Raw genomic sequence first — 57,671 nt, forward strand, 5'->3', positions numbered from 1 at the left:
AGCCATGCTCCCGCAGGCCTGATCGTCTAACTCTTCCTTTCGAATAGGCTCCATTGGATCATCATCTCCTTCGCTAAGACTCAGTGCTTCAATTCTCACAACCTCACGGCAAAAATAACTGAAATAAACACTCGGAAGAACGAAACGTTGGACCCCAATCCTTATACATTTCGCCGTTGTTAAAAAATCATTCATGATACAAATTATAACATATAATCTCTGAAAATAGGCCGAGGGAGCAGATTTATCCAAGATAAATCTGCTCCCTGTTTTACCTATAATTAGCGAACCAAATCAACGAGCCCGGATGGGTTATTGTCCAGTTGCTCAAGGACAATATTGACGATCAAGGTCAGCAGATTCAGTGCTCCTTGGTAGCCGATAATCGGATTACGATGCATATGATGACGGTCAAAGATCGGGAAGCCTACGCGGACCAGCGGTACTCCCGCATCCTTGGCAGCAAATTTAACGTGCGAGCTGCCGATAGCCAGATCAACCGGATCGTTAATCAGCAGGGAACGCAGGTGCCACAAGTCTTTGCCAACATAAACCGTTGCTTCGGAACCGTATGGGCTTGTTGCAAGCAGCGCTTCAACCTCTTCTTTCCACTTCTTGCCGTCGAATTCCACATCGCCGTTCGAGCACAGGATGTGTACCGGCTCGATGCCAACTTCGAGGCAGAATCCGATGAGGCCAAGCAGCAGGTCAGGGTCGCCTGCCAGGGCAACGCGTTTGCCATGCAGGTAAGGATGGCTATCGGTGTAAGCGTCAACTACGCGTCCGCGTTCTTCCTTCAGCGATTCCGGAACCGGAAGGCCAGTCAATTGGCTGATCGCTTCGAGCAGCTTATCCGTAGCTTTTACGCCGAGCGGAGTGGACAAGGAGGAAATTGGTTGTTTCCAAGTTCCGCTGATATATTCTTGAGTCTTCTTAAGCGTGTATTTTTGCAGTACAAGCGAACCCAGTGCGTTAGCGGCTTTCGGAACATCGGCAAGCTTCGTTCCGCCGTAGTAGTATTCATATTCTCCGTTAGCCGGGGAATCATAGTTGCCGCTGTGATCGCCGAGGATCGTGTACTTCGTATCGAAAGCGTTCAGGATTTTGCGAATTTCAGCAAAGTTGCCTGTGTAAGGCTCGAAACCAAGTAGTACGTTCAGCTTCTCGCCTTCTTCGCCAGTACCCGGAGCGGCAGTTTGGCCGGAACGGTCGAACAATTGGCTCAGAATGTTCTTGATCATGGCATCATAACCAGTGATATGCGAGCCGATGAAGCTTGGCGTATTCGCAAAGGTTACAGGGAAATCTTCGGCGATAGCGCCTTTTTGACGGGCATTGCCGATAAAGGCCGACAGGTCGTCACCGATAACTTCCGCCATACAAGTGGTACATACAGCGACCATTTCTGGTTTGTACAGAGCAACAGCGTTCTGCAGACCGTCGATCATGTTGCTCATGCCGCCGAATACGGCAGCATCTTCAGTCATCGAGGAAGAAACGGCTGGCGTAGGCTCTTTAAAGTGGCGGCTCAGATGGCTGCGGAAGTAAGAGTTACAACCTTGGGAACCATGTACGAACGGCAGCGTTTTTTCGAATCCGAGTGCAGCCATAACCGATCCGAGCGGTTGGCAAGCTTTGTGAGGATTGATAACAACCGCTTTACGTTCGAAGTTCTTTTCCAAATACTCAGCAGACTTGGAGTAAGCAAGAGCTTCAGCTTTTGCTTCATCGCTGCAAGGTGCTTCAAATTGTTTCTTGTTTTCACGTTGTTGTACATAGCGTTCTTCCGTAAACAAGGTGCTGTAATCCGGAATATCTATTCTTTCCTTGCTCATACACTCGCCCCCTCTGGCTGTACTTTTTCTTTCTTATCAAACAGATTCCAAACCGGGTTGTTCACAGTCATATCCATGTCCTTGGCGAAAATCTTGAAGCCGTCGAAGCCATGGTACGGACCGCTGTAATCCCAGGAGTGCATCTGACGGAACGGAATGCCCATTTTGTGGTAAACATATTTTTCCTTAACACCTGATCCCATGAGGTCGATGTTCAGTTTTTGAGCCAGTTCTTCCAGTTCATATGCAGTCGGATCGTCCATGATGATCGATCCTGTCTGCATATCAGGGAAGGTTCTTTCATAGTCGTCTTTATGAGCAAATTCGTAGCCTGTAGCAACGATTTCCATGCCCAGATCTTCGTAAGCGCCGATAGTGTGGCGGGAACGCAGACCGCCGATCAGCAGCATAACTTTCTTGCCTTCCAGACGAGGTCTGTATTTGCCGATGATGGCATCCATTTGCGGTTTGTACTTGGCGATAACCTTTTCGCAGTTTTCTTGGATCGTTGCATCGAACTTCGCAGCGATTGCGCGTAGACTTTCGTAAGTTTTGGACGGTCCGAAGAAGTTGTACTCCAGGTACGGAATTCCATAAGCTTGCTCCATGTGAGTAACCATGTAGTTCATGGAACGATGGCAGTGGATCAGGTTCAATTTCGCTTTGTGAGCCACTTGCAGCTCGTTCAGCGTGCCGTCGCCGGACCATTGAGCAACTACGCGAAGGCCCATTTCTTCCAGCAGGATACGGGAAGCCCAAGCATCGCCGCCGATGTTATAGTCACCGATGATGTTTACATCGTAAGGACCGGTTTCGGCCAGTTCTGCTTTACCCATTACATAATCGCGGATAGCGTCGTTCGCGATATGGTGACCGAGCGATTGGCTGACGCCGCGGAAACCTTCGCAGCGAACCGGAACAACCGGCATTTCCAGCTCTTTGGCCATTTTCTTGGATACCGCTTCAATATCGTCACCGATCAGACCGATCGGACATTCGGATTGTACAGAGATACCTTTAGCCAGCGGGAACATTTCCTTGATCTCGCGGCAGATTACTTCCAGCTTCTTGTCGCCGCCGAAGACGATATCCGTCTCTTGGAAATCACTTGTGATTTGCATAGCGGTGAAGTTGTCGATACCAAGCGTACCGTTCGCATAGTTACGGCGAGTACCCCAGCTGTATTGTCCGCAGCCTACAGGGCCGTGGGAAATGTGTACCATATCCTTGATTGGTCCCCATACCACGCCTTTGGAACCAGCGTAGGAGCAACCGCGAGGGGTCATTACACCCGGACGGGATTTAACGTTCGATTTCAGGGAGCAACTGCAGGATTCTTTGGTTTCTTCCGTGTTAATCTGAAAGTGCTTTTTACGGTCTTTTTTCGTTTTATCGGGATAGGCTTCCAGTATATCCTCAACTAACTTTTTGTTCGCCTCAATATCCAGTCCCATTCGTTGAGCCTCCTTTTTCATATGCAGGACATGTACCTCCTGCGTGGCATACTTCGTTTAATTTCTTCCGGTGAATGACCGTCTCTCCACTCCATTCACCGGATAACTTTTATTGTTACGCGAATTTTGTTCGCTTTTTTTAATTAGTGACCAGCAGCTTCGAGCTTTTTGATAGCTGTTTCTTCGTCTTCAACCACACCGAACTCGATCAACAGTTGTTCCAGTTCGTCCATTTCGATCGGAGTCGGGATGGTCAGCATTTCGTTGTGCAGGATTTTGTCAGCCAGTTGTTTGTATTCGTTGGCTTGGTTGTGCTCAGGGTTGTATTGAGTAACTGTCATTCTTCTCAGCTCGGCATGTTGTACGACGTTGTCGCGAGGTACGAAGTGGATCATTTGAGTGTTCAGACGACGCGCAAGTTCCATGATCAGCTCGTCTTCACGGTCAGTGTTACGGGAGTTACAGATCAGGCCGCCCAGACGAACGCCGCCGCTTTGAGCATATTTCAGGATACCGCGTGCGATGTTGTTGGCAGCGTACATCGCCATCATTTCGCCGGAACACACGATGTAAATCTCTTGTGCTTTGTTCTCGCGGATAGGCATTGCGAAACCGCCGCATACAACGTCACCGAGTACGTCATAGGAGATGAAGTCCATACCGTCGTAAGCGCCTTGCTCTTCCAGGAAGTTGATGGAAGTGATGATACCGCGGCCTGCGCAGCCTACGCCTGGTTCCGGACCGCCGGACTCAACGCAGAGGATGTCGCCAAAGCCGGTTGATACTACGTCTTCGAGTTCGAGGTCTTCAACCGAACCCATTTCAGCAGCCAGGTGAAGTACAGTTTGTTGAGCTTTCGTGTTCAGGATTAGACGAGTGGAGTCAGCCTTAGGGTCACAGCCTACGATCATGATTTTTTGACCGAAAGTCGTTGCCAGCTGAGCCAGCGTGTTCTGGGAAGTTGTGGATTTACCGATACCGCCTTTACCGTAGAATGCGATTTGTCTTGGTTTCTTACTCATGATTAATCATCCCTTCGATATATTAATATTTTCAAAATAAGAACCGTATTTCACACTTTCGAGAATGGCTTCCTGTATTCCGCCCTTGCGGACCAGGGGCAGCACGCCAGCTTTGTTGAGCGCCGCGCGGGGCGCGTCGCCGATACCGGAGCTGAGAAGAATTCGGCAATCGCTGAGGATTGAGGTGATCTCTTGAAGCGTTTCGCCTTTATCACCGTTGCAATCGGCTGTGCCGTGGCAGTATGCCTGAATCTTCCGGATACCGACAAATTCCACTTCGGCGCCGTCCGTATCGAAAATCATGAATTCCGTCGCGTGTCCAAAATGCTGGTTGACTTTGTCTCCGCCTCGGGAGGCAACCGCGACTCTGGTCTTCTTGTTCTCGTCAAGAATGTTCTGCCGATTCTGCTTGGCGATAACACGCTGACGGATTTTGGCGTCGAGCTCCTCCTGGAATTGCGACCTTGCATCGAGGTCCACTACAGGATCAGCTTCCATTGTTTCCAATTGGAAATCCTGATTCCGGTCCTGACCGAGCAGCCCTACCGCGTCTGCACGGCATTGGCGGCAGTGGCGCATAAGCTTGGTTCCGCCCTCGCTAAGCTGCTGCTGCAGCGCGTTCAATTCCCTTGGACGGGGAGCCTTGCGGCCGTCTTTTTCATACTGGCTACCCGGGGCGATAATCAGCGGCGTCACATTGTGAAGCGTCGCACCGAGTTCTTTGACTTTCTTGGATACTTCAACCAGATGCTGATCATTAACCCCCGGGATCATTATCGAGTTGACTTTGACGAGAATGCCTTGCTTGGCCAATGCCTCCACGCCTTGAAGCTGGCGGCTGATCAGCAGAGCGGCGGCTTCTCTTCCTTCGTAACGTACTCCTTCATCGAACACCCAAGGATAAATCTCTTTGCCTACATCGGGGTCGATCGCATTAATCGTAATGGTCACATGATTGATGCCAAGTTCCACGATTCGATCGATGTGCCGGTAAAGCGTAAGGCCATTGGTGCTAAGGCAAAGCATCACGTCCGGCACATGCTTTCTGACTCTGGCAAACGTATCGAACGTCTTATCCGCGTTGGCCAGCGGATCTCCGGGTCCGGCTATGCCGACTACCGAAAGCTGCATCAATTGTGCCGCCACACCTTTTACTTTCCGCTCCGCTTGCTCCGGAGTCAGCACCTCACTGACAACCCCTGGTCTGCTTTCATTCACGCAGTCGAATTTGCGGTTGCAGTAGTTGCATTGGATGTTGCAGGCGGGAGCGACCGGGATATGCATCCGGGCGAAAAACCGATGGGCTTCCTCGCTGTAGCAAGGGTGGCGACTGATGTCGTCCTCTGCTGCATTTGATAAACACGACGTCGGCTGCGGCTTCATTTTTTCCCACCTCCTTAATGTAATGAGGAGTAGTACTCCCTCGCGCACGCTTCACTTCCTTCTCGTGTCGGAAGCATGCGTCTAAGTTTTGCGGAGCGTCAGTTCCAAAGGTGTTTAGGAACCGACTTCCTTGGGTAAGATACAAGCAGGTTATTTGTTATATAACCTACATCCGACGTGTCAGTTAACCTGACTCCAACCTTTCTTGAAAAGCTTTGCTGTACACTCATCATATTTTCAATCCCCTATATCGTCAATTAGCGCAAATACGAAAAATCCCGCTATATTCCGGTGTTTACAGTTTCGTCAAAACAAATGTCAGATTATATAACACATATATATCATGTTTCCGTTTTCATAACCTGTTTTCATTGAAAATCAATTTCAATTTGATCTTCTTTTACAGCCGCTTTACACAAGGATTCCCCTCGTTTCTCCATTTCCTGACAATCAAAGCACCCGACTCTTGCAGCCCGTAGGAATTTATATAGTAGGCTATAACCTTGAGCCTCCGGCGTTGACAACGCTTTTCAACTACTATATGATCTTTTTAGGTAATAACGAGAACATGAATATCCCGTAAAGGGGAGTAGCTGTTCAATAAAGTCGTCAATACGAGAGCTTCATTATGGTTCTCCGGCTTTATTGGCAATATTTAATTGTTAGCGAGACCTTTACCATTCTGATCGAGCCTCTTTTTTGAGTCCGATCTGTTTGGTAAAGGTCTTTTTTATATATTTTTGGTCATTATAAACATGAGGGAGGTAACAACAATGGATTTTGGATTAATATTGGAATACGGCTGGGTGCTCCTTGTGCTCGTCGCGCTGGAAGGGCTGCTCGCCGCAGATAACGCTTTGGTGCTGGCAATCATGGTGAAACACCTTCCTGAGGAAACGAGGAAAAAGGCGCTCTTTTACGGGCTGTTCGGGGCGTTCCTCTTCAGGTTCGGCTCGCTGTTCGTCATTTCGTACCTGGTGGACATCTGGCAGGTGCAGGCAATCGGCGCCGCTTATCTGCTATTCATTGCAGCAAATCACATCATCCGCAAAATCGCCGCTTCCAAAAAGTCGGTAACGGAAGAAGCCGCGGAGAGCGGCACGAAGGAAGCTGCAGATAATAAGAAAGCAGGTTTCTGGATGACCGTCTTTAAGGTAGAACTTGCGGACATCGCCTTTGCTGTCGACTCGATCCTTGCTGCGGTCGCTTTGGCTGTCGCGCTTCCGCCAAGCGGTCTTCCTCAAATCGGCGGACTGGACGGAGGCGTGTTCCTCGTCATTTTTGCCGGCGGGTTCATCGGGCTCGTGATTATGCGCTTCGCCGCTTCGTTCTTCGTCAAGCTTCTTCACGCCCGGCCGGGACTTGAGGTCGCTGCCTTTATCATTGTTGGCTGGGTCGGCGTCAAGCTGGCCGTCATCACGCTTGCGCACCCTTCGCTCGGCGTAATTTCCGAGCATTTTGCCCACAGCACCGCGTGGAAAGCAACATTCTATATCGTGCTCTTGCTTATCGCCGCCATCGGCTGGTTTATGAGCAAGCAAACGATTGAGGAAAACAAAGGAGAAAATCCGGTCCGCGAACTCGATAAGCAGCTCGGAAAATAAGAAATTGAACCAATGAAGAAAAGAAACAGCCCGCCAAAGCGCGATCAGGCGCAAGCGGGCTGTTTTCTTTTTAATAGAATTTATTTTACGGGTCGTTATTGTTACGGAAGTTTTATGTTAGACACATGTGATGTATATGTCGGAATATTCAGATTGGAGAGACCGGTAACCTACGTTAACCGAGCGCGGAAGCTTTGATCTGCTTACTTCGCAGCTGGCCGCAGGCCGCATCGATATCCACTCCCTGCTCCAAGCGGGTGCTGACGCTGATTCCCTGTTTTTTCAACGTATCGAAAAAGGCTCTTACCGTCTCCCGGTCGCTCCGCTGATACTGGCTGTGCTCGTCCACCGGATTATACGGAATCAAGTTTACATTGACGAGCGGGCCATAACCGGCAATCAGACTGGCCAGTTCCAAAGCGTGCTCCTGCTGGTCGTTCACATCCCGGAGCAAAATATACTCCAGCGTCGTTCTCCGCTTTGTCTTCTCCAAGTAATACTCAAGCGCCTGCATCAGCTTCTCGATCGGAATCGCACGGTTGATCTTCATAATGCGGGAGCGAAGCTCATTATTCGGCGCATGGAGGGAAATCGCCAGATTGATCCGAAGATCCATATCCGCAAACTCGATGATTTTGTCCGCAAGACCGCTGGTCGAAACCGTGATATGCCGCCCGGCGATGTTCAAGCCCTTCTGATTCTTGATTATATGAAGAAAATCCACCATATTCTCAAAGTTGTCGAACGGCTCCCCGATCCCCATTACGACGATATGGCTTACCGCTTCACCTTTTCCGGCCCGGTCCAGATCCAACTGGACTTGCATAATCTGCTCGACGATCTCTCCGGATGACAAATCCCGGCTCTTGGACAAAAGCCCGCTCGCGCAGAAGCTGCATCCGATGTTGCACCCGACCTGGGTCGTTACGCATACGGCCAGCCCGTATTTTTGCCGCATCAATACCGTCTCAATCAAATTCCCGTCGGGCAGGCGGAACAAAAATTTGACCGTGCCGTCCACCGATTCCTGCTTGATGTGTTCGGACAACGTACGGATGGCAAAATGCTCGTCCAGCAGGCTCAAAGCCTCGGGGTGAACGTCGCTCATCTCAAAAAAATCGGTGACACGCTTCACGTACAGCCAATCCCAAACCTGCAGCGCCCGGAATTTGCGATGTCCTCGTTCCAGAAGCCAGGCTTCCAGCTGTTCAAAGGTTAACCCGTAAATGGAAGTCTTGTTCATTTATTTATCCTCTTTTCAAGGCTGTTTCAAGCCTGTCATTCAACTTTAGGCTGCCTAAATGGCAATCGATATTATTGTCCCAAATTTTTTTATTTAAAACAAGAGGATATATCAAGAAGAAACGCCTGACGGCGTCTTTTTTAGACGCAAGTTCGTTTCTCGCCGAAATATAAGATCAAACAATTGGTGCGAAGCGTATAAGTCTTATATTTAGAAAAAGCCGTTCAGCGAAGGAATATTCTCTCCGCCGAACGGCTTGCAGCTTTTTGCCTGTTTTATTAATGTTACATTTTAATAGTACAAGGATTGGCCGATGGGCTGATCCGTTTTGCCCTGAAGCTCCACCAGCTTCAACAACACCGCAGCCGCTTCAGCCTTGGTTACGGTGTCGGCCGGGTTGAACTTGCCGTTCTCAGCCTGTAACAGACCCAGCTTCACAGCAACGGCCACTTCGCCCTTGCGGCTGATCGAGGCGGCATCTCCAAATTGGTTGATGACCGGATCGGCCTGGAAATATGTGGAAATCTTGTTGTATTTGACGATGGAGGTCAGCAGAACGGCGAGCCCCTCGCGGGTCAGCTTGGCGTCTGGCTGAAACGCGCTGTCGGCATCGATCCAGCGGTTCTGCACGGCATAGGAAACCGCATCATAATAAGGGTTTTCCGGGTTTACGCCGGCGACCGGTTTGCGTTCGGCTCCGTTATTCATATTCGCATAATAAGGCGTAACCGCTTTGGCTATCCAGGTCAGCCAGTCTCCGGCCGTGATCTCGGAGTCCGGATACACCTTCCCGTTCTCATCCGGGGTCAGGATGCTGTATTTCACCAATGTCGACAGCGCCTGCTCGACCGGGTTCCCCTGGATATCCGAAGCGTCGGACGCTTTCTTCAATTGGCCGGGAGCGTCATATTGTGCGGTCCATTTGCCGTTCAGGGCATTCAAGACTTCCGGCACATTCTGGGAATCCTGCAGCGCCGGCGAATACACAAGCTTGATCTTCTGCGCGGTAAAGCCGGCTGGGGTATAGCCTCCAAAGTTTCCATACTGCAGCTTCACTTTGTATTTGCCGAAGCTTTGAGCCCGCGCCTCCTCCTTCGTAACTTTTACTGCCGAAGGGTCAATCGCGGCTTTCTCAAGATCAGATGACCGGGGAATATAATAAGACTGCAGGGCTCCGTTATTATCCAGGCCAATCGTCAGGCCGCCGTCACCCACAGGAATGCCTTTATAGAAACGGAGGAATTGAAAGCTGAACCCCGCGCCCCCGTTCAGCGCGTTGTCTCCCCGCTCGACCAGCTTCAGATTGACGGAAGCATCCGGATAGAGGAGATTAATCAGTGCGATCGCTTTTTTCCGGGCCTGCTCCTTCGTCAGTTTGCTTCCTTTCGTAGCTGCCGCCTCCGACGCGCCGGCCGGAACGCCATACTTATTTTCATTGAAGCTCAGAATCTGCCCTGTAACGGCGTCCACCTCGGCGAAGGATTGGGAAGGGAACCCGGTTCTGAGGGATTCGTTATCCAGCCAGTTGAGCCTCCAGATTTTACGGTCCTTATCGGAATAATCGTCGCCCAGCGTACTGGATGCCAGCTTTCTCGATGCTGGAATGGAGACCACCTGTTTTACCCGTTTGGCCGCTTCGTCACTGGACAATTCTATTGTGCTGCTTCTGGGAACAAAACGATTGGCCGACTGCGGAACATCGCTGTATACGGCGGATGCAACCGTAGTTTCCGCGCCGGAAGTATCCAGACGTTTGCCTGTCAGGGCATCGGTCGCATAGAGCGCCCGCTCCGTTGGCCGCCAGGCCAGAATCCAGCTGTTGGCGCCCCCATTCTTGAAGACGGGCACGTAAACCAGCTCTACGTCAAACTGGTCGCTGAATACCTGCTCCGCCTTGGCCTGCGAAACCGAGGCTGCAGCTGCCGGATAACTCCAATGCTCCGGAGATTTGTTGAACTGCCGCACACTGCCGTCTGCAGCAACGGCGACGGAGACATTTTCAAGAGGAGAGGGAATGCCATTTCTCAAAACCGTAAAATTAAATCCATATTGTACTGGACCGAAAAGTGCCGGATTACCAAAATAATTAACGTTGTCCTGAGGTTCCAGATCGTTCACCGACAGCGAGGGGGCAGCCTTGGCGATAAACGCTTTCGCCTTCTCCAGCGCTTGTTCCCTTGTGATCTCGGGCGGGTAATAGCTTTCGTTCTGCTGCCGGTCCGGAAAATAAAGATATGTACTGATGAGGTCTCCGTTAACGGCATCTACTTGGCTGTCAAATCCGTATCCGTGGCTGCCTTGTTGGTAATTCCACTGGATATGCCATATCATCTGATTGGACGGAGCGGGATACGAGTTGTTAATCCCTAGCTGCACACTCGACACTTGAGCTTCCTCCAAAACGGGAAATAGCGACTTCAGTTTGGCAAGCGCCTGCTCTTTGGTAAACTTAACCTTGGAAGGGTCCGCTTCGTTCGACTGGGCAGTGGCAGCGGCGCTCTTGGATGTATCGGCAACCACCTTGACAGCAGCAGGCACGGCAGCGGCGGTACCGGAAGAAGAAGCCGCTCCGGCAAGTCCCGCCGGCATTACAAGAGTCAACGTTACCATTCCGGTTAATGCGGTTTTGGCTGTAAGTCCCGGGTTATGCTTTTTCTTCAAAATCTCATCCTCCTTTTTTCAATTCTTTCTAATTATAAAGATATTTTCATTTATTTTCCATATAAAATGTCCTAGCCAACAAGCACAATAAAAAACCTTCCCCGGCCACCGGCCAAAAGAAGGCTTAACGCATAGTCGCAGGCCCCGTCTATATCTTCCAGCTCCCCAAGCTTGATCAGCCAAGGCAGCCGCTTACGAACGGCCTTTTACATTCAATTTTTGCATAACGTTCGTAGTGTGTTCTGAAATACAGTCCTCGATGATTTTCTCAAGTGACTTTTCCTTATCGACTGGCTTAAAAATGACCTTGAGTTCTACTGGACATCACCTCTTGGTAATGCCTATTACGAGATAAGTTTGTCCAATCGCATTGTTGAAGCTTCGAAATGACTAAGTATAAACAAAGTATAGAAGTATTAACGTTACAAGTAGTGGGCACAGTCGCTGAATTTGAACGTGGGCGTATTCGTAAATGTATTATGGACAACATGTTCCATGCTGCTAATCAACGTGAAATAACTCTTACAAAGCCCATACAGTTATCGACTTAGAAGACAAAGAACTTAGATGTACGAACCTAAGGCTAATATCGTAAGACTGACCTATGATATTTATCTAAATCAAGGAGTAGGCTTTTTCGCTATTACAAAAACTAAGCGAAGAAGGAATTTCATCCAGGCATAACATAGAATGGTCAATCTCCTCGATTAAACTCCTCCTCCCCAATCCTACTTAAAGGCACCGTCGTGTGGAACCGAGTTGATTCAAAAGAAAACTGAAAGAAGACAAGAATTAGGAAGGCTTATCTAGCCATTCCGATATACTTAACCTGAACTGGTTCCGCAGCTTGTGGAAACAGCACGAGTAACTGAAGTACCATGGGGAACAGCAAATTACTGCGGGTAAAAACCGCTATTAACGAAAAGTTGAAGCATATCTGCTGGGATTGATCGATGGAAAGGAAATAGACGTTAAGACTTATCTGTGAAGAAAGTATGTAACAATGATGAATATACAGTTATTTGAATTCTAAAATAGTAACGATAAAAGATCCAAGACATATAGAGATGTCTCGGATCTTTTTTCTCGTAGATTAATTCAATTTTTTTAAAAATTTAATAAAATTAACTGGCTATCCCAACTAAGTCATTAATACGCACTGTGATTGTAAGAGGAATCGGTTCGAACTTCCCATCGACTACCGTAAAAGCATACGAAAGTTGAATGGATTCTTGTGCATCATAATTGTAATGGTTATACACTTCATAAGTTCCATCAGGTAAAAATAGACTGAACTGGCCGTTCTTCACTGGAGTGTTGTAATAGCTATAGGTTGAGTTAGTAACGGTAGTTCGTATAGAAATTGACCCATTACCTGCAGATGTCCCATCTTCGTATGCCACTGTGCCGATTACATTCTTATTCTTTAGTTTGATGCTCAGTGGATTGGGAGTTGGCTTCCCATCAACAACCGTAAAAGCATACGAAAGTTGAGTGGATTCTTGTGCTTCATAATTGTAATGGTTATACACTTCATAAGTTCCATCAGGTAAATACAGACTGAACTGGCCGTTTTTCACTGAAGCGTTGTAATAGTTATAGGTCGAGTTAGTAACGGTAGTTCGTATAGAAATTGACCCATTACCTGCAGATGTCCCATCTTCGTATGCCACTGTACCAATTATCTTCTTTAGTATGAGGCTCAATGGATTTGGAGTCGGCTTCCCATCGATTACCGTAAAAACATATGAAAGTTGAGCGGATTCTTGTCCATCATAACTGTTGTAGTTATACACTTCATATTTACCATCAGGTAAATACAGACTGAACTGACCGTTTTTCACTGAAGCGTTGTAATAGCTATAGGTTGAATTAGTGACGGTAGTTCGTATAGAAACTGATCCATTACCTGCTGACGTCCCATTTTCATATACCACTGTGCCGATTACATTCTTATTCTTTAGTTTGATGCTCAGTGGATTGGGAGTCGGCTTCCCATCAACAACCGTAAAAGCATACGAAAGTTGAGTGGATTCTTGTGCATCATAATTGTAGTAGCCATACACTTCATATTTACCATCAGGTAAATACAGACTGAACTGGCCGTTTTTCACTGAAGCGTTGTAATAGTTATAGGTCGAGTTAGTAACGGTAGTTCGTATAGAAATTGACCCATTACCTGCAGATGTCCCATCTTCGTATGCCACTGTGCCGATTACATTCTTATTCTTTAGTTTGATGCTCAGTGGATTGGGAGTCGGCTTCCCATCAACAACCGTAAAGGTATACGAAAGTTGAGTGGATTCTTGTGCATCATAATTGTTGTAGCCATACACTTCATATTTACCATCAGGTAAATACAGACTGAACTGGCCGTTTTTCACCTGAGGATAGAAATAGCTATAGGTTGAGTTAGTGACGGTAGTTCGTATAGAAACTGATCCATTACCTGCTGACGTCCCATCTTCGTATGCCACTGTACCAATTATCTTCTTTAGTATGAGGCTCAATGGATTTGGAGTCGACTTCCCGTCAATTACCGTAAAAACATATGAAAGTTGAGCGGATTCTTGTCCATCATAACTGTTGTAGTTATACACTTCATATTTACCATCAGGTAAATACAGACTGAACTGACCGTTTTTCACTGAAGCGTTGTAATAGCTATAGGTTGAATTAGTGACGGTAGTTCGTATAGAAACTGATCCATTACCTGCTGACGTCCCATTTTCATATGCCACTGTGCCGATTACATTCTTATTCTTTAGTTTGATGCTCAGTGGATTGGGAGTCGGCTTCCCATCAACAACCGTAAAAGCATACGAAAGTTGAGTGGATTCTTGTGCATCATAATTGTAGTAGTAATCTACCACATACTTACCATCAGGTAGATATAGACTGAACTGACTGTTTTTCACTGAAGCGTTGTAATAGCTATAGGTTGAGTTAGTAACGGTAGTTCGTATAGAAACTGATCCGTTACCTGCTGATGTCCCATCTTCGTATGCCATTGTGCCGATTACATTCTTATTCTTTAGTTTGATGCTCAGTGGATTGGGAGTCGGCTTCCCATCAACAACCGTAAAAGCATACGAAAGTTGAGTGGATTCTTGTGCATCATAATTGTAATGGTTATACACTTCATATTTACCATCAGGTAAATACAGACTGAACTGGCCGTTTTTCACTGAAGCGTTGTAATAGCTATAGGTCGAGTTAGTAACGGTAGTTCGTATAGAAATTGACCCATTACCTGCAGATGTTCCATCTTCGTATGCCACTGTGCCGATTACATTCTTATTCTTTAGTTTGATGCTCAGTGGATTGGGAGTCGGCTTCCCATCGACTACCGTAAAAGCATACGAAAGTTGAGTGGATTCTTGTGCATCAGAGTTGTAGTAGTAATCTACCACATACTTACCATCAGGTAAATACAGACTGAACTGGCCGTTTTTCACCTGAGGATAGAAATAGCTATAGGTTGAGTTAGTAACGGTAGTTCGTATAGAAATTGACCCATTACCTACAGACGTCCCATCTTCATATGCCATTGTGCCGATTACATTCTTTTTCTTTAGTTTGATGCTCAGTGGATTGGGAGTCGGCTTCCCATCAACAACCGTAAAGGTATACGAAAGTTGAGTGGATTCTTGTGCATCAGAGTTGTAGTAGTAATCTACCACATACTTACCATCAGGTAGATATAGACTGAACTGGCCGTTTTTCACCTGAGGATAGAAATAGCTATAGGTTGAGTTAGTAACGGTAGTTCGTATAGAAATTGACCCATTACCTGCTGACGTCCCATCTTCATATGCCATTGTGCCGATTACATTCTTTTTCTTTAGTTTAATGCTCAGTGGATTGGGAGTCGGCTTCCCGTCAACAATCGTAAAAGCATACGAAAGTTGAGTGGATTCTTGTGCATCAGAGTTGTAGTAGTAATCTACCACATACTTACCATCAGGTAAATACAGACTGAACTGGCCGTTTTTCACCTGAGGATAGAAATAGCTATAGGTTGAGTTAGTAACGGTAGTTCGTATAGAAATTGACCCATTACCTACAGACGTCCCATCTTCATATGCCATTGTGCCGATTACATTCTTTTTCTTTAGTTTGATGCTCAGTGGATTGGGAGTCGGCTTCCCATCAACAACCGTAAAGGTATACGAAAGTTGAGTGGATTCTTGTGCATCAGAGTTGTAGTAGTAATCTACCACATACTTACCATCAGGTAGATATAGACTGAACTGACTGTTTTTTACTGAAGCGTTGTAATAGCTATAGGGTGAGTTAGTAACAGTAGATCGTATAGAAACTGATCCGTTACCTGCAGACGCCCCATCTTCATATGCCACTGTGCCGATTACGTTCTTAGTCTTTATTATAATGCTAAGTGGATTTGGATTCGTCTTCCCGTCGGCCACCGTAAAGGTATACGATAGTTGGGTTGATTCTTGTGCATCATAATTATAATGGTTAAATACTTCATATTTACCATCAGGTAAATACAGACTGAACTGCCCATTCTTAACTTGAACGTTATTATAGGTATAAGTTGAATTAATGACTGTATTTCTTATATAAATTGATTCATTACCTGCAGGCGTCCCATCTTCATGTCTAACAGTACCGAATACATTTTTATTTTTTATTGTGATGCTAAGTGGATTTGGAGAAGTCACACCATCCTTTACCGAAAATGCATAAGAAAGAGTAAATTGCTCTTGGTTAACCGAATTAGAATAACTGTTAACCTCATATGAACCGTCAGGTAAGTTAATGCTAAATCCCCCATTTTTCACCTGAGCGTTATAGTGAGAATAAGAAGTTGAACTTTTACTTGATACAGATAGCCAACCATCATTAATAGAAGTTCCATCTTCATTTATTATTTTACCTTCGTATTTCTTAGGTATTGTTATATCAAGCAAAATTGGATCAGACTGGCCGTTAACTACTTTAAAGGTATAGTAAAGTGAAATCTGCTCTTCGTTAACGGAATCCTGAAGTTTATACACAACATAGGTTCCATCAGGTAAATTAAAGTTAAATGCTCCACGTATCACTTGAGATTCATAAATAAGGTTAGGCCCCGAATCTGATCTATATAGGTATATGGTTCCTTTCTCAATAACGGACCCACCAAAATAATTTACTTTCCCCGCAATATTGCTTGGTGTCGGTATTGCGGTCGTTGTCGGTGTTGCTGCTTGTGTCGGTATTGCGGTCGTTGTCGGTGTTGCTGTTGGTGTTGCGGTTGGTGTTGCTGTTGGCGTCGGTGTTGCGATTGGTGTCGGTGTTGCTGTTGGTGTCGGTGTTGCGGTCGGTGTCGGTGTTGCTGTTGGTGTCGGTGTTGCTGTTGGTGTCGGTGTTGCGGTCGGTGTCGGTGTTGCTGTTGGTGTCGGTGTTGCTGTTGGTGTTGCGGTTGGTGTCGGTGTTGCTGTTGGTGTCGGTGTTACGGTCGGTGTCGGTGTTGCTGTTGGTGTTGCGGTTGGTGTCGGTGTTGCTGTTGGTGTCGGTGTTGCTGTTGGTGTCGGTGTTACGGTCGGCGTCGGTGTTGCTGTTGGTGTCGGTGTTACGGTCGGCGTCGGTGTTGCTGTTGGTGTCGGTGTTACGGTCGGCGTCAGTGTTGCTGTTGGTGTTGTTGGTGATATTGGTGATCCTCCAATAACTGTTGATGTTGTTGGAATGATCGGTGTTGGGGAAGCTGAAACTGTATTTGCTGCTTTATCAGTGCCACCAATATTGACAGTTACATCTGATGAGACATCTTTCCCTACCTCGACTTTACTAGGTGGTTGCTCCATTGAAATTCCTGTAGCATTAATAATTGCATTGTCGATTTTACCATCACCAAAAACTTGTATACTTGCATTTATTGCAATAGATTCAATATTTGCATTATTAGTTAACTTATTACCATTTGCTTCTTTATCAATATTTAGATTTTGTATACTACCCTTTGGTATTTCTACAATAATATTCTGTGCTAAGACATTTACAGCTATAAAGTCCCCCGCTAAACTTATCTGTGAGTCTTTGGGAAGATCTTTTGATAATGTAACCGTGTCAATAGAAGCCCCTTCAGCAGACTCGATTTTTGCTGTAGATTGAATCTGAAGATCATTTATATTGGTTGTTCCCTCAACAACGACTCTTACATTACCATCCTTCTTGTCAACAATGACGTCACTCATTATTGAATCTTCAAAATGAATACTATGAGATCCGCCACCCATAACTGTCGTTGTACCAGTTACAGTAACATTCTTTATGAATGCCTCTCCTTCACCAATCCCTTCTCCTAACAACAAGTTCCCTTTAATAGTTGTGTTCTTAATGGTAACATTAGGAGAGTTTACTACAACATTTTGATTCACTGTTACATTCCCTGATTCAGGACCATATACGCCCGCTTCGTTATAGGCTATAGTTTTGTTTCTAAGGTCTAAAGCTCTATCTAATATTACAACTGACTCTCCACGGGTTGTTGATGATTTAGGATGAAATGTATTGTCCGAATATCCTGTTATAATCCCTTCATCATAAACTGAACCGACTGCCCCTTTACTCCATACGGAAATTTCTTTTGCATCGTTAAACCTGGTACCTGAGTCAGACGTTGAAAGTTTCAACAATTTACTTATGATTACAGCCAATTCCTGGCGGCTCACCTTATTATTTGGCCCAAATGATCCGTCTGAATACCCAGATATGTATCCTGCAGCATTTGCTTTTAAAAGCTCAGTATAATACCAGTCTGAATCAGTAATATCTTTAAAGTTAACTTCCTTTTTCTCTACAAATCCAAAGGATTTATTGATTAAAACAATTAGTTCTGCCCTAGTAATTAACTTATTAGGTTTGAACTCTCCATTTGGATAACCAGATATTAGACCATTTTCAATCCATTCTGAAATTTGTGCCTCAGCCCAGTGCCCTTTGATGTCTGAAGCCGCGCTAGCGAATAAGGTACTGAAAGGCAACATTGTTAGACAGAAGACAAGCACAAATACAATGATTTTTTTAAATATTCTCTTTTTAACAATCACTTTTCTCCCTCCACTTTCTTAAATATCAAAATCTCTGCCAGGGCCTAAAGTATCAATTCCATCTGGCCTTAGTCCCAAACATTCACAGTGAATCATAGCATGCTATATTATTAATTTATGTCATATTATGTCGATAGTTATTTGTCTATTTAATGTCAAGTAAAAATTAAGGTACTCGAAATTGTTTAAAGGTTACATCTCCTTGTTGTAAAGGAATACTCCGCAGACACTTACTTTCGAACGAATGACAACTCTCTCAACAAATTACTTGGAACTAAAAGCACCTTAGCAATACGTACTTAAGTAAAAAAGCGAAGGGGTCTCCCCTTCGCTGTTTTTAATCAAGATCATATAGACAAGTACTGAAGCCATTATGCTTTCCGTATATTTTTGCGCAAAGGAATCAGTATACCAGCAATGTAATCAACTATATTCCTATCCTAAGGTCTATATGAGGCAAATCTCTTCATCCAACTCTTCATCCAATCAGAAGGAATAATTTCACCTCATTTATTTCATTGTCTGATGGTACCGCGAATGCATCATAGACAACGAGGTGAAGATGAAATGTGAAGAGATTGCCAAAACACTTCCAGGTTGAATGCAATGTCTTGAAGATGTAAAAGGCAAACGGCTCACTTTTTTATAAAAACCCTTGGATGACTGTGGGATCGCGCATATTTATGTAGAGTGAGTGACTACACCTTTCGCTACATTCATTTGCGGATATTTTCCCATCACTTCCGGAATGTCATCTAGTGCGAAATAATGGCTGATTAATGGCTCAATCCGTACTATGTTTTGCCGAATGAAAGAAATCGCTTCTTCATGTGTGAAAGGATTAATAAAGGATCCCTTTATGCTAAGCTCTTTTGAAAAAATGGTAAACGGCGAAACATTAATCAGAGTGTCTGGCGAAGGTACGCCGAACAGAAGGATTTGACCTCCTTTTCGGGCTGCTTTGATTGCAAGCTCCATTGATTCTTTGCGTCCCACGCATTCAATTACGACATCTGCAATATTCATCAAATGTTGTACCGTTTCCGGACTCGTTGGCTGCACGACCTCGTTCGCCCCCAGTTCAAGAAGCCGCTCGTGTTTCTCCACCGCAGGTTCGCTGACAATAATTTTTGCCGCTCCTTGTTTTTTTACAAGCTGGAGGAACAATTGGCCGATGAAACCGCCACCAATAATGAGTACCGTATGAACCGGGCGAACATCGATTTTCTTCAATCCGTGCAAGACACAACCGACAGGCTCTACCATCGCACCTTCTACATAGCTCATCTCGTTCGGGATAAGGTAGGCGTTTGCCGCAGGAACAATGCAATATTCCGCCATGCCACCGTCTCGCGTCACGCCGATTGCTTGAAGGTGATCGCACAAGTGAGGCCGACCACTCCGACAATATTCACATTCGCCGCAATAAATATTCGGATCTATCGATACTCTGTCTCCTAGCTTCAAGTTCGAAACCCCAGACCCCAACTCTATCACTTCGCCTGCCAGTTCATGGCCGAGCACGATCGGCGGGTTGACCGCCGCAGATCCGGGGTGGCCATGATAAATATGCTGATCCGTACCACAAATGCCGCAACTTTCGACCCGAATTCGCACCTCATGCGGTTCGAGATCCTTCGTTTTCCAATCTAACACTTCCATTTGATGCTTTCCTTTAAATACCGCTGCCCTCATGTTTACCGACTCCCCGTTATTAAACTGATTTTTGCTCAGGCCTTACCAATTCAACAGATGCAAACTATTCAATCTGATTGGTATATTTATTGTTAGCGATTGCATAAAAGCTTCGTATAAAAACACTTATATTCTTAAGGTCACTCGTCCACAGTGCAATATGCTCGATCTTCATTGCATGTCCTCATATTGTATAGTAACAGCGTCTTTTTCCTTTGCTGCTACTTTGCCGGTCTTGTAACTGAAGCTCATTCCGTTCAGTTCGATAAAAATAACCGAAACAGCAACAGAAGGCACTTTGTCCTTGATTTGTTCAAGGCTAACCTTTAAGATTAAGTCCCCCGCTTTAACTACACTTCCTTCCTTTACATAAACATCAAAGCCTTCACCTTTTAGCTTTACTGTATCCACGCCAAAATGGATTAAAAATTCAATCCCGGAATTGCTTTTTATGGAAAAAGCATGCTTGCTGGGAACCACTGTCGTAACGACTCCATCCACCGGCGAGAAGACTTCTCCATTCTCAGGTTGAATGGCAAATCCGTCCCCCATCAACCGCTGGGAAAATGCTTCGTCCGGCACGTGGCCCAAATCGATAATTTCCCCGGAAATAGGAATAATAAAGCCATCTTCTTGCTGCTGCTCCGGTTTATCTTGAAATATAAGCGCTTTAATTTTATTAAACATGAGAAATACCTCCAAATGATTTATAGTGAAGATTCTTTATTCTATACACCGATATTATATTAGAGCGTTTACTTGTGTAAACAATTTCACAACGTAAAAAAACGTGTACTTTAGAAAAGTAACACGTTTCCAAAATAAGAGTATGTTGTTCTCGTTATGTCAATTTTTAATAGAGTCTTCCTTTATTTTCTCCAAATATTCACCAATCAAAAACTCAAACAACATCAGCACATTCGCATAGAAAGAAGAGGCTGACTTATTACGGTCATCCATCGCATTCATATCCACTATTTTTAAATGCATATCCGCTAGTTTGGATAAAGAATTTTCTGAATCTCCTGTAAATGAAATAATTTTAATTCCATTTTTCTTTGCCGAATGCGACATTCTCAGCAAAGAATCCGTTTCTCCGGATTTGGAAACATTGATAAACAATTTTGCCTGAATAGGGTTTACATCATAGCTTTCAATGGGTTCGGAATAGATACATTTAAATCCAAGAACGATTAATTTTCTGGTTATATATTCCGTAATAGGTGTAGAGAATCCTCCTCCGAAAGTATATATAATTTCATTTTTGTTTTGGAGCAGCAAGTTTACAAAATCGTCTATTTTTTTGTGATCTATTAATGATAATAATTGTTCCAGATCAACACCGTAGAATTGATTATTTTTTTCGCCGGAAAATTGAGACTTTTTATCCTTCAATGTAAAAACAAGATGATAGTACATATCCAGAAAGCCGGTATGGCCCAATTTTTTCGCCAAATTCATAATTGTAGTTGTAGATGTATAAAATTCCTTAGCGATGCCTCTTACCCCTATTTCTTTCACATTCTCTATATTGTCCATAATATATAATAATATTTTTTCTTCCGTTTGATTCAACTGATATTTGTCAACCAGCTTGCTGATATCTAAACCCATATCGTTGTCACCTACATAAATAATTTCAAATTTGATATAAGAAATCCATTGAGCCTCTGCGGGCATGATTACTCGCGAAAGCTGCTATCCATAGGACTTCGCGATGCTGATCAGCTTAGCATGCCCGCTTCTCCATATAAAATGGCTATCTATTTATTTTTCAATTTTAATAACTGCTTTCACAATTTCCGTTTTATTTCTGATGCTTGAGTCCATGGCGTTCTGAACATCATCAAGATCGAAGACGTGTGTGATAATTCCCTTTAGGTTAACCTTGCCGCTAGCGACTGCCTGAATCGCCATGGGATAGATATGTCTGTATCGGAACACAGTCTTAAAAGTAAGTTCCTTATCCATCGCAAGACTGAGTGGTAAATTGACTAATCCGCTTTTACTATAACCTATAAATACGATGTTTGCACCTTTCTTGGTGATGAATACGGCTTGTTGGGTTATAATTTCCGCACCTGTTGTTTCAAATACAAGATCGCAGCCCGTGCCGCCGGTCAACTCCATAACTTCTTTCACAACATCTTTTTCTTTGCCGTTAATGACTGCCGCAGCTCCCAGTTCCTTAGCCTTCTCCAAACGGTTTTGCATAACGTCCACTACATAGATTTCAGTAAGTCCCATTGCCTTTAAAGCAAGCAATGTGACCAAACCTATACAGCCTGCACCCATGATCACAGCGGACTGACCGGCATGCGCGCCGCCCTGATTTGCCGCATGAAAACCGACGGCAAGCGGCTCAATCAGTGCACCCTCCAGAGTGCTGACATTGTCAGGCAGTTTGAAGCAAAGATCGGCCTCATGCGCGACATACTCCTGAAAAACGCCATCAACCGGCGGGGTGGCAAAAAATATCACATCAGGACAAAGGTTGTATTGACCTGTCTTACAGAATTCGCAGCGTCCGCAGGTTTTTCCCGGCTCCAGCGCAACTTTGTCACCTACTTTGAGATTGGTGACATTCTTGCCAATTTCCATCACTGTCCCGCCCGGTTCATGGCCGAGGACAAACGGGGGCTTCACAATGTAATCTCCGATTCGGCCGGTTTCGTAGTAGTGCAAATCGGAGCCGCAGATGCCCACATATTCAAGCTTCACCAGCACCTCATTGTCCGCAACTTTGGGTATCTCCCTCTCGATAAACCCCATCTTGCCAATACCATTCATAACCGCCACTTTCATTTTACCTTCCATTGTTCCTAGTCTCCTTTCAGTTGCTCGCTTTGTTTGGTGTGATCATATCCTCAACAGCAGGCTTTGATACCGGATAGCTGCGCTATCCTGGATGCAAAAGTACCGTGGCAATCATAACCGCCGTTAAAAGGCAAAAATTAGTTGTGTGCGCTTTCATGTTAAGGTGTAGAGGAAGCTGTTCTTTCCTTGCAGATTTATGTAATAACTTTTATAAAAGTATCTTAATAAGATAGTATTCCAGGTTTGGCGAAATGTCAATAATTTAAAAAAAGAAACCAACCGGAGGTCGATTTCTTTTGGGTCATCGTTGTTGAATTAACCTTAAACCTGGCTTAAAAATCGCTCAATATGCAGCAGAGCCGCGCCCACGGCCGCCGCTTCCCTTTTATTCCGGCACACCTTTAAATAACTGCCATCCGGCTCAAAGGTATTGGATTCTGCCGCAAGGAGTCTTAACTCAACCACATATTCTTCAATATAAGCACCGATATATCCACCCAAAATCACGTCGCAGTCAAACAGCATCCTTAAATTGTTAACCGCAACGGCAAGATAGCTTAGATATTCCTTCCACATTTCCTCCTGCTTTTTACCACCTTTTTTTAGCAGATCAAAAAAATCGGACAGGCCTTCGTCCGTACCGTTTGATAAAACGGAGGCGGAACAGTAGGCATCCAGACATCCCCGCTTTCCGCAATAACAAGTCCTTCCGTTCAGTTCAATCGTCATATGTCCAAACTCGCTGCTACGCTGGTTATCTCCGGGATAAAGCCGGTTATCCAAAAGAATAGAGCCGCCAACGGTGTTACTAAGCGAAAGATAGACTGCATTTTTTACTGCTTCCGTATTCCACAGTTCTGCAAGACCGGCTGCATCCGCATCGTTGCTTAGAACACATGGATAAGAAATGTTTTTGGTAAAATCAGGCCCGTTGCGATCCGCTAAGCCGAGCGCATGGGAATATACCACCGTTTGTTTATCATCGGATAAAATCCCGGGTACTGCTATACCGACTCCTAAAACTTTAGATTTATCAATATTAGAAATTTCGATAAATCCGCTGACCAATTCCCCAATTTCTTTTATATAATCTTGCGAATTTTCAAAAATCTTAGACACACGAGTGCTCTTTACAATTTCTCCGCTTAAATCAACCAGCACAAGACTAAGGTGATTATTTGTAATGTCCAATCCCACGGCAAGTTTGGCGTCTTTGATACAGGAAATGGCTCTTGCTTTTCTTCCGCCCGTGGATTCAAAGACGCCGTTCTCCGTAATAAGGCCCTCACTCTGCAAGTTCTTCAAATTCTGTCCAACGGTTGGCAGACTCATGCCGAGACAAGAGGCAATTTCATGCATGGAAAGCTTCTCATTCTGATAAATTAGCCGAAAGATACGATTTCGGTTTATCCTTTTTACTTCCATATTATTTGTTTTTTCGTATATCATTTCCGCTCCATTTTTTTTATTTTTACACATTTTAAAAGTGTTTTATTAATGTATGTATGATAATTGATTTGTAAAGTTTTTTCAATGTGTAGTCTGGCTAGGCGCGCGCAAAAAAAGAGCCGGTCAAAAGCAGATTGAAACTGCTTTTGACCAGACTCCATCGTTTTGTAGAAAATTATACCTGTTTTTATTTCAATTCAGGCCAGAAGTCTTTGTTGGCCTCGATCAGATCATCCAAAATCTGTTTCGCGACGAATGCGCTGGGTACTGTTCTGGAAAGGGTAATGGCTTGCCACAGCTTTTGATACGATTTTTCGATCCAGGCTTCGACCACTAATTTTTCTGCAGAAACTTGCTGCTCCATAAGCCCTTTTTGGAATTGAGGAATCTTACCCATAGCCAGCGGTTCCGGTCCGCTGCTGCCAAGAAGACAAGGAATCTCAACCATTGCCGTAGGGTCAAAATTGGCAATGGCCCCGTTATTCTCGACAATCATCAGCATTCTTTCTTTCGTATTAAAGGCAATGGCTCTTGCAAGGTCAACAATATAGGTAGCATGTTCATCAATATGCAATCCGGAGCCTTCTGTAGATTGCTGTTCGATAATTTTTCTGGCCTCGCCAAATACAAACTTTTCTCTTCCATCCATGACTTCATTTGCTCGTGTATATTCTATGTTAGAATGCTGAACAACATCATCCGGGAATAAGTAGTATTTCAGATAGGTGTTAGGAAATGTGTCAGGGTCCACAGCATACACATCTTTGGCTTTAGCGAAGGTATCATTCCAGCTTGCTTCCGTGTGCTGGCTGTCTCCAACCGAAACAACATAGCCATGTTTTGCGACATGCTCTTTGATTTTCGGCATTAAATCATTTCCGTCTTTATCGCGAACATCCGTCCACCAGCCAAAATGATTCAGTCCATAATAACGGACGGTCATATCTTTTCTGGACTCTAATCCTGAAATTTCAGCCATCCGCGCTTCAATACCTATCGGCATATCGCAAATGTTCAAAATCCTGGAATTCGGTCTCAAACTGCGGGTCGCTTCGGCAACGATTGACGCCGGGTTCGAGTAATTAAGCATCCATGCATTTGGCGAGTATTTTTCCATGTAGTCAAGGATTTCAATGACTCCGCCAATGGATCTCATTCCATAAGCAATTCCACCGGGGCCGCAGGTTTCTTGACCCAGCACACCGTATTTTAAAGGGATTTTTTCATCCAACTCGCGCATTGCGTACTTGCCGACCCGGATATGAGCCATAACAAAATCGATATCTGTGAAGGCTTCTTCCGGATCAACAGTCGCGACAAATTCAATGTCCGGCGCTTGTTCTCTTAAAATAACCTCGCATGCTCCGGCTATGATATCTTGTCTTTCCTTATCGTTATCATAGAACTTTAGTTTTCCAATAGGGAATTTGTCCAGATTATCCAACAGCATTAAGACGATACCCGGCGTAAATGTGCTTCCTCCGCCTGCGATTGTTACAGTAAACTTTTTACTCATGATTCGTCCCTCTCTCCACTTTTTTGTATATTAAATTTAATGAATAAATTTAACACCTCTTTGATTGGCAAAAGCTTAACCAGCAAGATATTTATCAACGGCATTTCTGACCCCATTGACTTTAGTCCCATAGACGACTTGAATGTTATCTCCATTTTTAATAACGCCTGCTGCTCCTGTACTCTTTAAACCCAGTTCATCAACGACAGCTGCATCTGTTACCTTGATCCTCAAACGGGAGAAGCAGTTGTCAACGGTTTCAATATTCTCCTTGCCTCCAAGGGCTTCCACTATAGCCGCAGCTAAATCGGTATCTTTGTCTGCGCCTGTGGCTGTCTCGCCGGATTTTTGGTTAATTTTCTCTTTGTAATCTTTTTTGGTGAACAGTTTCACCTCAACCTCGTCATCTTCCCGGCCAGGGGTCTTGAGGTTAAACCTTTTAATTAAAAAGGTGAATACAGCGTAATATGTCGCGAGCTCGACAAGTCCTATGCCAACAAAGATAGGCCATCTTGTTCTGCCGATTCCTGCAGGCAAATTAAAAGTCAGGAATTCTATGAGTCCGCCTGCCCCAAAAGCTCTAACCCCCGAGAGTACTGAAATAACCTCAAATATGCCGTCCAAAGCCGAGTGAACTACCCATAGAAACGGCGCCACAAACAAGAATGTAAATTCGATAGGTTCGGTTATGCCGACCAAAAATGAAGTTGCTACCGCTGGTATTAAAAGGGCTTTTAACGTATTCTTTTTTTCTGGTTTCGCTGTTTTATAAAAGGCCAGAGCCGCTCCTACCAAACCGAAAACTTTAACCATACCGTATTGCAAGAACTTTGAGGATGGATCAAACAGCTTGACAGATGGGTCTGTTATCTGCGCCAGGAATATATTGTAAGCGCCCAAATACGTTTGCCCGTTTATAGTCAATTCGCCACCCATGTTAGAATAGAGGAATGGTGAATATACGAGATGGTGTAATCCTGTAGGTATGAGAAATCTGTTTAAAAATCCGTATATAAACACGCCTATCGAACCTGAGAAATTAATGAAATTCGCTGTACCCCGAATACCGCTGGCAGCAAATGGCCAAACATAACTGAACACAACAGCCAGTACGGTTAAAATCGGAACTAAAACGATATATACCAGCTTGGTGTTGCCATACAATGAAATTGCTCCCGGCAACTCTTTATTGCAAAACTTGTTATGGACAAGCGCTACGACGACCCCGAGGATCATTCCAAGGAAAACACCCATATCAATGATTTGAAAGCCTAATACGATGGTTTGCCCGGTTCCCTGCAATTCAGAGGGATTTGTATATTTGATTAATTTTCCCGTTAACTTAAGCCACTCGTTGTTAGCACCCAGAAATGTCAAGTATGACAATAGAGCTATAAGCGCCGCTTCCGCTTTCTTTTCTTTCGCTATTCCCATCGCGATGCCAACACAGAAGACAATTCCCAAGTTGGTTAAAATGGGCCAAACCCCGCTGGCCATGAACTTGCCGACATTGATTAAGGAACTGCCTTCTCCAACAATCGTCGGATTGCCCAAAATGGAAGTAATTGCCAATATCAAACCGACGATCGGCAAAAATAAAACCGGAACAACAATCGCTCTTGCAAAAATCTGCATACCGTTTACAACTTTATCCTTCACCAAAAGCCCCCCCTCATCATTTTCAATTCCGCTTTTTGTAAGCGGTTTATTGTTTACGTTTTACACTCTAACAAATTTTTTCCCCCGTTTAAATACAAAAACCGCATTAAAAAACAGGTTCCATCAACTGACAACCTGTTATTAATGGTTTTCATATTTTCGTATTGTAAGCATTTCCAGAAATCCTTTCAGAGTCATATGAGCAATTCCATTGCAGCGTCTGCTTGTCGGCGATTTGGTTCATCAAGCAAACAAAAAACCTCCTTTCGCCCATCAGGCTAAAAGAAGGCTTAACGCATAATCGCAGGCCCCGTCTATATCTTCAGCTCCCCAAGCTTGATCAGCTCGACAACCGCTTGCGAACGGCCTTTTACATTCAATTTTTGCATAACGTTGGAGATGTGGTTGCGAACCGTCTTCTCGCTGATAAATAATAAGCCGGCGATATCGCGCGTCGTTTTGTCCTGAACAAGAAGTTCGAATACTTCACGTTCACGATGCGTTAACAAGAATTTGCTGTGATGTTCGTTCCCCTTCAATGGTGTCACCCCTCCTTGCCCGGGATTGTTTGGTCTAACAAGGTAAAGGGATACAGTCAAATTTATAGTATGTATTTGTAATCTTAATGGTGCTGCCTACGGGATGAATTGGGCGACGCGCCACATTTAATCCGCGTCAATAAGCTGCTCCATCAGATAGGCAACCTTAAAGCGCAGATTGTCGCTCGTATTTCTGATCTTGCGTCCGGTGAGCTGCTCGCATTTTCCCAGCCGGTAGACGACGGTATTCCGATGCACGAACAGCTGCTTCGCCGTCTCGGCAATCTGGCAGTTGTTATCGTGATAGGCGACCAGCGTGCGCATCAGCTCCTGCCTTTCTTTTGCCTCCAGCCGGTTCAATTCTTTAAAGGTGTCATCATAGTATTTCTTCAGCTCTTCAATCGGCAGCATCCGCAGAAGATCCGTCAGCTTCTTCACATGATAAAACTGAACAAAACGCCGCTTCTTGCTGCTGTGGGCGGTCTCCCACGCTTCAACCGCTTCCTTGTAGGTAACGGGAAGCTCCGTCAGGCGGTCAACCGGATTTCCGACTCCGACCGATAAGGATATCCCCTCCCGATGATACAGATCGTCACTGATTTCGGTCAGCTGCTCCCGGAGCATCCGTTCCGTGTCCACGGGAGTAGTCTTATCTTTGGAGACAGAGAGAATCAGCACAAACTGGTCTTTATTGCTAAAGAGGACAAACGAATGCCCCCGCGACCGGAACGCATCCTTCAAGATTTCGTACAGTTCTTCCCGCTTGGACAATTGCTGCTCCTCGGAAGGCGGGAGAGCATTTCCCCTTCTGCCAAGGTCCTCATCCTGCTTAATCACAATGCACAGCGAGGGCAAAATTTCGGCCAATCCGTACCGCTTCCCCCGGTGAATCAATTCCTGCTCGGAGGTCATGAACCCGTTAACGATGTCCGTAAACAGATCATTCTTGTAGCGTCTGGAGCGCTCCTTAACCGCCTGCTTCTTGAGCAGCTCGAAGCTGATCACGTTGGCGGCCTGTTCCATGATCATGACCGGAAGCGGCTGAAGCTCGTCAGACTGCTGAAGGATCAGCAGGAAGCCCTGCGGCTGGTACGTCAATATGGGATGCGCGGCAATATAATTCAGTCCTCCGGGAACGGCATCCGCAAGAAAGCTTATGAACGTGCGTTCTTCATTCGGAAGCCGGCTTGCCAACTCGCGGATATGCGGAAGCAGGTCTTGATAGGCCTGCTGTCGGAAATGCGAGGAAGCCGAGATCAGATTCAATCTTTGATCCAGAAGTATGGCGGGGCTGTCCAGCAGCTCGGCCAAATCGCGCACAATTTCGGGAATCCCCTGCCCCTTCAGAATCAGGCTGGAAAATTGGCGGTGGCTCTTCAGCGCATTGCGCAGCGTATCGGCATGCTTGTCCAGAATCGAGTCGATGGCCTGGTTAATAAGATCGCCGAGCGATACGTTGAGCGGCAGCTCGATCAGCGGAAAACCGACCTCGTTGGCAACGGCGACGGCCTCTTGGGGGATCGCGGACCAGAAACGCTTTTTGATTCCAAGTCCGACACAGCCCGCCGCCGATAATTCGGGGATAAGCGCTACAAGCTCCTCCGGACGGTCCTTTAAGGCATAAGCCGTGGTGATCAACAGTTCGTCAGGCTTCACAAAATCAATAATATCCGGGGCATCCATCATATTGACGGAACGGACATCCCGGTTCAGCCCCTGAAAGCCGCATATAACTTTGGATTCCAGAAGAAACGGAATTTTGAGAAGCTCCGCTAATTTCATAGAATTGTATCCCTCCGTTCGCTAATGGCAGATTAGTTAACCCTATTATTTGTAAAATATCATCAATACCTATCATGCTGTGTATTGATTATACAACATAAACAAAAAATGTGGTCACTTTTGTTTAAATTGTATAGTGTTTTGCGGAAAACGATCGATTATAATGAGTCCATAGAGAACAAGATAAGTTATAAAAACTAACATGAAAGGTGCGCATTGAGGGGGAACTGTCACAAAAACATCGGCAGGTTCGAATCTATGAAAAAACGATTGGGAGGATGACAAACATGAACAAGAAAGCTGCCAAGGTCCGCCAGCCTTTTTATAAAGGCCTGTTCTTTCAAATTCTTATGTCCATCGTACTGGGTATCGTGGTCGGATATCTTTGGCCTTCATTCGGAATCGCTTTGAAACCGCTCGGAGACGGCTTTATCAAACTCATCAAGATGATTATTTCTCCGCTTGTCTTTGTAGTTGTCGTGCTGGGCATTGCAAAGGTCGGCAATATCAAGACGGTCGGCCGGATCGGCGGCAAAGCGCTGCTGTACTTTGAGATTGTAACGACAATCGCCCTGATTATCGGCATGCTTGTTGCGAACGTTATGAACCCGGGTGCAGGGATGAATGTGGATCCCGCCTCGCTTTCTACCGACGATGTAAGTAAAGCGACCAAGAACTCCGAGCTCCCTCATGGAACTGAATTCTTTATGAACATTATTCCAGACAGCGTTGTATCGGCGTTTGTCACGAACACAATGCTGCAGGTGCTGCTTGTATCCTGTTTCTTCGGTTTCGCTCTAGTGCGTGTAGGAGGCAAGACCTCGAAGGTCCTTATTGACCTGCTGGAGCATATTAGCCAAGTTATTTTTCAAATTATGGGCTTCATCATGAAGCTGACCGCAATTGCGACCTTTGGCGCGATGGCGTTCACCGTAAGCCAGTATGGTATGCAGACGCTGCTTGCCTTCGGCAAGCTGTTCCTCGCCATGACGGTAGCTTGTCTCCTCTTCCTGCTCATTCTGGAAGTGATTATGCGTGTTTTTGTCGGAATCGGTCTGTGGAAAGCCATTATGCTTGTACGTGAGGAAATTGTATTTTCATTTGCGACCGGCTCGACAGAGGCTGTTATGCCGCAAATTATGACCAAGCTGGAAAAAGCGGGCTGCGACCGCTCGGTTGTCGGGCTCGTAGTTCCAACGGGTTACTCCTTCAACCTCGATGGCGCCTCTATCTACTTGTCGCTGGCGCTTGTCTTCCTGGCGCAAGCAACCGGTGTAGAACTCAGCATATATGAGCAAATCGTACTTCTCGCCGTGTTGCTGCTGACTTCCAAGGGAATGGCCGGCATTCCGGGCTCGGCGTTCGTCGCCTTGTCAGCTACTGCGGCAAGCACAGGCTCTATTCCCATCGCAGCCGTTGCTCTGATGCTTGCACCTGACCGCATTATGGGGAATTTCCGCACGACGGTCAACATTATCGGCTACACCGTCGCAACCTTCGTCGTGGCCCGCTGGGAAGGGCTGCTCAATAAGGAGCAGGCTTTGCTGGCCATGCAGAGCAAGCCGCATGATTCATCCGGCATGCCGGTAACCGTTCAGGCTAATGATTAACCACTTGCGATTCGAAACGCAGGCCGGCTCCCTAAGCTGAAGGGGCGGCAGCCATCCGGTCAGGAAGCATCCGGATGTGCTGCCGCTTATTTTTATGGCTGCCGAGGGTAATACCCATACCTTCACATCTTCCCGCTCATATAAATACCTTACAATCGCACTTGCTCGGGCAGGCCTCGACATCGGGAAGGTGAAAAAATGGATCAGTATGCAGTCATTATGGCCGGCGGCGCCGGACTTCGGCTGTGGCCCCTCTCCAGGGAACAGAGGCCAAAACAGTTTATCAGTGCCGATGGAACCGGCAGCATGCTTCAACGGACAATTGAGCGCATTTCAGAACTGATTCCGCCGGACAAATGCTTTGTCATTACGAATCATAACTATGCCGATCTCACGCAGGAAGTGCTGGGGAACCTCATTCCCCGCCAAAATATTATCCTCGAACCCCTCCGCAAAAACACCGGCGGCTGCATTTCCTATGCGGCCTTACTGCTGGAACGGCGATTCCGGAAAGGCTCGGTCTGCTTTATTCCAGCCGACAGCTATGTCGGCAACAAGCAGGAGTACCTTAAGGCAATCCGTCTGGCGTTCAAGGAGTGCAGCAGCTCGACATTAACTGTAATCGGCGTGAATCCGACCTACCCGGCTATCGGCTATGGCTACATTAACATAGATTCAGACCCTTCAGCCGGCCCCCGGCAAATTTCCCGTGTCCGGCAGTTCAAGGAGAAACCGGATACGGAAACCGCCCGCGCATATGTAGCTTCCGGGCAGTATTTATGGAATAGCGGGATCGTCGCGGGCAGTCTGCAGGCCTTCAAAAGCGGGATTCAGCAGCATATGCAGGAGCACTTCCATATTCTGTCCGAGGCCTTGGACCATCTCGACTCCCCAAGCTTCCATTCATTGATCGAACAGGCTTACAGCCGGCTGCCCGACTTGTCTTTTGATAACGGTGTATTGGAGCACAGCAGCAGCCTGATGGCGGTTAAAGGCGATTTCGATTGGGATGATATCGGGAGTCTGGAGGCGTTCGGAAGATTGACCGGCTGTGACAGCAGCGGCAACGCCGTCAGAGGCAGTCATATCGGAATGGATACACGGGATTCGGTCATCATCAGCAGCGATATTCTGATAGCTTCGATCGGCGTATCGGATATGATGATTATCCAGACGAAAGACGTGATACTGGTCTGCCCGAAGGAGAGGGCCCAGGATATCAAAGCCTTCGTCGAATATTTAAAACATGCAGGGTACGGGGATTTTACCTGAATCTTAACGGCCGCCCTTCCGGTATTGAAGCCGGAAGGGCGGCCATTTATTATGAAAAGACCTCTTGCATCCCGCAAGCTTTTCTTTTATTCTATGTATGAAAATAATTTTCTTATTTTCGTTTATAATAACAAAAATAATTTCAATAATTGGAATACGAGGTGGACCGATGACTCCAATCCTGCATGCACTGGAGCGCGAAAAGTCCAAGCTCTCCCAAATGGAGCGCAGGCTGGCGGAGCGGATTCTTGCCTCCCCCGGCGAGATTGTCCATATGGGCATCACAGAGCTGGCGGAGCAATGCGGCATCAGCGCCGCAACGATCACACGCTTTTGCAAAGAGTTTCACTTTAAAGGCTTCCCTGATTTCAAGGTGAAGCTGGCTGCCGAAATCGCCCACGGCGATGGAGCACCCCAGGAAGGCGGTTCCTCCTATCAGGATATAATGGCCGGAAATCCGCTTTCCGTAATCGTGGAAGCCATGCAGGCGAATCACCTTGCTTCCATCCGCGACACGACGTCGCTGCTGGACATCGGGCGGCTTGAGCAGACGGTAGATTTGCTCTGCAGCGCCCGGCGGGTGGATCTGTACGGAATGGCCACCTCGTCCATCATCGCCCAGGATTTCTATCAGAAGCTGATCCGGATCGGCGTGAACTGCACGGCCTTTGCCGATTCGCACATGCAGATCACCTCGGCCTCCTCCCTGTCGGAGGGGGACGTCGCCTTTGCCATTTCGTACTCCGGGGAGACCCCGGAGACGATCGACGCGCTTCTGTGTGCGAAGAGCAGCGGCGCAGCCACGGTCTCGCTTACTTCCTATGGCAGCAGCTCGCTGGCCTCGCTCAGCGGGATATCGCTCTTCTCCTCCTCGCTGGAGCAAGGAATGCGCAGAGGAGACATGGCATCGCGGATCGCCCAGCTTCATGTGATCGATATTTTATTTACCGGGATGGTCAGCAAACGGTTCAGCGATTATATTCCGAAGTTGGAGCAATCCTACCGGAACGTCCGGCAATTCCGTCATAAACGGGGAGGTAGAGAATAATGAATATTATGAAATTTCACAACGACGAAGATTTCGTGCAGACGGGGGCCAGTCTGGTCGCCAGCCTGCTGCAGAGCAATCCAAAAGCCGTCCTCGGCCTCGCCACCGGCAGTTCGCCCATCGGCGTCTACGAGCGGCTGGTCCAGATGTACCGGGGGGGTCTCGTGAGCTTTGCCAAGGCTTCTTCCTACAATCTTGACGAATATGTAGGGCTCCCGGCAGATCATCCGGAGAGTTACCGCAGCTTCATGAACAAGCATCTGTTCAGCCATATCGACATCGACCTGTCCCGAACCCATGTGCCAAACGGCAGCGCCAAAGATCTGGAGGCCGAATGCCTGGCTTATGACCAAATGCTGGAAAATAACGGACCTGTCGATTTGCAAATCCTCGGCATCGGCAGCAACGGCCATATCGGCTTTAACGAACCGGATGCCGGGCTAAACAGCGGCACTCATGTCGTTGATTTGCTTCAGGCAACACGGGAGGCCAACGCCCGCTTCTTCCCTTCGATTGACGATGTTCCCCGGCAGGCGATTACGATGGGCGTCGGCAGTATCCTGAAAGCAAAGCAAATTCTGCTGCTCGTACGCGGCGCGGAAAAGGCCGAAGCGATCCGAAACGCGGTTCAGGGACCGATTACGACCCAGTGCCCCGCCTCTTTGCTTCAGACCCATCCGAACGTTGTCGTACTGCTTGATGAAGGAGCGGGACAATGGCTGAAGTAAATCAGGAACGGGAACAACTGCTGTATGGCATCGTGCTGACTCCCCAAGGGGTTGTCAAAGACGGCGTCATCGCGGTTCAGGACGGCATCATTGTCTATGCGGGAGAGGCGAGTTGGCTGCCGGAAGCCTGCTCCGGCTGGACGGAGGGCGAACGCAGGCTGGACGGCCTGCTCATTCCCGGCTTTGTCGATGTGCATGTGCACGGCGGCGCGGGCCATGATTTCATGTACGCCGACGCCCGGGAGATTTCGGAGACGGCCGCCTTCCATGCATCGAGCGGAACAACGACGCTGCTGGCAACGACGATGACTGCCTCCAAGGAGGCGATTGATCGCGTGCTCGCCGTCGTCAGTGCCTACCGCTCGGAAGATATGCCGTACGCACAGATAGCGGGAATCCATTTGGAAGGGCCATTCATCAGCCCGAAATGGCCAGGTGCCCAGAATCCGGAGCATATTGTTCCGCCAAACACCCTGTGGCTGGAGGAATGGGAGAGTGACTACCCGGGCCTCATCCGGCAGGTTACTCTGGCCCCTGAGCGCGAGGGCGCGGAAGCCGCTATAACCTGGCTTCGTAAGCACGGAATAACGGCCGCTCTCGGCCATACCGACGCCACATACGAGCAGGTTATCGCAGCAGCGGACGCGGGTCTTAACCAGGCGGTGCACGCGTTTAACCAGATGACCCCGCTGCATCACCGCAAGCCCGGTACTGCCGGAGCGGTCTTGTCCGATGCACGAATTCGTGCGGAGATCATCGCAGACGGCATTCATGTTCATCCGGCGGCTATTTCCATTCTGTCGCGGCTGAAAGGCCCGGAAGGCCTGATTCTGATTACCGACGCCATGTCGGCAGCCGGACTCAGCGACGGGGAATATGCCATTGGCGATCTGCCGGTTAAAGTTCAGGACGGCGTTGCCCGCCTGCGGGACAACCCGGATGCGCTTGCCGGAAGCACCCTTACTATGATCAAGGGCTTCCGCTATCTGATCCAGGAGGTGGGCCTGAGCCTAGAAGACGCTTCACGGGCGGCGAGCCTGAACCCGGCCATCTCGCTCGGGATGGAGCGCAGCATCGGATCGCTGGAAGCCGGCAAGCGGGCGGATATTCTGCTGCTGGACGGTACGCTTAACCTCCGCGGCGTATGGATCGGCGGACGGCGGCATCCTTTATAAGCTTGTTATGTAAACGGCATTAACGCAGAGGCCCATCCGCTCAGGGAAGAACCTCTGCGTTTTTTGCCGTTCATTTATCTGTTCATATCGTCCCCGGTGCGCGCAGGAAAAATACGCTCCGCCATCGTGCGGAATTCATTCACAAAGCCTTGCAGCGGTTGGCCGTTTCGCGCTTGCTCGGCATAACTATTCACGCGCTGAACGAAATCGGGATTGGCCGAGACGTACACCCGGTCAATGCCCGTCGCATTCTTTTTGACAACATCAGCGATCTTGGACTTCACTTCTTTGGAAAGCGTATCTTGAACGCTCGTCGCCGTGGTTCCCGTGGTTACTCCGTTGCCGCCAAAGAAGCCTCCACGTCCTGCCGGATTAGGTATCGCTGCGCCCATTCCCGTTCCAGGTATCGCCGCGCCCGTTCCCGTTAAGCTTCTGTTGTTATTGGCAACAGCTCCCGGCATGCTGCTCCCCCGTACCGGGTAGTGGGTACCGACTCCGGTACCGTAGCCGGTACCGTTTCCTGTTCCGTAGCCGGTGCTGCCCGGCATCATGTTCGCACCCAAACCGTTGACGCCTTTGGCCCGCATCCCTCCGGTGGCATTATTCTCCAGAGTTACAGCGACATATGCGCTGCGGCCGGCGGTTAGCACATTAGCTGTACGCACATCCTTCATGGCAGCCACGCGGTCGGCAAGCTTCTGATCAAGATCCAGCCTGTCGATCGCATGTCCCCTCACCGAATTGACATTCAGGCGGCCATCTTGCAATCCTCGTACACCATCATTTATGCGGCCGTCATGTACACTCCGTACACCGTAATTTCCTGCTGTGTTGTTGCCCCCGCATCCCGCGATTCCAACCATCCCCAACAGCAGGGCCGCGGAGACAGACAAGCCAATACTCTTTCGCAACATGCATTCACCCTCCACTCATTATGATTGCTGTTCAACAATCGTTAGGATGGCTCCCCTGAGGGCGGGCTATGCTGAAAGGATTTGGCATGAAGCAGCTCTTTATCCTCCCAAAGACGTGATGAGACTGCGCAGCGGCGGGCTGTATCGCTCTTTTAACGCCGACACTTCAGCCATAATCCGGTCATAATGCCTGATCGTGCCCATACCTTCATGACGCCGGTACCCGGTTAAGGATTGATTCAGCATTACCGGAGGATACCCGTTCAGAACCGCCCGGAACCATAAATCATAATCATGAGTAAAAGGAAGCGATTCATCGAACAAGCCGATGGCGCCAAACAGTTCCTTTTTGATCATGACCGTGCAGCCGTTTACAGGGTTGCCTTGCAGAAAGCAGCGCAGGAAATCGAGCCGATTGTCAAAAACAGCCCCGGCATTCGACTGAACGAGCTGGGATGCGGCATTGATATAATTGAAGTTGGTGTAGGAAATCAGCAGATGGTTATGCTCCATGAACAGTGACTGGTTTCTGATTTTATCGTGATAAAAGACATCGTCCGAACTCAGCCAGGCGACATAATCGCCGGAGGCATGACGAATGCCGTGATTCAGCGCAGACGCGGTGCCTCCATTGGCTTTGCCCAGATAATGAACGTGAGGATGTGCGAGGTAAGGAGCAATTTTCTCACTGTGCATGGTGGAGCCGTCGTCGATGACAATGATCTCATAAGGAGTCTGGGATTGTAACAGCGCGCTCTGCAGAGCCTGCTCAATATAGGGGCAGTTATAAAAGGGAATAATGACCGACACTTTCGCATTCATGGCGATGCTCCTTTCCGGTTGCTGCTTCGGTAATATTCCAGAATGTCGGCAAGCGAACGCTCCAGCTGCACTTCAGGGCGCCAGTTTAGGACGGACGCATGCACATGAGTAGAGACAGCCTCCGGCTGATTTTGCGGCGCTCCTGGGTCGGAGGGGTCCTTAGTCTTTTGCAGCGCTTCGGCAGCGGTGGCATTCATCGGCTCCTGCCCGGACTCTATTCCCCATTCCACCGGAACCTCAGCCCGGGTCAGACTCAGCATGCCTTCTGTAACCTCGCCAAGGCTGCGGGTTTTACCCGAGTCGACCTGGTACACGATGCCCGGTTCTCCCTGCTTCAAGATGCAATCATACGCCCTTACCGCATCCCGCACATCAAGAAAATCCCGCTGGTCTAGCCGGGAAGACAGCCGAAACGGAGATTGGGCAATCCCCTGTTCACTGCGGAAGATATGTCCGGCAAGCAGCGAGCAGAAGCCGGTAGAGGGGCCGGGGCCAATCAAGTTGCAGGGCTCCGCGACCAGCACCTTCTGCCCGAACAGCGATCCCCAGGACAGCGACATCAGTTCTTCCAGCGTCTTGCTGAGGCTGTACGGATGCGCGGCCCGCTCTCCGGCTCCCGGATTGAACTTCAGCCGCGATCCTGCCACCAGCAGACGAACTTCTCTACGGGAACGAAGCGCGTCAAGCAGATATACAGCCGCCATGACATTCGTTTCCATATATCGAACCGGGTGCTGCCACGACTCCGGTACGGAGTTTTTTCCGGCCAGATGAAGCACCTCGTCCGGAGCGGTATTCTCTATCATCTTCTTGACGGCTTCGCCATCGTTCAAATCGCAAATATAGGTCCTAACGTCTTTCGGAAATAAGCGTTCCCGGGATTCGTCCGGGAGCGCCTTTCGCAGCACTGCGGTAACCTCCGCACCTTCCGCCGCAAAATAGGCGGCTGCATGCTGCCCCGTAAAGCCGGCGGCGCCGGTAATCAGCAGCTTTCTGGCGGTCATGGATATCTCCGGCTTTGCTTCATCCAGTCCGCCAGTTCGGCAAGCATATCAGGGTAGGAAGGCAGATGAAAGGTTAAATCGGGACGTGTGCTGACCAGCGTCCTGTCCTGGACATGATCGTCATCGGGAACAATCTCGGCGTCGGTCTTGTGAAAGGCCGTCTGAATCATCCCGAGCAGCTCGTATTTACTGACCGGCTGGGGATGGGCCAGGTGAATCAGACCTGACACTTCAGAATCGAGCAGACGATCGATGGCCTTGGCCAGCGCAAGCGTCGTCACCCCGTTCCACATGACGCGGCGGTAGCCCGGAACCTTGCCGGTCTGTGACAGGAACCATCCCATGAGGCCGATGCCATTCTTTCGTATTTCAGGACCGATAATCGATGTGCGAATCGTGAGATGACCGGAAGCGCGAACCTCGCCAAGCGCCTTGGTTACCGCGTACACGGAGGTTCCGTCCGGTGCGTCTTCCTCCGTGTAGCCGCCCCGCGTTCCCTCGAACACGCAGTCGGTGCTGATGTGGATCAGCCGAGCGGATACATCGTCGGCGGCGAGCCGCAGACGATGAGGGAGGATGCCGTTGATATGATAGGCGGCAATTTTATGGTTCGCCGCGGATTGGTTGAGAACGCCCAGCGCGTTAATGATGCAGTGAGGAGAGACGATGCTTACCGTACTCTCCACTGATGCAATATCTTCCGCATCGAGTATCAGACCTTTGCGGTCGCTTTTGTCCCTGGTCGTGTAAAATACCTCGTGCTCTCCCTGAAGGCGGAAGTAATCTGCCAGCATATGCCCCGCCATGCCGTTTCCGCCGAGGATCAGCAGCTTCATTGGAGGAAACCTCCCCGGATCAGGATATCCTTGATCTCTTGTTTGGACATCAGATTGTTCGCGGAGCTGAAGCTGCTGAAGGACACCGGCTCGCATGCCTGATACCGCGCCTTCAGATCGGGCATGTCAAGCGTAGGCAGTATGACAAGATACTGCTCGTCGTATACTACAGTGGTCAGACTTTCGAAATCGCTCATCAGAATTTCATTGATCTTCTCTCCGGGGCGGATGCCCGTCTCGATGATTTTTACATGCTGTCTGTCGGATGCCTCGATGAGCACCTCGGCCAAATCGACAATCCGGCAGGTCGGCATGGTCATCACGAAAATTTCTCCGCCCACGCTGACCTCGGACGCTTTGAACAACAGGGAAATCGCATCGCTCAGCGTCAGGAAGAACCGGGTCATGTTGAAATCGGTAATCCGCACTTCACCTTTTTCGCGAATCTGCTTCATGAACAAATGGACGACGCTGCCGTTCGTTCCCAGCACATTTCCGCCCCGTACTGTGACAAACTTTGTGCTCGAGCCAAGCAGGTTCGCGTAGACGATCAGCTTCTCGCCGATAGCTTTGGTCATGCCGTAGAAGTTGGACGGATTGGCCGCCTTGTCGGTCGAGATATAAATCACTTTTTTCACCATGTTTGCTATGGCCGCTTCAATAACGTTCTGGGTACCGATGACGTTCGTCTTGAGCGCCTCGTAGGGCTGATCCTCACAGACGGGAACATGCTTCAGCGCAGCCAGATGGTACACGTAATCCACTCCCCGGCATGCAGCAATCAGCGCTTCCTTATCACGGATATCCCCGATGACAAAGCTTAATCGTCTGTCCTCGAATTCCCGGCTCATGGCTACCTGGGCGGATTCGTTCCGAGAGAATATGATGATTTCTTTCGGATTCTGGGGCAGAAGCTGCCGGATCAGTTCATGTCCCCAGGAACCGGTACCGCCGATAACCGCAATCCGTTGATTATTGAACATACAGGTTCCCTCCAAGTAAAAATTTAACTACCTTAAACGACACATCCGGGACACTATATCCGTCCGGGACTTCCCAATCGCGGTTCATCGAAGTCATCAGCCGGGCGCACCGCAAAATACTTCCGCTGTCCACTCCGGATACGACATTGCTTCCGCAGTCCACCGTCTCCGGCCGCTCGGTCGTCCGGCGGATCGTAACGGTCGGCACACCCATCAGGCAGCATTCTTCCTGAACCGTGCCGCTGTCGGTAACGGCGCAGCGTGCGTTCTTCTCCAAAGCCACGAAATCGAAGAAGCCGAACGGCTCGTAAAACTCGACGAGGCTATTCATCTGTAGTGGAAAAGAGTCCGAAAGCTTCGACCGGGTGCGGGGATGGATGCTGCAAATCAGACGAAGGCCAAAGTGCTCGGCGATCAGGTTTAAACCTTTCATGATCTCCATCAGCGACTCCGTCCGGTCGACGTTCTCGGCGCGGTGCGCGGTAACGAGAAAGTATTGTCCCGGGGTCAGGCTGAGCCTCTTCAAAATATCGCTTGCCGCAATTTGCGGCGCGTAATGCGTCATAACCTCATAAATCGGATTGCCGGTGAGCATGATCCGGGCGTTCGGAATGCCCTCGGCGGCCAGATGCCGTTTGCTCTGCGGCGTATAAGGCATATTGATGGTCGAAACGGCGTCGATGACGCGCCGGTTCTTCTCCTCCGGCACCCCCAAATCGTAGCAGCGGTTTCCCGCTTCCATATGAATGACCGGAATGCCCATCCGCTCAGCCAGAATGGCGCACAGCGCGCTGTTCGTATCGCCGAGCAGCAGAACCCGGTCCGGCTGTTCCTTGAGCAGGATCGGCTCCAGCCCGCCGAACATGGCGGCGAGCTGTCCGCCAAGTCCCGCTTGTTTCTCCTGCAGCACGTAATCCGGCGCCCGCAGACCCAGCTCCTCAAAGAAAACGCCGCTTAGACTGGCGGTAAAATTCTGGCCCGTATGCACCAGCACATGGCGGTCCGCATACCGGTCCAGAAGCGGAATAATGACGCTTAGGCGAATGATTTCGGGGCGCGTGCCCAGAATGGTCATGATTTTCATTCGTTCACTCCCCTGCTCTAAATCTTTGGTGTCATTTTAGAGTGGTGCCGCTACCGGCGCCGCGCGGCAGCGCTCCGGCGCTTGCGGGATGTCCGCCTCCGCCGGGACGCGCGGCGAGGGCGTTTCGCCCGCTTCGCGCTCCGGGGCGGCGCGGTGCGGCCGGCCAGCTTGCGCCGGAGCCGGCCGCGCCGCTTCGCTGCGCGGCGCCCTGCGGGCGAGCGCTGCGGCGAGGCCCCGGGCGCGGCGCTTTCGCCCGCGGCCTCGCCGGCGGGCGGCTCCGGCGGAGCGGCCGCAGCAGCCGGCACGGCCCAGCGGAGCAGCCACGCCTCCGCGAGCCCGCGCAGGCGCTCGCGGTAAGCCGCCGGGCCGTAGAGGGCGATCACGCGGCCGCGCGACCGGGCGCCGATCGTCGCTGCCAGCTCCGGCTGCGCGAGCAGCGCAAGGGCGCGCTCCGCAAGCGCTTCGCTGTTCTCCCGCGGAACCAGGCCTTCGCTGCAATCAACGGCCCGCATGATCTCTCCCAATCCCCCGGAATCATAGGCGACGACCGGCTTGCCGAACGAAAGTCCTTCCATGGCGGTCATGCCAAAGCCCTCGCGGACAAGACTCGGAACGACCAGCACATCCATGGCACAGTAAGTCTCCGCAATTGATTCCGCATAACTCTCAAACCGGAATCGGGAAGACAAGCCCTCCAGCCTCACCTTGCGTTTGCAGATATTGAAATATTCCTTGTCTCTAGGCTGGCCGATAACAAGGAAACGAGCATCCGGACGCTTCTGTGCCACGAGTATGGCCATATGAATAAAATGCTCCAGCCCTTTTTCCCAGATGATAAATGAGGAGATATAGCCGATGAGCGGACTAGCGGGCCCTACACGCAGCTCACGCCGCCGTTCAATCCTCAGCTTGCTCCATGCCCCGGTCATGACCTCTCTTTCGTCCCAGGTTGGCGGTAGCAGTGCGATTTTGCTTGCCCGCATTTCCTCTGTAAAAGAAAGAGCCGCCGTTTGCGATATGCAGATAATCTGATCGCTGAACCGGTTGATCACCTGGATGCTCAGCGGAGTGTTCTCGTTCTCGGTAATAATCTCGCTGATCTTCCATACCACCGGTATGCCCAGCGATTTGGCGGCTGCAGCCGGCAGAACGTGCACACAAGTGCTCGTTATGATGAAGGCGGGACGGCGCTGTTCCAGCCATGCCTTCAGCTCCTTGTACTCCCTGTCTTCCTGAAACGACCTTATGTCCTCTTCAAGTCCCGCATAGGGAGTATACATGCCGTACACAAGCGGGATCGGCAGCAGCTCCACCGGTATTCCACTGTGGCGGGCCTGCCTGGTCAGCTTGCCTTCTTGAGGAGCGACGAGCAGGCAGTCGAAGTAGGAGGACAGTTCCCGGGCAAAGAACAGCAGCAGCTTCTCGGCGCCGGTAATACTGTTGTCATTGGATACGTGGGAAAAAAGGACAACGGCAGGTTTATCAGCCATTGGCGTATTGGCGCTTCCGATCAGATGCTCTCGGAGCCGCCGCTCACCTCCCTGTTAGGTATGCAAAGCCCGGACGCTAACGGCAACCTCCTGCCGGTTCCTCCGCCCGAATAGAAAGACCTCCCCTGCCGCTCTCCAAAGTTCCGCACCGGAAACAGATTCCCGCATGATCCGGCGTCTTCTGCCTGATTTGCCATTGGCTTATCGTATGAAAGGGGCGGAGGAAGCGGACGTGACAGCTGCCCGCGGCAGGAGCACAAATTGGCACACGTAAGCCGGGCGGAGATTCATCCGAATATCGTGGTTAACAGCTGATTGACCCGCTTCGGATACGTATGCTCCCGGAGTGTCCGCTCCAGCCCTTTAAGCGCAATGGCTTGGCGTTCCTCCTCATGAGACAGGTAATAACGGATTTTATCGATCATCTCCTGCTGAGAGCCGAACGTTACAATCTCTTCTCCAGGCTTGTAGAAGGATGCCAAATCATCCCGGATGTCGCTCAGCTGCAGCGTACCGCTAGCGGCAATTTCGAAGGTTCGCGGATTCGGCGAAGCGGCCGAAATCGCCAGCGTGTTGTTGTTGGCGATATCATCCTTATGGGAACGGTGCAGATTGATCACGATTTTTGAACCGCTGTAGGCGGTCGCCGTCTCCTGCGGGGACATCCATTTGCCGATCTCGATCCGGTTGCCGTAAAGCGGTGCCTCCGGAAGCCGATCCCACCAGATACCGTTAATCACTGTATTGAACTCCATCAGCTGCGGCATAATTTCCCGGAAGAAATGGACCCGGTTCCAATATGCGGAGCCGATGAAGCTTACTTCGCGAGTGACCGGCGATCTCGAAATGGTGGGGCGGTAATGCGGACGGTAAGCCGCAAAAGGCAGATAATGCACCTCTTTACAGCCAAGCTGCCGGTAATATTCGATGCAATTTCGTTCCAGCGTGAATACATAATCATAGTGGTTCACGAGGCCCAGCGTGAAATCCGTATAATAGGGATCATCCGTCAGCCAAATCGCCGTACGAATGCCCATTCCCCGAATCCGGTCGATTTGTTCCAGCGGCAGATCCATTCCGTCCAGCACAAGTACCAAGTCCGGCTTGTTCGCACCGGCCAGTTCCAACAAGTTCTGATGCACATCGGTTACCGTTACAGCCGCCGTGAGGCCTTGCAGCGACGACAGCACGGCTTCGTCCAGCGGGGAATAGGGATATCCTTTGCCGGAAGCGACGTACATGACATGAATATTGCGAACGGGCAGCGGCTCTTCGGGGCGGCCGTCCAGAATGGCCAGACGCCCGCGGAAATAGCCTTCTTCATAGCCGTTCTTAAAACCGTTCAGCCTCCCCTGCAGCTTCGATTGCTCAGCCGTCGTGAGGGGAAGCGGCGGGACCGGAAGAATGAAATCTTTGCTCATCGTTCACTCGCTCCTTTTATTAATTAAGTTCTCGTCCGCGCCTCGTCGATCACATCAAGCAGCCTTGGCAGCCGGGCCGCAAAGGTATGATTCTGAAGTGTCGTGCGCAGAGCCCGCAAGGCGAATTTCTGCCGGGCTTTTTCGTGGTTCAGATAGTATTCAATTTTGGATTCCAGCTCCTCGGGCGAGCCGAAAGTCTCCATGTCATAACCCGGCCGGTAATGCTTCGCCAGATCCTCCCGGACATCCGTAATCTGCATGGCGCCGCAAGCGCTGATCTCATAGGTGCGCGGGTTGATCGATCTTCCGGCAATTTGATACGAATTACGGTTGTCCTGTCCCCCTTCCCAGGGACGGTGAATATTGATGACAAGCTTGGCGCCACTGTAATAATTCGCCGTTTCTCCCGGAGGAATAAAGCCTTTGTGGATGAACGGGGACAGTGTGTCAAATGTCTTCAGCCGCTCCCAGAATCCGCCGACGATAAGCGTCCGGTGCCGGATGAACATAGGGGCCAGATAGTCGAACAGCTCAGTCCGGTTAAAAAAAGCATTGCCGATAAAGACGATGTCATAGCGATACTCCGGCCCGGTACGACGGGGGTTGAACATTCCGGGATTGACGCACAGCGGCAAGTAATGCACCGATTCCGCTCCATGCGACCGGTAAAATTCAATGCACCCCAGCTCGTGCGTAAACACATGATCGTAATGCCGGCAAAGAACCGCCGTATCCTTCGTAAAATAGGGGTCGTCGACAAACCAGATGGCTGTGGTTATACCCCGCCTGCGGATTTCCGCGATCTGCTCCAAATGGTCATCCGGGAATACATGCAGTCCATTCATGACCAGCACCGCTTCAGGAGATTCCCTGGCGGCTGTCTCCAGCATGCTCTGCGCTGGGCATACGATCAGTTCGCTAACGAGACCGGTCAGCGCCTCCGTTACCCCGGCGTCAATTGCATCGAATCCCTGCGGGACATACATCAGCCTCAAGGGACGCCGGGGACCGGCAGTAACCGGAATCAACCGTCTGACAGCTTCGCACAGACCAAGATGGTAGCCATGGCTGTAACCGTCACGGTAGCCCTGTTTACGCTCCTGCAATATTTTCGCTTTCACAGCCTCACCCTACCCAGTCGTAATCTGTTGACAGAATAGTTATATGCTTTGGAGATATCCGCCTTATAGACACCTGTCCGTAAAGGCAATAAATTGGCAGATGCCCTCTGGCAACCGTACAAGCTGGAGAGATGGACCTGGACTCGACTTGGAATTAAGGAAATGCGGATGATAGAGTGGAAGAAACGACGCTATGGATTAAGTTCGGATCGAAGCATCCTTATGCAGGGGAGGAATATAACTATGGAGAATGACAAGCTGAATTTTACGCCATATGGAGCTACTGAGGAACAAGGTTCCGTCCTTTCGCTCCTATCCTTTTCATCTGCCGGTGATCCGGTCACTGGAACGGCTCGTATTCAGGAATCCGGTCACTTTCCTGGTGGGAGAGAACGGCCGATCCTGATGTTCTATTCGGGGGCGGATATTTGGCAGCTGGAAGAGGAAGGGATCCGGGAGGTGGCCTTGGAGGAAACGGAGCATTACGCAGTGACCAAGGCGTTCATGAATGACCGCGAGGGAATGCTGCGCGAGCTGTTGGGAGAGGATTGAGGTATATGTAAGGGTACCCCATAAGCAATGGAAATGGCTGCTGGATGCCTAATGTTTTTGTGCTGGAAGCAGGGCTAATGCAGAATACCTGAAATTGTGCATCTTTGGGTCGAGTAGGAACGCACGTTCAATAACATACCTGCGAAAATACAGGTTTTTTCCGGTCCACCCTCAGCTTCAGTCAGCACAGCCTCAAATACCTGTAGAGCAGCAGGTTTTCTATGTGAATAAGCGTTTTGGGTTCAAAAAGCCTGCAGATTAGCCGTTTTGAAAGACACTGCAGCAATACATATAGATGTCGGGCCGCCTCAATTACTCTATTTCGAACCATTTCCGATGGTAGAACAACAGGAGTCAGCCAAGTCTTTTTTCTATTATAGAAAGACTTGCTGGCTTCATAGCTTTTATGTGCAATTTGACCGCGGGGAGGATTTCTGTTGAGGATGGCGCCCGAGGTTCCCCGATATATTAGTATTTAAACCTTTTATTTATTGGGAGTCCAAACAGGGAGACAGGCGCCGTTACGGTATACGCATGCAACCTATATACTGCAGTATTCGGATACCAGTATAAGGAGGATGACCCATTTTGATTATCGGAACGGTTGTTAATGCATCCGGACTGCCGCATGCAAGACTTCTGGCAAATTCAGTCAAACGGCAGATGCCTTCCGCCAAAGTTTTAGTCTGTCTGGTAGAAGAGAAACCGGCAGAACCCGTGCCGGACGTTGACTGGATTTTTACGGCCAGAGAAATCTCCGCTTACCTGGGACTTTATGATTTTGACAGCTATATATTCAAATTTAACTCCCTCCAGTGCGGAACGGCGATGAAGGGGCGGCTGTTAACCTATCTTCTTGAAGCCTTTCCGGATGAAGAGCATATTGTCTATCTTGATCCGGAGATGTATGTGTTTAAGCCGCTTCACGAAATCGAACAAATGCTCAGCTGCTATGATGTTGCGTTAACCCCCCATCACCTCGAACCTTCGGACGCCTGGGATAGCTCCCGGGAAATCGGCACGCTGCAGGACGGCACCTTTCACAGCGGTCTTGTGGCCGTAAAGAACTCCCAGGAAGGACGTCATTTTGCAAAATGGTGGATGAAGATCATAGCAGGCGATTTCAGCGGTCAGCCAAGCGGGATTTTTTCGGATCAGCCTTTTCTGAATTTCGTACCCGCTTTTTTCAATGCGGGCGTCCTGCGTCATCCGGGGTATAATCTGGCATTCTGGAATCTGCACGAGAGCGGCAGAAAGGTCTATCGCATCCGGGATGAATACGTTCTAACCAACCACACCCCTCTTCGCTGCGCGAACTTCAGCAACTTTTTGGGACTGCTGGACAGCTGCATAGACACCTATTATCCCCATGACGGGACTTTTAAACAAATGTGGAACGAATATCAGCAAAATTGGGCTTGGCTGTCTCTTCAGCATCCCGCCCTGCCTTGGGCCTACGACTACTTTTACAGCGGGGAGAAAATTGCCGATGAAACCAAATTGCGCTACAGAGAAGCCAAAATAAACCGCTCAATTGAAGGGAATCCCTTCACTCTTTCGAACGACAGTGATTTCTAATCCGATCAATGAGAAGGGGGCACTCCATGATTATTTGTTCAGTGACCTGTGCCGATAATCTGCATGAGGCAAAAATGATGGCTAGAGCAGCCAAATATCACATGCCATATGCCCGGATTGTTATCTGCCTGATGGAACGGGAGATTCATCCGGCGGCACTTGACGTACCGTGGATTGATGAAGTTATTCTTGCCAAGGATCTGGGAATTCCCCATTTTGAAGGAAGTATCTTTAAATACAGTCTACTTGAGGGAGTAACCTCCATCAAACCGGCGTTTCTTCGTTTATTGTTCGACCGGTATCCGGAGGAGATGAATGTCGTATTCATGGATACCGATATCATCGCCTATGCTCCTTACGACGATCTGCTGGCCGCTCTGGAGCACCATGATATCCTGTTGTCCCCCCACCGGTTAGAGCCGAGCGACGATCCTCTGGGCTATCTGCAGCATGGCATCTTCAATACAGGCTTTCTTGCCCTTCGAAGATCGGAGGAAGCGATGCGTTTTCTGGAATGGTGGGGACAGCGGTTGTACAGCTACTGCCATTATCACGCTCCTTTTTTTGTGGACCAGAAGTGGGTGGATCTGGCACCGGCTTTTTTTAATGTTAAGGTATGGAAGCATCCGGGGTATAATGTCGCCGCCTGGAATCTGCATGAGCGCTGCCGAAAGATTGTATGGGAGGACAATGGACGATATTGGCTGGAAAACAATGTTCCTTTCGTATGCTATCACTATTCCGGATTGCACGGGATGCTGCAGTACTGCATGAGCCAGTGGATTCCCGACCGTGGAAACCCGTTATACCGGCTGCTGCAGCTCTACTTAGAGGAGATGGATGTTATGGGCAAAGAGGAGCTCTCGAAGATTCCATGGAGTTATGACTACTATCTGGACGGCACTCCTGTAACTGTCCAAGAAAGGAAAGCATACGGCAGCAATATCCAAGCTTTTGAATCTGGACGCGATCCTTTTAGCTCCCGCGAGGGAGACGGAGGAATATGAAAGGGCTGATCGTCTGCGCCGGAAAAGGTACCCGTCTAAGACCGTTTACGCTCACCAGACCAAAGACGCTCCTTCCTGTCGCCAATAAACCGATTCTGTTCTATGCGATCGAAAAGCTGGCCCAAGAAGGCATTCATGACATCGGTATCGTGATCCACCCGTCCCAGGAGGAGATGATTTGCGCCGCCGCGGGCAGCGGAGAACGATTCGGGGTATCCCTGACTTATTTGTACCAGCAAGAGCCCCGGGGCATTGCGGATGCAGTGGCTGCAGCCGAGGATTACATCGGGCAGAGTGACTTCATTCTGCTTCTCGGGGACAATCTGATCAAAGAACCGCTCAAGACGCTGATTGACCGGCTCGAGGACTCGGCCGCCTGCATCCTGCTCACTAACGTGGAGAACCCGCAGCAGTTCGGTGTTGCGGAAATCAATGAAACCCGGATTATCGCGCTGGAAGAGAAACCGAAGTTCCCCAAAAGCAATCTCGCGGTCGTCGGCAGCTATGCCTTTAAAGCCGGAATTTTTGATTATATTCGAGCCTTGACGGCTTCGGAACGGGGAGAGCTTGAAATAACGGACGCCATCCAATCGTTGATCAACTGCGGTGAAAGGGTTGCCTATGCGATAACCTCACAGCATTGCTCCGACGTAGGGACTCCAGAGCGGTGGCTTGCGGCCAACCACTGGATGATGGATGAGCTGTACGGAGAGAAGAACGGCATTTTTTCCGGGGAATCCACTCTGATTAATTGCACAGTCCATGCTCCGGTCGTTATCGGTTTCGGCTGCATTTTGAAGAACTGCACGATCGGCCCCTATGTTTCGGTCATGTCCGGAGCCCAATTGGAGGAATGCCGTATTGAGCACAGCATTCTGCTGCGGGATGTCACAGTGGCCGGAACCGGCGGTACCGTCATTACCGGCATTCTTGGTGAAGAGGCAAGCATCACAGGCACTTCCGTCAGAGGAGCAGTCGCCTTTAAGACCGGAGGAGATCAAGGATGAAGATTATCCCAAGAAGGCTGGAAGGCGTGTTTGAAATCCGGCTGACCCCTCTAAGCGATCACCGGGGGCAGTTTATGAGACTCTACGACGAATCCATCTTCGCCTCTTACGGCATCAATCGCCGCTGGATTCAGGAGAATCAGTCGGTAACGATCCACAAAGGGACGATCCGGGGACTGCATTTCCAATATTCCCCCAGTACGGAAACCAAACTTGTAAGGGTGGCTGCCGGCGCCGTGCTTGACGTATTTGTAGATTTGCGTAAAGAGTCCCCGACCTTCGGAGAATGGGACAGCATTGAACTGTCCGAAGACAACCGGGCGATGATCTATATCCCCCGCGGCTTCGCCCACGGTTTCTGCACGCTGTGCGATCACTGCGCCGTACAGTACAAAGTAGACTCGAAATTCTCTCCCGAAGAAGATAGCGGTATCTGCTGGAATGATCCGTTGGTCGCTGTGAAATGGCCGACGGACACTCCGATTCTCTCGGATAAAGACAAAAATCTGCCGACGCTGGATATGTTCCTATCGCAAAATAAAAGGCTTGATTCGGTATGAGATATATCGTAACCGGAGCGGGAGGCTTTATCGGAAGTTCTTTGTGCGACCAGCTTCGCCGGGAAGGCCATGAGGTGGTGCGGATCTTCCGCAGCCCGCCTGCGTCTGCAGCCAATTCGGTGGGAGCCTATGAGGATATTGCAGCGGATGTGCTCACGGACGGCTTCACCGGACTTCGCCTCGGCGGAGATGCCGTGATTCATTTGGCAGCCGCCAACGATATCGTTTCCAGGGATGGCCGGGAAGGCCTAAAGCTCTCTTTGATCGGGACCAAAAATGTGCTCGATTTTGCGGTGAACAACGGAATACCTCAAATGATTTTCTTTTCGACCATACAGGTGCTCGGATCGGAGCTGCAAGGGATGATCACGGAAGAGTCGGCCGTTCTGCCTGAGAACGATTATGCCGCCAATCATGCGGTGGCTGAACTGTATACGGAAATGTACGCAAGAAAGGGACTGCTGCGTGCAGTCAGCATCCGGCCGACGAATGTGTACGGCCACTTTTCCTCTCCGACGATCAACCGCTGGAGTCTGGTTCCGGCCTGCTTTTGCAGGGAAGCGTTCTTTAACAAGACCATTACCATCCGCTCTTCTGGGAGACAAAGAAGAAACTTTGTCAATGTAGAGAGTGTAGCCAAGGCGACAAGCGCCGTGCTGGCGAACTTCCCTTCTTCCTATGACACGTTGAATATCGGCTCCCCGTTTCATATGACTATTCTGGAAGCTGCGAAATGTGTAAAGCAGATTCATGATGAAATGTATCCCGATCCGGTCCAGCTCCTCATTCTAGGGGATGAGCCGCAGCAGGAGAACCGGTTTGAAATTTCCCTGCGGAAATTGGAGGACCGGTACGGATTCAAGGAGCACCTCGGGGCCGGAGATTTCCGCAAGGAGATCGGCCTCATCTTCCGCAGCCTGGAGCGCTCAGCTCAATGAGCGCTAGAGGGCGTACAGTCCCTTGCAAAATAAGAAGCCAGCAAGCCTTTCGGTTATTGAAAGACTTGGCTGGCTTCTGTTTTTTTCTATTGCAGCGTTTCAGTTTTACGCGAGTAACTTTGATAGGGTGGGGTAAGCTGTTTTTCTTGCAAGGTTTGACCAACCATCGAATCGCTTTCGCGGATTTGAGCTTAAGAAACAAACAAATGTTCGATAACAACACATCTAATAGCATATATCACCCTTCGTTAACATGAATGGTATTTATTGGTAAAATATCCCCATTAACCTAAAATAGTTTTATGTTATTGTTATCTAGTATTTGAATAAAATAAATAGGAGTTAATGTAATGAAAAAAGTGTTTTGGGCTTCTTTTCTGCCAGTTTACTAACAGCAATGGTTCTATCTTACCTACCTGCACAAGTAAACGCTGAGTCTCTTACTGACTCATACGATTTTGACAAGAAGGTTTATTCTGATGAGTTAAATAAAGCTGCAAAAGATAGTGCAAGAAATTCCAAAGAGTTTAAAGTTGATCAATTTTCAATGTCTGTAAACGGGAATAAGCTGCCTCGTGAATTTTTCACTAAAAGCGAGACTGAATCGGCAGACAAATATTTGAAACAACTTGAGCCAGATTCTATTTCTTCAAATGTAGTTACTGAAGCATTGACGGATTACGCATATAAGTGGGAATCGAACCAAAGTTATAAAGGTGTTGCTTCAAGTGTTACACTTCCATCGACTGTATCAGTCGCTGCAAACACTTCAGGGCAATATGATGTTCCTTACATCTATATTGGTATGAATAAGGCAAGCAATAATGATCCCAAAGCAGAATATGGTCTACACTATTTAGCAGCCTCACATGCATGGGTTCCATTTTGTGGTTACCATGAAAATGGAGTTTTCAAGTGGTGGCAAGGTTCACCATACTATGGATCTACAGCTGATTTAAAGATGAAAACAGATGGATATTCTGGCAGTTTAGGTAAAGTAGACCTGTATCTTAACGGAGTCCTTGTAAAAGACGACGCATTGGTTGATTTAGTTTCTGATAGTGTGAAGATTAAACGGGTTAATACTATTGTAAAACGTACAACCGTTGGAGCATATTCACCTATGACATGGAATAACACTTCAGCCTTCATGAATAATGCCTGGTATTTATGGGCAGAGTCTTCAACCATGACTGCGTCCCCTACAAATACAGTTCCATCCAAAACCATCACTAGTGGTTTGTCAAAATATTATAATGAAAATGTAGGCTTTAATCCGTAATTTTCTATTCGACAAACAACATAGGAAGAAGGTACATTCAAGATGAACAAATGGCTGAGGATTTTACTCTCGTTACTTTTATGCATGGCAATTCTACCCTCGGCGGCTGATGCTTCTGTGGATACCGTGAAGATTTACGTGAATGGGGTTCTTTCCACGCCGACAATCCCCCCTAAAATTATCCATAATCGAATCTGGATTCCCGTTAGAGTCTTGTCCAAGATATTGAATCAACACATACAATGGAATCAAGCTTCCAAAGCTCTCGTTACGACCAAAAGCAGCAAGAAGGTTGAATTGAGACTTTCAAAAGGCGTTACTTACCTAAACGGCGACCCAGTCGATGCTGATCTATCCATTCAAAATTGGCAAGGAAAGATCTATATTCCGGTCCGATTGCTGCCCTACCTATTTGATGCTTCAATTTCTTGGAATCAGGCATCCCGGACGCTCAATATCCTGTCGGACCCTACTGACGGTACTGTACCTGCGTTATCTTCTGAACTTAGAAATAAACTGAATGTGCTCGGCCTCCCTGAGGGGATATCTATTGTAGAATATTCCTTGTCAAGATCCGGAGTCCCTAATGATAGTTCCCTGCCGGAGCGACAAAATCTTGAGGGCATTGCCCTCACTTTGACGGTACAGAACAACCGAAAGGAAGCGGTTGAGAGTCAGGATCTGCTCTATACTGTTAGCAAGTCACTTCACCTGACACCTGACGATTCGGGTACTTTAACTGATAATAAAAAATCTGTTTCGATTCAGCCCAACGGTCGTGCGACCTTTATGATTTCCTCTACAGCTTACGCCAACGAGCAGATTCAAATCCGACTAAGTGATGCATCCGATGACTTGAATTGAGTTAAGTTATTACTCCAGCCTGTCGTGCAGAATAGGCATGGCAGGCTGTCTGTGTAAGTTCAAGCGCCAGTTCAATTGAAAGAGGTCGCAAACCATATTATTGTGGTGTAGTCTCCAAATAACAGAAAAGGACACTTTCAAAAAGGTGCCCTTTTCTAATTATTTGGGGTTTGTTCTTATCGTATCAGGGGACTAATGTTCAAATGACATCAGCCATTTCCATGGCATGCGGGACACCCCTTCCTTTACCAAACCTCTCCTAATCAGCCGCCAGCCTGCTCAAATCCCCCAATCTGTGCGCGGCAAAACTCAAGCATGTCTTCCCCATTCAAGTAAGCTTTATACCACGCGGCGGTCTGAGCCAGGGCCGTATCCAGATTCCATCTGGGACGCCAGCCCAGCCGGGCCTTTGCCTTGGAGCAGTCAAGCTTCAATGCAGCGGCTTCATGCAGCTTATCATCTGGCACCACTTCATAGGCAGCTCCCTCTCCCCATAAACGGCAAAAACGGCTGACTACCGATTCAACGCTCTGCGCATCCTGCTCCTCCGGCCCGAAGTTCCAGCCTTCCGCATACCGCACTCCATATTCATACAACCGCTGAGCCAGCAGCAGGTAACCGCCAAGCGGCTCCAGTACATGCTGCCAGGGGCGTACCGAACGCGGACTCCGAATGACCAGGGGAACTTGATCGCCGAAGGCCCGGAAGCTGTCGGGGATCAGCCGTTCACCGGCCCAATCTCCGCCACCGATCACATTGCCGGCCCTTGCCGATGCGATGGCCACACCGTGCTCCTCATACCGGCTAGGGTTAAAAAAGGAATCCCGGTACGAAGCGGTGACGAGCTCGGAGCAGGCTTTGCTGTTGGAATAAGGATCAAAGCCGCCAAGCCTGTCATTTTCCCGGTATCCCCAGAACCATTCCTTGTTGCTGTAGCATTTGTCCGTCGTAACGTTAACGACCGCCTTAATCCGGCCTCCTTGGGAATTATTCTGGCGCACCGCTTCGAGTACATGTACGGTTCCAAGCACATTAACCGCATACGTATCCACCGGCCGCTGATAGGATTCCCTGACGAGCGGCTGCGCGGCGAGATGAAATACAATATCCGGATCGGCATCCTGCATCGCCTTCTGCAGGCGGTCGGCATCCCGGATATCCCCCGTGATTGAGGTCAGAAGCCGGCCCGCATTAGAGCACTCGTACAGGCTGGGCTTAGTCGGAGGCGCTTCGGAGTAGCCGGCAACCTCCGCTCCAAGCCGGTGCAGCCAGATGGACAGCCAAGAACCCTTAAAGCCCGTGTGGCCGGTAAGAAACACCTTTTTGCCTTTCCAAAAGTTTATTTTTTCCACGGAGCATTCCCCGATTTCCATAATTGATCCAAATAATTCTTGTCCCGCAAAGTATCCATCGGATGCCAAAAGTCTTCGAATGGATAGCCCATCAAGTGGCCTTCACTGGCAAGACGCTCCAGCGGCTCCTGCTCAAATACCGTTCGGTCTCCCTCGATATATTGAAACACTTGCGGCTCAAGCACAAAAAAGCCCGCATTAATCCAAGAGTTGTCGCCTTTGGGCTTCTCCCTGAAAGCCTCCACCCGTTGCTGGTCATTAAGCTGCATCGCACCGAACCTTCCCGGAGGCTGGGTTACGGTTACCGTGGCTAATTTACCGTGACTGCGGTGGAATTTCAGCAGAGCGCTAAGGTCAATCGAAGAGAGTCCGTCACCGTAAGTCATCATAAAAGTCTCGTCCCCGATGAACTCGGCAATCCTTTTCAGTCTACCACCGGTCAGCGTCTCCAGCCCCGTATCCACCAGGGTAACCTTCCAGGGTTCCGCCTTGCGCTGATGAATTAACATTTCATTGTGGTTGGTGTAATCGAACGTGACATCGGAGTTATAGAGATAATAATTAGAGAAATATTCTTTGATTACATTGCCTTTATAGCCCAGACAAATGACAAAGTCGTTAAATCCATAGTGGGAATACAGTTTCATAATATGCCACAAAATCGGTTTCTCTCCAATTTCGATCATCGGCTTCGGCTTCAGATGCGATTCTTCGCTGATGCGTGTGCCGTAGCCGCCCGCCAGAATTACTGCCTTCATTCCGGACATCCCCTTTCAGGATTTATGTGAAATTGTCCTCTCAATAAACGGTTTAGAACACCATTCAGCGCGATTGGATCATGGTTCGCCATCCACTTCTCCCCCTCTTACAATAGATTCCTGCGGAGGGACTCTAGTCATGGACAATTGAACCGGGCAATCCGCATATTTTGACCAGGTTGGGCAGAAGGATGCTTAAGGTTATAGGCAGACTCCGTATGCAGCGATGAAACGGAAATCATATGATGTCTTAGTCCATATACAACGCTTAAGTACAGGAGGGTTCTCCATGAGAATTCTGCAAGTCGCGCCAAATCATGAAACAGTCCCTCCACACAGGGATGGCGGAACGGAACGCATCATCTATGAGCTTTCCAAAGGGCTAGCCGACAGGGGGCATGAGGTTATTCTCTTTGCTCCATCCGAAAGCCATATCCCGGGAAGAGTCATTCCCTATCCATTTTGGGGAGATGACTCCATCGGATCTTATGTTATGGAAAATCTTCCGCAAAACATTGATATCATTCATGACCATACCTTTGATTCTGCGATCAGCCGAATTGGGGTGAATGTTCCGTTAGTGCATACCATTCATCTGCCGGTCTTCAACCCCGTTGGATTTCCGATATATGTAAGCCGCAGCGCAAGAGAATCGATAGGCGGCGGATACGGATTTAACGTTCACAACGGTATTGTTCCTGAAGAATATGAGTTCAGCCATGACAAAGAAGATTATCTGCTCTTTATGGGCAGGGTGGTCCGGGAAAAAGGAATACTTGAAGCGATGGATCTTGCGGAAATGACCGGACAGCGGCTCGTTATAGCCGGACCGCTCCATGATGAAGAGCTTTTTTATAGTGAGATTTCTCCCCGGTTGAAACGCAACTCCCTGCTCCAATTTGTCGGTCCGGTCGGCGGGAGAATCCGCCAGGATTTATTAAAGAACGCCAAATGTCTTCTCTTTCCCATCCAGTGGGCCGAACCGTTCGGGCTTGTGCTGGTTGAAGCGATGGCCTGCGGAACTCCTGTACTTGCTCTGTCCAAAGGGGCCGTTCCGGAAATACTGGAGCCCTTCCCCGAGATGATGTGTGACTCCATCGAACAAATGAAAGAAAAACTTTATGATTACCAGCCCCCCTATCCCCCCGACCAATTAAGATACCATGTCGAAGAAAGATTTTCGGTATCCAGAATGGTCGAAGGCTATCTTGAACTGTATCAAATAGCCATCTCGGAGCACGGGGGAAAATAGGAGGGATTATTCATGTATGAAGAAAGCACATTGCGGTTTGACGGCAACGGCTGGATTAAGTTTCAGCGAACCTGTGAGATTAGCAATAACTTTACTTATGAATTTTGGGTAAAAGCGGAAGAGGAACAAATTCTGGACGAAGAACGGAATACAGGGACGGACGGCATCAGCGGAAGAAAATTCTTGGTGGGACCGGATTTCTACCCGGTGGGGTCTGCGGGCTGCGGAATCTCGGTGGGTACGAACGGAATCTCGGTCTTCGAACATTGCGTCAATCATCTTCCTGCAAGGCTCGTCTTTGCGCATGATTTCTCGGAATGGCAGCATGTTGCTGTCATTTGCGACAACAAGAAGCTGCGGCTGTATATTAACGGAACTGGGGTAAAGGGAGAAAGCATGTCCACCAATGTAGAGCATATCATTCCCTCTCTCTGCCTCGGCGGAAATATGTATGGTACTTTCAAAGGTCAGGTCCGGGAGTTTCGCTTATGGTCGTCGGTCCGAAGCGCGGAAGAGATTCGGGATTACATGTATTCGAAGCTGGATGGAGAAGAGGCGGGCCTCTATTTCTACCGCGATCCAAGCAGAAGCATTGCAGTGATCAATGGGATTAAAAGAACTTTTGCAGCTAGCATAGTTATGCCTTCCTATAACCGCTGCCCTTTGAACTACTTCTCCCTGCTGAGTCTGGAGCGGCAGCAATTTCCGCTTCAGCAGCTGGAGGTTATTTTTCTGGATGACGGCTCTACTGATCCTACGCCTGTCGTTTATTACTCGGTGTATCCGGAATACTCGTTCATTTATGTGCAGCAGCTTAAGAGCAGAGGAAGATCCAAAATCCGGAACATCGGCACAAGCATTGCCGTGGGGCATACCCTGCTCTTTGTGGATGCCGAGATGATATGCGGGCCCGACTTTGTCATGAACCATGTCAACCACCATCAAAGCGGAGAAAACAAGGTTGTATCCGGCGCCATGCGTTCAAGACTCCTGTATACGATGACCGGTCCCGGTTATTCTTCAGGACAGAAGGCGGCAATAAGCTCATTGTATGCCGGTCACCCGATCGCCGCGCCGATCGTTGAGCGGCTGATGCAGGGAGACGAGACGCCGGTACAGCTGCTCCCCTTTGAAATGATGTTTGATCCCGGGCACCTTAACTATTGGAGCAACAAGAATGGATTCTTCGAGAACATCCTGCAAACCTATGGCAGCAGATTTAAACTGTTTAATTACGCCTGGGTGAATCTGATCACGAATAATGTCTCAATGACCAAACGTTTTTATGATGAGCTT

44 protein-coding genes (2 of these 44 cut by a window edge) are annotated in these 57,671 nt (G+C 48.8%); 16 read left to right on the forward strand and 28 right to left on the reverse strand.

Going from position 1 to position 57,671, the window contains the following annotated elements; all coding sequences use genetic code 11:
* The 5 genes from nifE to nifB all read right to left on the reverse strand — a co-directional run.
* Positions 1–54, reverse strand: partial view of a nitrogenase iron-molybdenum cofactor biosynthesis protein NifE gene (gene nifE, locus G5B47_RS14570; protein ID WP_165099344.1) — the 5' end (the start) only. 1,308 nt of this gene lie to the left of the window's left edge; 54 of the gene's 1,362 nt are visible here — the first part of the coding sequence; the start codon lies at positions 52–54; the stop codon falls past the left edge of the window.
* Positions 55–281: 227 nt separating this feature from the next.
* Positions 282–1,835 carry a nitrogenase molybdenum-iron protein subunit beta gene (nifK, locus tag G5B47_RS14575; RefSeq protein ID WP_025336127.1) on the reverse strand — a complete coding sequence of 518 codons (1,554 nt, stop codon included), beginning with the start codon at positions 1,833–1,835 and terminating at the stop codon, positions 282–284.
* Positions 1,832–3,289 carry a nitrogenase molybdenum-iron protein alpha chain gene (gene nifD, locus G5B47_RS14580; RefSeq protein ID WP_165099346.1) on the reverse strand — a complete coding sequence of 486 codons (1,458 nt, stop codon included), beginning with the start codon at positions 3,287–3,289 and terminating at the stop codon, positions 1,832–1,834. Before nifD ends, nifK begins: the two co-directional genes overlap by 4 nt.
* 143 nt (positions 3,290–3,432) lie before the next feature.
* The gene (gene nifH, locus G5B47_RS14585) at positions 3,433–4,311 is read right to left on the reverse strand and encodes a nitrogenase iron protein (RefSeq protein WP_025336129.1); all 879 of its coding nucleotides are present in this window, start codon (positions 4,309–4,311) and stop codon (positions 3,433–3,435) included.
* Positions 4,312–4,317: 6 nt separating this feature from the next.
* On the reverse strand, positions 4,318–5,694 hold the full coding sequence (gene nifB / locus G5B47_RS14590; RefSeq protein ID WP_025336130.1) for a nitrogenase cofactor biosynthesis protein NifB: 1,377 nt from the start codon (positions 5,692–5,694) through the stop codon (positions 4,318–4,320).
* A 773-nt stretch (positions 5,695–6,467) separates the two neighbouring features.
* Here nifB and G5B47_RS14595 point away from each other — a divergent pair.
* Positions 6,468–7,298 carry a TerC family protein gene (locus G5B47_RS14595; protein WP_165099348.1) on the forward strand — a complete coding sequence of 277 codons (831 nt, stop codon included), beginning with the start codon at positions 6,468–6,470 and terminating at the stop codon, positions 7,296–7,298.
* Between the two features lie 175 nt (positions 7,299–7,473).
* Here G5B47_RS14595 and rlmN read toward each other — a convergent pair whose 3' ends face one another.
* The 12 genes from rlmN to G5B47_RS14655 all read right to left on the reverse strand — a co-directional run bounded on the left by rlmN (position 7,474) and on the right by G5B47_RS14655 (position 29,717).
* On the reverse strand, positions 7,474–8,541 hold the full coding sequence (gene rlmN / locus G5B47_RS14600; RefSeq protein WP_165099350.1) for a 23S rRNA (adenine(2503)-C(2))-methyltransferase RlmN: 1,068 nt from the start codon (positions 8,539–8,541) through the stop codon (positions 7,474–7,476).
* 291 nt (positions 8,542–8,832) lie between these two features.
* A complete protein-coding gene (locus G5B47_RS14605) occupies positions 8,833–11,202 on the reverse strand; it encodes a YcdB/YcdC domain-containing protein (protein ID WP_165099352.1) in 2,370 nt (789 codons plus the stop codon).
* A 1,124-nt stretch (positions 11,203–12,326) separates the two neighbouring features.
* A complete protein-coding gene (locus G5B47_RS14610) occupies positions 12,327–18,260 on the reverse strand; it encodes an S-layer homology domain-containing protein (RefSeq protein ID WP_165099355.1) in 5,934 nt (1,977 codons plus the stop codon).
* 681 nt (positions 18,261–18,941) lie between these two features.
* A complete protein-coding gene (locus G5B47_RS14615; RefSeq protein WP_165099357.1) occupies positions 18,942–19,955 on the reverse strand; it encodes a zinc-dependent alcohol dehydrogenase family protein in 1,014 nt (337 codons plus the stop codon).
* Positions 19,956–20,126: 171 nt separating this feature from the next.
* Entirely contained in the window at positions 20,127–20,642 is a 516-nt protein-coding gene (locus G5B47_RS14620; RefSeq protein WP_165099359.1) for a PTS sugar transporter subunit IIA, read from the reverse strand.
* A 159-nt stretch (positions 20,643–20,801) separates the two neighbouring features.
* Positions 20,802–21,569 carry a MurR/RpiR family transcriptional regulator gene (locus tag G5B47_RS14625; protein WP_165099362.1) on the reverse strand — a complete coding sequence of 256 codons (768 nt, stop codon included), beginning with the start codon at positions 21,567–21,569 and terminating at the stop codon, positions 20,802–20,804.
* 153 nt (positions 21,570–21,722) lie between these two features.
* A complete protein-coding gene (locus tag G5B47_RS14630; protein WP_165099364.1) occupies positions 21,723–22,772 on the reverse strand; it encodes an NAD(P)-dependent alcohol dehydrogenase in 1,050 nt (349 codons plus the stop codon).
* 321 nt (positions 22,773–23,093) lie between these two features.
* Positions 23,094–24,221, reverse strand: coding sequence for an ROK family transcriptional regulator (locus G5B47_RS14635; protein WP_206107366.1), 1,128 nt, complete (start codon positions 24,219–24,221; stop codon positions 23,094–23,096).
* A gap of 187 nt (positions 24,222–24,408) precedes the next feature.
* Positions 24,409–25,737 carry a 6-phospho-alpha-glucosidase gene (locus G5B47_RS14640; protein ID WP_165099367.1) on the reverse strand — a complete coding sequence of 443 codons (1,329 nt, stop codon included), beginning with the start codon at positions 25,735–25,737 and terminating at the stop codon, positions 24,409–24,411.
* Between the two features lie 75 nt (positions 25,738–25,812).
* The gene (locus G5B47_RS14645; RefSeq protein ID WP_165099369.1) at positions 25,813–27,396 is read right to left on the reverse strand and encodes a PTS transporter subunit EIIC; all 1,584 of its coding nucleotides are present in this window, start codon (positions 27,394–27,396) and stop codon (positions 25,813–25,815) included.
* A 314-nt stretch (positions 27,397–27,710) separates the two neighbouring features.
* A complete protein-coding gene (locus G5B47_RS14650) occupies positions 27,711–27,935 on the reverse strand; it encodes a helix-turn-helix domain-containing protein (RefSeq protein WP_019908812.1) in 225 nt (74 codons plus the stop codon).
* Between the two features lie 126 nt (positions 27,936–28,061).
* On the reverse strand, positions 28,062–29,717 hold the full coding sequence (locus tag G5B47_RS14655) for a PucR family transcriptional regulator (protein ID WP_165099372.1): 1,656 nt from the start codon (positions 29,715–29,717) through the stop codon (positions 28,062–28,064).
* A gap of 287 nt (positions 29,718–30,004) precedes the next feature.
* Here G5B47_RS14655 and G5B47_RS14660 point away from each other — a divergent pair, with 287 nt between their 5' ends.
* From G5B47_RS14660 to nagA, 5 genes are all read left to right on the forward strand, one after another.
* The gene (locus G5B47_RS14660; RefSeq protein ID WP_165099375.1) at positions 30,005–31,327 is read left to right on the forward strand and encodes a cation:dicarboxylate symporter family transporter; all 1,323 of its coding nucleotides are present in this window, start codon (positions 30,005–30,007) and stop codon (positions 31,325–31,327) included.
* Between the two features lie 198 nt (positions 31,328–31,525).
* The gene (locus tag G5B47_RS14665; protein WP_165099377.1) at positions 31,526–32,599 is read left to right on the forward strand and encodes a mannose-1-phosphate guanylyltransferase; all 1,074 of its coding nucleotides are present in this window, start codon (positions 31,526–31,528) and stop codon (positions 32,597–32,599) included.
* A 169-nt stretch (positions 32,600–32,768) separates the two neighbouring features.
* Entirely contained in the window at positions 32,769–33,647 is an 879-nt protein-coding gene (locus tag G5B47_RS14670) for a MurR/RpiR family transcriptional regulator (RefSeq protein ID WP_165099379.1), read from the forward strand.
* Positions 33,647–34,375, forward strand: a complete 729-nt coding sequence (nagB, locus tag G5B47_RS14675; RefSeq protein ID WP_165099381.1) for a glucosamine-6-phosphate deaminase — start codon at positions 33,647–33,649, stop codon at positions 34,373–34,375. The genes G5B47_RS14670 and nagB overlap by 1 nt, the downstream gene beginning before the upstream one ends.
* A complete protein-coding gene (gene nagA, locus G5B47_RS14680; protein WP_165099383.1) occupies positions 34,363–35,550 on the forward strand; it encodes an N-acetylglucosamine-6-phosphate deacetylase in 1,188 nt (395 codons plus the stop codon). Before nagB ends, nagA begins: the two co-directional genes overlap by 13 nt.
* 74 nt (positions 35,551–35,624) lie before the next feature.
* Here nagA and G5B47_RS14685 read toward each other — a convergent pair whose 3' ends face one another.
* The 9 genes from G5B47_RS14685 to G5B47_RS14725 all read right to left on the reverse strand — a co-directional run bounded on the left by G5B47_RS14685 (position 35,625) and on the right by G5B47_RS14725 (position 45,225).
* On the reverse strand, positions 35,625–36,464 hold the full coding sequence (locus G5B47_RS14685) for a YhcN/YlaJ family sporulation lipoprotein (RefSeq protein WP_165099385.1): 840 nt from the start codon (positions 36,462–36,464) through the stop codon (positions 35,625–35,627).
* A 99-nt stretch (positions 36,465–36,563) separates the two neighbouring features.
* A complete protein-coding gene (locus G5B47_RS14690; protein ID WP_165099387.1) occupies positions 36,564–37,286 on the reverse strand; it encodes a glycosyltransferase in 723 nt (240 codons plus the stop codon).
* On the reverse strand, positions 37,283–38,290 hold the full coding sequence (locus G5B47_RS14695; RefSeq protein ID WP_165099390.1) for an NAD-dependent epimerase/dehydratase family protein: 1,008 nt from the start codon (positions 38,288–38,290) through the stop codon (positions 37,283–37,285). The genes G5B47_RS14690 and G5B47_RS14695 overlap by 4 nt, the downstream gene beginning before the upstream one ends.
* Positions 38,287–39,126, reverse strand: a complete 840-nt coding sequence (locus G5B47_RS14700; protein ID WP_165099392.1) for a dTDP-4-dehydrorhamnose reductase family protein — start codon at positions 39,124–39,126, stop codon at positions 38,287–38,289. The genes G5B47_RS14695 and G5B47_RS14700 overlap by 4 nt, the downstream gene beginning before the upstream one ends.
* Complete coding sequence (locus G5B47_RS14705; protein ID WP_165099395.1) at positions 39,123–40,109, reverse strand: polysaccharide biosynthesis protein; 987 nt, start codon at positions 40,107–40,109, stop codon at positions 39,123–39,125. The genes G5B47_RS14700 and G5B47_RS14705 overlap by 4 nt, the downstream gene beginning before the upstream one ends.
* On the reverse strand, positions 40,099–41,193 hold the full coding sequence (gene wecB, locus G5B47_RS14710) for a non-hydrolyzing UDP-N-acetylglucosamine 2-epimerase (protein ID WP_165099398.1): 1,095 nt from the start codon (positions 41,191–41,193) through the stop codon (positions 40,099–40,101). The genes G5B47_RS14705 and wecB overlap by 11 nt, the downstream gene beginning before the upstream one ends.
* A gap of 50 nt (positions 41,194–41,243) precedes the next feature.
* Positions 41,244–42,683 carry a glycosyltransferase family 4 protein gene (locus G5B47_RS14715; RefSeq protein ID WP_165099401.1) on the reverse strand — a complete coding sequence of 480 codons (1,440 nt, stop codon included), beginning with the start codon at positions 42,681–42,683 and terminating at the stop codon, positions 41,244–41,246.
* 287 nt (positions 42,684–42,970) lie between these two features.
* A complete protein-coding gene (locus G5B47_RS14720) occupies positions 42,971–44,104 on the reverse strand; it encodes a CgeB family protein (RefSeq protein WP_165099404.1) in 1,134 nt (377 codons plus the stop codon).
* A 23-nt stretch (positions 44,105–44,127) separates the two neighbouring features.
* A complete protein-coding gene (locus G5B47_RS14725; protein ID WP_165099407.1) occupies positions 44,128–45,225 on the reverse strand; it encodes a CgeB family protein in 1,098 nt (365 codons plus the stop codon).
* Positions 45,226–45,468: 243 nt separating this feature from the next.
* Between G5B47_RS14725 and G5B47_RS14730 the strand changes: the two genes are divergently transcribed.
* The 8 genes from G5B47_RS14730 (at position 45,469) to G5B47_RS14765 (ending at position 53,013) form a co-directional block, all read left to right on the forward strand.
* Positions 45,469–45,777 carry a hypothetical protein gene (locus G5B47_RS14730; RefSeq protein ID WP_165099410.1) on the forward strand — a complete coding sequence of 103 codons (309 nt, stop codon included), beginning with the start codon at positions 45,469–45,471 and terminating at the stop codon, positions 45,775–45,777.
* A gap of 588 nt (positions 45,778–46,365) precedes the next feature.
* Positions 46,366–47,355, forward strand: a complete 990-nt coding sequence (locus G5B47_RS14735; protein WP_165099412.1) for a hypothetical protein — start codon at positions 46,366–46,368, stop codon at positions 47,353–47,355.
* Positions 47,356–47,381: 26 nt separating this feature from the next.
* A complete protein-coding gene (locus tag G5B47_RS14740; RefSeq protein WP_165099414.1) occupies positions 47,382–48,362 on the forward strand; it encodes a hypothetical protein in 981 nt (326 codons plus the stop codon).
* Positions 48,359–49,369 carry a glucose-1-phosphate thymidylyltransferase gene (locus G5B47_RS14745; protein WP_165099416.1) on the forward strand — a complete coding sequence of 337 codons (1,011 nt, stop codon included), beginning with the start codon at positions 48,359–48,361 and terminating at the stop codon, positions 49,367–49,369. Before G5B47_RS14740 ends, G5B47_RS14745 begins: the two co-directional genes overlap by 4 nt.
* Complete coding sequence (gene rfbC / locus G5B47_RS14750; protein ID WP_165099418.1) at positions 49,366–49,929, forward strand: dTDP-4-dehydrorhamnose 3,5-epimerase; 564 nt, start codon at positions 49,366–49,368, stop codon at positions 49,927–49,929. The genes G5B47_RS14745 and rfbC overlap by 4 nt, the downstream gene beginning before the upstream one ends.
* Positions 49,926–50,867 carry an NAD-dependent epimerase/dehydratase family protein gene (locus tag G5B47_RS14755; protein ID WP_165099421.1) on the forward strand — a complete coding sequence of 314 codons (942 nt, stop codon included), beginning with the start codon at positions 49,926–49,928 and terminating at the stop codon, positions 50,865–50,867. The genes rfbC and G5B47_RS14755 overlap by 4 nt, the downstream gene beginning before the upstream one ends.
* Before the next feature lie 364 nt (positions 50,868–51,231).
* Positions 51,232–52,149 (forward strand): hypothetical protein, encoded by a 918-nt coding sequence (locus G5B47_RS14760; protein ID WP_165099424.1) that lies wholly within the window; start codon positions 51,232–51,234, stop codon positions 52,147–52,149.
* 42 nt (positions 52,150–52,191) lie between these two features.
* Entirely contained in the window at positions 52,192–53,013 is an 822-nt protein-coding gene (locus G5B47_RS14765; protein ID WP_165099426.1) for a copper amine oxidase N-terminal domain-containing protein, read from the forward strand.
* A 263-nt stretch (positions 53,014–53,276) separates the two neighbouring features.
* Here the strand turns inward: G5B47_RS14765 and rfbG are convergent, their stop codons facing one another.
* Both rfbG and rfbF read right to left on the reverse strand, forming a co-directional pair.
* On the reverse strand, positions 53,277–54,386 hold the full coding sequence (gene rfbG, locus G5B47_RS14770) for a CDP-glucose 4,6-dehydratase (protein ID WP_165099428.1): 1,110 nt from the start codon (positions 54,384–54,386) through the stop codon (positions 53,277–53,279).
* Complete coding sequence (gene rfbF, locus G5B47_RS14775; RefSeq protein WP_165099430.1) at positions 54,353–55,123, reverse strand: glucose-1-phosphate cytidylyltransferase; 771 nt, start codon at positions 55,121–55,123, stop codon at positions 54,353–54,355. Before rfbF ends, rfbG begins: the two co-directional genes overlap by 34 nt.
* Before the next feature lie 289 nt (positions 55,124–55,412).
* Between rfbF and G5B47_RS14780 the strand changes: the two genes are divergently transcribed.
* Both G5B47_RS14780 and G5B47_RS14785 read left to right on the forward strand, forming a co-directional pair.
* A complete protein-coding gene (locus tag G5B47_RS14780; protein WP_165099432.1) occupies positions 55,413–56,375 on the forward strand; it encodes a glycosyltransferase family 4 protein in 963 nt (320 codons plus the stop codon).
* A gap of 12 nt (positions 56,376–56,387) precedes the next feature.
* Positions 56,388–57,671, forward strand: partial view of a glycosyltransferase gene (locus G5B47_RS14785; RefSeq protein WP_165099434.1) — the 5' portion only. The gene runs 519 nt beyond the window's last position; only the first 1,284 of its 1,803 coding nucleotides appear in the window; its start codon is at positions 56,388–56,390; its stop codon lies beyond the right edge, outside the window.

The organism is Paenibacillus apii, from assembly GCF_011043685.1.
Lineage (GTDB): Bacteria > Bacillota > Bacilli > Paenibacillales > Paenibacillaceae > Paenibacillus_AQ > Paenibacillus_AQ sabinae.

Bases quoted from the DNA above. Each gene is read 5' to 3' on its own strand.
- G5B47_RS14640 (WP_165099367.1), bottom strand. From the start codon at position 25,737: ATGAGTAAAAAGTTTACTGTAACAATCGCAGGCGGAGGAAGCACATTT.
- nifK (WP_025336127.1), bottom strand. From the start codon at position 1,835: ATGAGCAAGGAAAGAATAGATATTCCGGATTACAGCACCTTGTTTACG.
- G5B47_RS14780 (WP_165099432.1), top strand. From the start codon at position 55,413: ATGAGAATTCTGCAAGTCGCGCCAAATCATGAAACAGTCCCTCCACAC.
- G5B47_RS14635 (WP_206107366.1), bottom strand. From the start codon at position 24,221: ATGATATACGAAAAAACAAATAATATGGAAGTAAAAAGGATAAACCGA.
- G5B47_RS14740 (WP_165099414.1), top strand. From the start codon at position 47,382: ATGATTATTTGTTCAGTGACCTGTGCCGATAATCTGCATGAGGCAAAA.
- rfbG (WP_165099428.1), bottom strand. From the start codon at position 54,386: ATGGAAATCGGGGAATGCTCCGTGGAAAAAATAAACTTTTGGAAAGGC.
- rlmN (WP_165099350.1), bottom strand. From the start codon at position 8,541: ATGAACAAGACTTCCATTTACGGGTTAACCTTTGAACAGCTGGAAGCC.
- G5B47_RS14625 (WP_165099362.1), bottom strand. From the start codon at position 21,569: ATGGGTTTAGATATCAGCAAGCTGGTTGACAAATATCAGTTGAATCAA.
- G5B47_RS14745 (WP_165099416.1), top strand. From the start codon at position 48,359: ATGAAAGGGCTGATCGTCTGCGCCGGAAAAGGTACCCGTCTAAGACCG.
- G5B47_RS14765 (WP_165099426.1), top strand. From the start codon at position 52,192: ATGAACAAATGGCTGAGGATTTTACTCTCGTTACTTTTATGCATGGCA.
- G5B47_RS14620 (WP_165099359.1), bottom strand. From the start codon at position 20,642: ATGTTTAATAAAATTAAAGCGCTTATATTTCAAGATAAACCGGAGCAG.
- G5B47_RS14755 (WP_165099421.1), top strand. From the start codon at position 49,926: ATGAGATATATCGTAACCGGAGCGGGAGGCTTTATCGGAAGTTCTTTG.
- G5B47_RS14655 (WP_165099372.1), bottom strand. From the start codon at position 29,717: ATGAAATTAGCGGAGCTTCTCAAAATTCCGTTTCTTCTGGAATCCAAA.
- nagB (WP_165099381.1), top strand. From the start codon at position 33,647: ATGAATATTATGAAATTTCACAACGACGAAGATTTCGTGCAGACGGGG.
- G5B47_RS14665 (WP_165099377.1), top strand. From the start codon at position 31,526: ATGGATCAGTATGCAGTCATTATGGCCGGCGGCGCCGGACTTCGGCTG.
- G5B47_RS14660 (WP_165099375.1), top strand. From the start codon at position 30,005: ATGAACAAGAAAGCTGCCAAGGTCCGCCAGCCTTTTTATAAAGGCCTG.
- wecB (WP_165099398.1), bottom strand. From the start codon at position 41,193: ATGAAAATCATGACCATTCTGGGCACGCGCCCCGAAATCATTCGCCTA.
- G5B47_RS14715 (WP_165099401.1), bottom strand. From the start codon at position 42,683: ATGGCTGATAAACCTGCCGTTGTCCTTTTTTCCCACGTATCCAATGAC.
- nifD (WP_165099346.1), bottom strand. From the start codon at position 3,289: ATGGGACTGGATATTGAGGCGAACAAAAAGTTAGTTGAGGATATACTG.
- G5B47_RS14700 (WP_165099392.1), bottom strand. From the start codon at position 39,126: ATGAAGCTGCTGATCCTCGGCGGAAACGGCATGGCGGGGCATATGCTG.
- G5B47_RS14595 (WP_165099348.1), top strand. From the start codon at position 6,468: ATGGATTTTGGATTAATATTGGAATACGGCTGGGTGCTCCTTGTGCTC.
- nifH (WP_025336129.1), bottom strand. From the start codon at position 4,311: ATGAGTAAGAAACCAAGACAAATCGCATTCTACGGTAAAGGCGGTATC.
- nagA (WP_165099383.1), top strand. From the start codon at position 34,363: ATGGCTGAAGTAAATCAGGAACGGGAACAACTGCTGTATGGCATCGTG.
- G5B47_RS14615 (WP_165099357.1), bottom strand. From the start codon at position 19,955: ATGAGGGCAGCGGTATTTAAAGGAAAGCATCAAATGGAAGTGTTAGAT.
- G5B47_RS14670 (WP_165099379.1), top strand. From the start codon at position 32,769: ATGACTCCAATCCTGCATGCACTGGAGCGCGAAAAGTCCAAGCTCTCC.
- G5B47_RS14690 (WP_165099387.1), bottom strand. From the start codon at position 37,286: ATGAATGCGAAAGTGTCGGTCATTATTCCCTTTTATAACTGCCCCTAT.
- G5B47_RS14630 (WP_165099364.1), bottom strand. From the start codon at position 22,772: ATGGAAGGTAAAATGAAAGTGGCGGTTATGAATGGTATTGGCAAGATG.
- G5B47_RS14705 (WP_165099395.1), bottom strand. From the start codon at position 40,109: ATGTTCAATAATCAACGGATTGCGGTTATCGGCGGTACCGGTTCCTGG.
- G5B47_RS14730 (WP_165099410.1), top strand. From the start codon at position 45,469: ATGGAGAATGACAAGCTGAATTTTACGCCATATGGAGCTACTGAGGAA.
- G5B47_RS14685 (WP_165099385.1), bottom strand. From the start codon at position 36,464: ATGTTGCGAAAGAGTATTGGCTTGTCTGTCTCCGCGGCCCTGCTGTTG.
- nifB (WP_025336130.1), bottom strand. From the start codon at position 5,694: ATGAAGCCGCAGCCGACGTCGTGTTTATCAAATGCAGCAGAGGACGAC.
- rfbF (WP_165099430.1), bottom strand. From the start codon at position 55,123: ATGAAGGCAGTAATTCTGGCGGGCGGCTACGGCACACGCATCAGCGAA.
- G5B47_RS14720 (WP_165099404.1), bottom strand. From the start codon at position 44,104: ATGAGCAAAGATTTCATTCTTCCGGTCCCGCCGCTTCCCCTCACGACG.
- G5B47_RS14695 (WP_165099390.1), bottom strand. From the start codon at position 38,290: ATGACCGCCAGAAAGCTGCTGATTACCGGCGCCGCCGGCTTTACGGGG.
- rfbC (WP_165099418.1), top strand. From the start codon at position 49,366: ATGAAGATTATCCCAAGAAGGCTGGAAGGCGTGTTTGAAATCCGGCTG.